The 56,861-nt window shown below is 62.9% G+C and carries 53 protein-coding genes and 3 pseudogenes (2 of these 56 only partly in view); 13 read left to right on the top strand and 43 right to left on the bottom strand.

The window, feature by feature from the left end:
• Positions 1 to 999: the 5' portion of an asparagine synthase (glutamine-hydrolyzing) gene (asnB, locus tag JQ507_22650; protein ID QRI67758.1), read on the bottom strand. The gene continues 840 nt to the left of window position 1, outside the view; 999 of the gene's 1,839 nt are visible here — the first part of the coding sequence; its start codon is at positions 997 to 999; its stop codon lies beyond the left edge, outside the window.
• Positions 1,000 to 1,001: 2 nt separating this feature from the next.
• On the bottom strand, positions 1,002 to 2,555 hold the full coding sequence (locus tag JQ507_22655; protein ID QRI73465.1) for an oligosaccharide flippase family protein: 1,554 nt from the start codon (positions 2,553 to 2,555) through the stop codon (positions 1,002 to 1,004).
• A gap of 306 nt (positions 2,556 to 2,861) precedes the next feature.
• Between JQ507_22655 and JQ507_22660 the strand changes: the two genes are divergently transcribed.
• Complete coding sequence (locus JQ507_22660) at positions 2,862 to 4,055, top strand: CoA transferase (protein ID QRI67759.1); 1,194 nt, start codon at positions 2,862 to 2,864, stop codon at positions 4,053 to 4,055.
• 4 nt (positions 4,056 to 4,059) lie between these two features.
• Here JQ507_22660 and JQ507_22665 read toward each other — a convergent pair whose 3' ends face one another.
• The 9 genes from JQ507_22665 to JQ507_22705 form a co-directional block, all read right to left on the bottom strand.
• Positions 4,060 to 5,571 (bottom strand): tripartite tricarboxylate transporter permease, encoded by a 1,512-nt coding sequence (locus JQ507_22665; GenBank protein ID QRI67760.1) that lies wholly within the window; start codon positions 5,569 to 5,571, stop codon positions 4,060 to 4,062.
• A gap of 22 nt (positions 5,572 to 5,593) precedes the next feature.
• Positions 5,594 to 6,136 carry a tripartite tricarboxylate transporter TctB family protein gene (locus JQ507_22670; GenBank protein ID QRI67761.1) on the bottom strand — a complete coding sequence of 181 codons (543 nt, stop codon included), beginning with the start codon at positions 6,134 to 6,136 and terminating at the stop codon, positions 5,594 to 5,596.
• A gap of 76 nt (positions 6,137 to 6,212) precedes the next feature.
• Entirely contained in the window at positions 6,213 to 7,310 is a 1,098-nt protein-coding gene (mtnA, locus tag JQ507_22675) for an S-methyl-5-thioribose-1-phosphate isomerase (GenBank protein ID QRI67762.1), read from the bottom strand.
• On the bottom strand, positions 7,307 to 8,182 hold the full coding sequence (locus tag JQ507_22680; protein QRI67763.1) for an S-methyl-5'-thioadenosine phosphorylase: 876 nt from the start codon (positions 8,180 to 8,182) through the stop codon (positions 7,307 to 7,309). The genes mtnA and JQ507_22680 overlap by 4 nt, the downstream gene beginning before the upstream one ends.
• Before the next feature lie 93 nt (positions 8,183 to 8,275).
• Positions 8,276 to 9,262 (bottom strand): tripartite tricarboxylate transporter substrate binding protein, encoded by a 987-nt coding sequence (locus tag JQ507_22685; GenBank protein ID QRI67764.1) that lies wholly within the window; start codon positions 9,260 to 9,262, stop codon positions 8,276 to 8,278.
• Positions 9,263 to 9,648: 386 nt separating this feature from the next.
• Positions 9,649 to 10,446, bottom strand: coding sequence for an enoyl-CoA hydratase/isomerase family protein (locus JQ507_22690; protein ID QRI67765.1), 798 nt, complete (start codon positions 10,444 to 10,446; stop codon positions 9,649 to 9,651).
• Positions 10,447 to 10,495: 49 nt separating this feature from the next.
• The gene (locus tag JQ507_22695; protein QRI67766.1) at positions 10,496 to 11,689 is read right to left on the bottom strand and encodes an aminotransferase class V-fold PLP-dependent enzyme; all 1,194 of its coding nucleotides are present in this window, start codon (positions 11,687 to 11,689) and stop codon (positions 10,496 to 10,498) included.
• A gap of 129 nt (positions 11,690 to 11,818) precedes the next feature.
• Entirely contained in the window at positions 11,819 to 13,102 is a 1,284-nt protein-coding gene (locus JQ507_22700) for an MFS transporter (GenBank protein ID QRI67767.1), read from the bottom strand.
• 38 nt (positions 13,103 to 13,140) lie between these two features.
• Positions 13,141 to 14,343 (bottom strand): alanine--glyoxylate aminotransferase family protein, encoded by a 1,203-nt coding sequence (locus JQ507_22705; GenBank protein QRI67768.1) that lies wholly within the window; start codon positions 14,341 to 14,343, stop codon positions 13,141 to 13,143.
• Between the two features lie 131 nt (positions 14,344 to 14,474).
• Between JQ507_22705 and JQ507_22710 the strand changes: the two genes are divergently transcribed.
• The 3 genes from JQ507_22710 to JQ507_22720 all read left to right on the top strand — a co-directional run bounded on the left by JQ507_22710 (position 14,475) and on the right by JQ507_22720 (position 18,725).
• The gene (locus tag JQ507_22710) at positions 14,475 to 15,227 is read left to right on the top strand and encodes a GntR family transcriptional regulator (protein QRI67769.1); all 753 of its coding nucleotides are present in this window, start codon (positions 14,475 to 14,477) and stop codon (positions 15,225 to 15,227) included.
• 98 nt (positions 15,228 to 15,325) lie between these two features.
• Entirely contained in the window at positions 15,326 to 18,304 is a 2,979-nt protein-coding gene (locus JQ507_22715; protein QRI67770.1) for an FAD-binding protein, read from the top strand.
• Positions 18,297 to 18,725 carry a heme-binding protein gene (locus JQ507_22720; protein ID QRI67771.1) on the top strand — a complete coding sequence of 143 codons (429 nt, stop codon included), beginning with the start codon at positions 18,297 to 18,299 and terminating at the stop codon, positions 18,723 to 18,725. Before JQ507_22715 ends, JQ507_22720 begins: the two co-directional genes overlap by 8 nt.
• A gap of 231 nt (positions 18,726 to 18,956) precedes the next feature.
• Here JQ507_22720 and JQ507_22725 read toward each other — a convergent pair whose 3' ends face one another.
• The 3 genes and pseudogenes from JQ507_22725 to JQ507_22735 all read right to left on the bottom strand — a co-directional run bounded on the left by JQ507_22725 (position 18,957) and on the right by JQ507_22735 (position 22,222).
• Complete coding sequence (locus JQ507_22725; GenBank protein QRI67772.1) at positions 18,957 to 19,736, bottom strand: enoyl-CoA hydratase/isomerase family protein; 780 nt, start codon at positions 19,734 to 19,736, stop codon at positions 18,957 to 18,959.
• Between the two features lie 67 nt (positions 19,737 to 19,803).
• Positions 19,804 to 21,903, bottom strand: a complete 2,100-nt coding sequence (locus JQ507_22730) for a molybdopterin oxidoreductase family protein (protein QRI67773.1) — start codon at positions 21,901 to 21,903, stop codon at positions 19,804 to 19,806.
• Between the two features lie 130 nt (positions 21,904 to 22,033).
• Positions 22,034 to 22,222: pseudogene (locus tag JQ507_22735) on the bottom strand (ABC transporter substrate-binding protein).
• Positions 22,223 to 22,493: 271 nt separating this feature from the next.
• On the opposite strand from JQ507_22735, the gene JQ507_22740 reads away from it, so the two are divergent.
• From JQ507_22740 to JQ507_22760, 5 genes are all read left to right on the top strand, one after another.
• A complete protein-coding gene (locus JQ507_22740; protein ID QRI67774.1) occupies positions 22,494 to 23,237 on the top strand; it encodes a GntR family transcriptional regulator in 744 nt (247 codons plus the stop codon).
• Between the two features lie 42 nt (positions 23,238 to 23,279).
• A complete protein-coding gene (locus JQ507_22745; protein ID QRI67775.1) occupies positions 23,280 to 24,311 on the top strand; it encodes a TRAP transporter substrate-binding protein in 1,032 nt (343 codons plus the stop codon).
• 41 nt (positions 24,312 to 24,352) lie between these two features.
• A complete protein-coding gene (locus JQ507_22750; protein QRI67776.1) occupies positions 24,353 to 24,865 on the top strand; it encodes a TRAP transporter small permease in 513 nt (170 codons plus the stop codon).
• A gap of 15 nt (positions 24,866 to 24,880) precedes the next feature.
• A complete protein-coding gene (locus JQ507_22755; GenBank protein QRI67777.1) occupies positions 24,881 to 26,176 on the top strand; it encodes a TRAP transporter large permease in 1,296 nt (431 codons plus the stop codon).
• Between the two features lie 145 nt (positions 26,177 to 26,321).
• Positions 26,322 to 27,416 carry an amidohydrolase family protein gene (locus tag JQ507_22760; protein ID QRI67778.1) on the top strand — a complete coding sequence of 365 codons (1,095 nt, stop codon included), beginning with the start codon at positions 26,322 to 26,324 and terminating at the stop codon, positions 27,414 to 27,416.
• A 64-nt stretch (positions 27,417 to 27,480) separates the two neighbouring features.
• Here the strand turns inward: JQ507_22760 and JQ507_22765 are convergent, their stop codons facing one another.
• The 7 genes and pseudogenes from JQ507_22765 to JQ507_22795 form a co-directional block, all read right to left on the bottom strand.
• On the bottom strand, positions 27,481 to 27,768 hold the full coding sequence (locus JQ507_22765) for a hypothetical protein (protein QRI67779.1): 288 nt from the start codon (positions 27,766 to 27,768) through the stop codon (positions 27,481 to 27,483).
• Positions 27,769 to 27,876: 108 nt separating this feature from the next.
• Positions 27,877 to 28,614: pseudogene (locus JQ507_22770) on the bottom strand (Crp/Fnr family transcriptional regulator).
• A 289-nt stretch (positions 28,615 to 28,903) separates the two neighbouring features.
• A complete protein-coding gene (locus JQ507_22775) occupies positions 28,904 to 29,743 on the bottom strand; it encodes a phosphodiesterase (GenBank protein QRI67780.1) in 840 nt (279 codons plus the stop codon).
• 9 nt (positions 29,744 to 29,752) lie between these two features.
• Positions 29,753 to 30,811, bottom strand: a complete 1,059-nt coding sequence (locus JQ507_22780; protein QRI67781.1) for an ABC transporter ATP-binding protein — start codon at positions 30,809 to 30,811, stop codon at positions 29,753 to 29,755.
• Positions 30,808 to 31,593 (bottom strand): ABC transporter permease subunit, encoded by a 786-nt coding sequence (locus tag JQ507_22785; GenBank protein ID QRI67782.1) that lies wholly within the window; start codon positions 31,591 to 31,593, stop codon positions 30,808 to 30,810. The genes JQ507_22780 and JQ507_22785 overlap by 4 nt, the downstream gene beginning before the upstream one ends.
• Positions 31,594 to 31,597: 4 nt before the next feature.
• Positions 31,598 to 32,413, bottom strand: coding sequence for an ABC transporter permease (locus tag JQ507_22790; protein QRI67783.1), 816 nt, complete (start codon positions 32,411 to 32,413; stop codon positions 31,598 to 31,600).
• A 37-nt stretch (positions 32,414 to 32,450) separates the two neighbouring features.
• Positions 32,451 to 33,458, bottom strand: coding sequence for an ABC transporter substrate-binding protein (locus tag JQ507_22795; protein QRI67784.1), 1,008 nt, complete (start codon positions 33,456 to 33,458; stop codon positions 32,451 to 32,453).
• 198 nt (positions 33,459 to 33,656) lie between these two features.
• Here JQ507_22795 and JQ507_22800 point away from each other — a divergent pair, with 198 nt between their 5' ends.
• Entirely contained in the window at positions 33,657 to 34,808 is a 1,152-nt protein-coding gene (locus JQ507_22800) for a zinc-binding dehydrogenase (protein QRI73466.1), read from the top strand.
• A 45-nt stretch (positions 34,809 to 34,853) separates the two neighbouring features.
• Here the strand turns inward: JQ507_22800 and JQ507_22805 are convergent, their stop codons facing one another.
• The 8 genes from JQ507_22805 to JQ507_22840 all read right to left on the bottom strand — a co-directional run bounded on the left by JQ507_22805 (position 34,854) and on the right by JQ507_22840 (position 43,333).
• Positions 34,854 to 35,558 carry an ABC transporter ATP-binding protein gene (locus JQ507_22805; GenBank protein QRI67785.1) on the bottom strand — a complete coding sequence of 235 codons (705 nt, stop codon included), beginning with the start codon at positions 35,556 to 35,558 and terminating at the stop codon, positions 34,854 to 34,856.
• A 3-nt stretch (positions 35,559 to 35,561) separates the two neighbouring features.
• Positions 35,562 to 36,332, bottom strand: a complete 771-nt coding sequence (locus JQ507_22810; protein ID QRI67786.1) for an ABC transporter ATP-binding protein — start codon at positions 36,330 to 36,332, stop codon at positions 35,562 to 35,564.
• Positions 36,329 to 37,315 carry a branched-chain amino acid ABC transporter permease gene (locus JQ507_22815; protein ID QRI67787.1) on the bottom strand — a complete coding sequence of 329 codons (987 nt, stop codon included), beginning with the start codon at positions 37,313 to 37,315 and terminating at the stop codon, positions 36,329 to 36,331. Before JQ507_22815 ends, JQ507_22810 begins: the two co-directional genes overlap by 4 nt.
• A 7-nt stretch (positions 37,316 to 37,322) precedes the next feature.
• On the bottom strand, positions 37,323 to 38,207 hold the full coding sequence (locus tag JQ507_22820) for a branched-chain amino acid ABC transporter permease (GenBank protein ID QRI67788.1): 885 nt from the start codon (positions 38,205 to 38,207) through the stop codon (positions 37,323 to 37,325).
• A 53-nt stretch (positions 38,208 to 38,260) separates the two neighbouring features.
• Positions 38,261 to 39,514, bottom strand: a complete 1,254-nt coding sequence (locus JQ507_22825; GenBank protein ID QRI67789.1) for an ABC transporter substrate-binding protein — start codon at positions 39,512 to 39,514, stop codon at positions 38,261 to 38,263.
• Between the two features lie 68 nt (positions 39,515 to 39,582).
• Entirely contained in the window at positions 39,583 to 41,973 is a 2,391-nt protein-coding gene (locus JQ507_22830) for a xanthine dehydrogenase family protein (GenBank protein QRI67790.1), read from the bottom strand.
• Positions 41,970 to 42,455: a (2Fe-2S)-binding protein gene (locus JQ507_22835; GenBank protein QRI67791.1), complete on the bottom strand. Its 486-nt coding sequence runs from the start codon at positions 42,453 to 42,455 to the stop codon at positions 41,970 to 41,972. Before JQ507_22835 ends, JQ507_22830 begins: the two co-directional genes overlap by 4 nt.
• Entirely contained in the window at positions 42,452 to 43,333 is an 882-nt protein-coding gene (locus JQ507_22840; protein QRI67792.1) for a xanthine dehydrogenase family protein subunit M, read from the bottom strand. Before JQ507_22840 ends, JQ507_22835 begins: the two co-directional genes overlap by 4 nt.
• 168 nt (positions 43,334 to 43,501) lie before the next feature.
• Here JQ507_22840 and JQ507_22845 point away from each other — a divergent pair, with 168 nt between their 5' ends.
• Both JQ507_22845 and JQ507_22850 read left to right on the top strand, forming a co-directional pair.
• Positions 43,502 to 44,599, top strand: coding sequence for an LLM class flavin-dependent oxidoreductase (locus tag JQ507_22845; GenBank protein QRI73467.1), 1,098 nt, complete (start codon positions 43,502 to 43,504; stop codon positions 44,597 to 44,599).
• Between the two features lie 12 nt (positions 44,600 to 44,611).
• On the top strand, positions 44,612 to 45,487 hold the full coding sequence (locus JQ507_22850; protein QRI67793.1) for a polysaccharide deacetylase family protein: 876 nt from the start codon (positions 44,612 to 44,614) through the stop codon (positions 45,485 to 45,487).
• A gap of 6 nt (positions 45,488 to 45,493) precedes the next feature.
• On the opposite strand, the gene JQ507_22855 is transcribed toward JQ507_22850, so the two are convergent.
• The 8 genes and pseudogenes from JQ507_22855 to JQ507_22890 all read right to left on the bottom strand — a co-directional run bounded on the left by JQ507_22855 (position 45,494) and on the right by JQ507_22890 (position 50,542).
• Entirely contained in the window at positions 45,494 to 46,180 is a 687-nt protein-coding gene (locus tag JQ507_22855) for a TetR/AcrR family transcriptional regulator (protein ID QRI67794.1), read from the bottom strand.
• Positions 46,177 to 46,731 (bottom strand): flavin reductase family protein, encoded by a 555-nt coding sequence (locus JQ507_22860; GenBank protein ID QRI67795.1) that lies wholly within the window; start codon positions 46,729 to 46,731, stop codon positions 46,177 to 46,179. Before JQ507_22860 ends, JQ507_22855 begins: the two co-directional genes overlap by 4 nt.
• 10 nt (positions 46,732 to 46,741) lie before the next feature.
• Positions 46,742 to 47,963: pseudogene (locus tag JQ507_22865) on the bottom strand (acyl-CoA dehydrogenase).
• Positions 47,964 to 48,263: 300 nt separating this feature from the next.
• On the bottom strand, positions 48,264 to 48,710 hold the full coding sequence (locus JQ507_22870) for a GNAT family N-acetyltransferase (GenBank protein QRI67796.1): 447 nt from the start codon (positions 48,708 to 48,710) through the stop codon (positions 48,264 to 48,266).
• A gap of 83 nt (positions 48,711 to 48,793) precedes the next feature.
• The gene (locus JQ507_22875; GenBank protein QRI67797.1) at positions 48,794 to 49,087 is read right to left on the bottom strand and encodes a hypothetical protein; all 294 of its coding nucleotides are present in this window, start codon (positions 49,085 to 49,087) and stop codon (positions 48,794 to 48,796) included.
• A gap of 4 nt (positions 49,088 to 49,091) precedes the next feature.
• Positions 49,092 to 49,475, bottom strand: a complete 384-nt coding sequence (locus JQ507_22880; protein QRI67798.1) for a hypothetical protein — start codon at positions 49,473 to 49,475, stop codon at positions 49,092 to 49,094.
• A gap of 3 nt (positions 49,476 to 49,478) precedes the next feature.
• Complete coding sequence (locus tag JQ507_22885) at positions 49,479 to 49,835, bottom strand: hypothetical protein (GenBank protein QRI67799.1); 357 nt, start codon at positions 49,833 to 49,835, stop codon at positions 49,479 to 49,481.
• Positions 49,836 to 49,837: 2 nt separating this feature from the next.
• Positions 49,838 to 50,542, bottom strand: coding sequence for a hypothetical protein (locus tag JQ507_22890; GenBank protein ID QRI67800.1), 705 nt, complete (start codon positions 50,540 to 50,542; stop codon positions 49,838 to 49,840).
• A 132-nt stretch (positions 50,543 to 50,674) separates the two neighbouring features.
• On the opposite strand from JQ507_22890, the gene JQ507_22895 reads away from it, so the two are divergent.
• A complete protein-coding gene (locus tag JQ507_22895) occupies positions 50,675 to 51,307 on the top strand; it encodes a hypothetical protein (protein ID QRI67801.1) in 633 nt (210 codons plus the stop codon).
• On the opposite strand, the gene JQ507_22900 is transcribed toward JQ507_22895, so the two are convergent.
• From JQ507_22900 to JQ507_22925, 6 genes are all read right to left on the bottom strand, one after another.
• Positions 51,304 to 52,293 carry a tail fiber protein gene (locus tag JQ507_22900; GenBank protein QRI67802.1) on the bottom strand — a complete coding sequence of 330 codons (990 nt, stop codon included), beginning with the start codon at positions 52,291 to 52,293 and terminating at the stop codon, positions 51,304 to 51,306. The two genes, JQ507_22895 and JQ507_22900, sit on opposite strands and share 4 nt — an antisense overlap.
• 201 nt (positions 52,294 to 52,494) lie before the next feature.
• Positions 52,495 to 53,001, bottom strand: coding sequence for a hypothetical protein (locus tag JQ507_22905; GenBank protein ID QRI67803.1), 507 nt, complete (start codon positions 52,999 to 53,001; stop codon positions 52,495 to 52,497).
• Between the two features lie 8 nt (positions 53,002 to 53,009).
• A complete protein-coding gene (locus JQ507_22910) occupies positions 53,010 to 53,273 on the bottom strand; it encodes a hypothetical protein (protein QRI67804.1) in 264 nt (87 codons plus the stop codon).
• Between the two features lie 160 nt (positions 53,274 to 53,433).
• Positions 53,434 to 54,627, bottom strand: coding sequence for a hypothetical protein (locus tag JQ507_22915; GenBank protein ID QRI67805.1), 1,194 nt, complete (start codon positions 54,625 to 54,627; stop codon positions 53,434 to 53,436).
• Positions 54,628 to 55,191: 564 nt separating this feature from the next.
• Positions 55,192 to 56,262, bottom strand: a complete 1,071-nt coding sequence (locus tag JQ507_22920; GenBank protein ID QRI67806.1) for a tail fiber domain-containing protein — start codon at positions 56,260 to 56,262, stop codon at positions 55,192 to 55,194.
• A 577-nt stretch (positions 56,263 to 56,839) separates the two neighbouring features.
• Positions 56,840 to 56,861, bottom strand: the final stretch of a protein-coding gene (locus tag JQ507_22925; GenBank protein QRI67807.1) for a hypothetical protein. 359 nt of this gene lie beyond the right edge of the window; 22 of the gene's 381 nt are visible here — the last part of the coding sequence; its start codon lies beyond the right edge, outside the window; the stop codon is at positions 56,840 to 56,842.

A 56,861-nucleotide genomic window follows, 5' to 3' on the forward strand; every position in this document is an offset into this window, starting at 1 on the left:
GCGCCCGATCTCGAGGAAGCTCGGTGCCACGTCGGCCCACGCCGCCGCCTCCTCCGCCATCGGCCGCTCGTCATTGCTGGCCCCCGGAAAGGTCGCGACGAAGGCATGCCGCCAGGCGGTGGAGTCTCGTGGCCCCATGCCGGCCTTCTCATGGCTCGCCATGGCGCAGATCACCGCGGACGAGTCGAAGCCGCCCGACAGGCAGGTCCCGATCGGCACGTCGCTGCGCATACGCAAGGCAACGGAATCCTGAAACAGGTCGCGAAAGCGCGCGACGCGTTCGGTCTCGGTTTGCGGGATCGCGGGCAGATGGTCCACGGTCCGCCACCAGCGGCGCACCTGTACGCGGCCCTGGCGCAGCCACATGCAGTGGCCGCCTTGCAGGCGGCGAACCTGCGAATACAGCGTCCGCTCGCTGCCTTCGATTCCGAACGGGTCAAGCAGCAGCCGACGCGCCACGTCGATATCGAGCGACGTCTCGAGCAGCCCGCTCCGCGCCAGCGCCCGCTGCTCGGACGCGAACACGAACCGCTCGGATGACAACGCGTACAGCATCGGCTTGATGCCGAAGCGATCGCGGGCAAGGAACAGCTCGTCAGTCGCCGTATCGTAGATCGCCAGCGCCCACATGCCGTTGAAGCGCAGCAGCATGTCCTCTCCCCAGGCCTGCCAGGCGGCAAGGATCACCTCGGTATCGGACTGGCTGCGGAACACCGCGCCCTTCGCCTCGAGCTCGCGGCGCAATTCGAGGAAGTTGTAGATCTCGCCGTTGTAGACGATCACATGGCGGCCATCGCCTGACACCATCGGCTGATAGCCGCCCTCGCCGGGATCGATGATGGCAAGCCGGCGGTGGCCGAAGGCGACGTTTCGTTTCGCATTGAACCAGGTGCCTTCGCCGAACGGTCCGCGATGCGCGATCAGGCTGGTGAGTCGTGAGATCTCGGCCGGCTCGACGGGATTGCCCCGAAGATTGACGATGCCTGCGATACCACACATGTCTAGGCGGCCTTGAACGGCAAGAAGCGGGTGATGATGATGCGGAGATCCCGCCAGCAGACGGAGCGATAGGGACCCAGCTGCGACACGGCAACGGCGGCGACAAAGATCACCGCCGCCGATACGCCGTAGAGCGACACCACATACCACCATGACGGCGCGTGGTCGAATGATACATGGCCAAGCTGCGAGCGCAGCGCCAACGCAATCGCGACGCCGGTCCCGAGCGGGATCAGGACGAAATGCAGCATCCGCGACCACATCCCTGAAAGCCTGAAGGTACGCCGCAACAGCAGCACGGTGATCACCACCTGGGCGACCATGCCGACACAGGAGCTCCAGCCGGCCGCCTGCCAACCGAAAATCGGCAATGCGATGGCGCTGGTCGCCAGCGTGAAAAAGCCCGTGACGAGCGAGATCAGCGCGTTGTAGCTGGAGCGGCCCTGCGACAGCAGATAGTACGCGAACACGTTGGCGCTCGAGCCCAAGATTCCGCTGATCGCAAGCACCACCAGCACCAGCTGCGCCTCGGCGGCGACTTCGGCGCCGGTCCATCGATACAGCAACGCACCGGCGACCGGGATCAGACCACCCAGCGCGCTCGCGGCCAGGACGTTGAGAATCCACGACGAGCGCAGCAAGAGGTCGACCTTGCGGTCGTCATCCTCCTTCTGCAGCGTGCTGAAGAACGGGAACAGGATCTCGCCGATCTTCAGCACGCCGATATAGACCGCCTCCTCCAGCCGCTGCGCGACGCTGTAAAAGCCGACGAATTGCGGCTGCAGCAGCACGCCGAGCAGATAGCGGTCCGCCTGACCTGAGAACAGCGCGCCGCTTTGTGCCGCGACCTGCCAGCCGCCAAGCTTGACCAATGCCCGCAGCGCGCCTTGATCGAGCGTCGGCCGTGCTAGCCAATCGTTGATGGCGAGCCGCGACCAAGCGAGAGCCATCAGCAGATTTGTCGCAAAGCCCAGGGCCTGACAGCCGAGAAAGGTCGAGGCGCGCGGCGCGTGGGGGATCAGCAGCAGCATCGACATCGTCGTCACCACTGTGCCGGTGATGCTGATCGCCGCGATCCGCCGATAGTCCTGACGTGCCGTGAATAGCGACTGGAAGACCGCGAACAGGCACTGGCATAGCCAACCGGCGCCGGCCAGCGCGAAGGCAAGCCCAAGGTCGTCACCGGCCGGACCTCCGAGGTGAAATCCCAATCGTGCGAGCGGCGCTCCGGCAAAGGCAAGCAATGCCGCGATCACACTGCCCCCGGCTACGGCGAGCGCAAGGGCGGTCGCGAAAAACCGCCGTGCCGCGTCGCGATCGGACGGCTCCAGCCGTTGCGCGAGTTCGCGCGCGGTCGAGAGGCCAAGCGCATTGCTGAACATCAGCGCCGGCGCGACACAGGCGGTCACCAAACCCGCGACGCCGAACGCGGCAAGGCCGAGCCGGAGAATCACGAACGGGAGAATCGCCAGATTGAGCAGAACCGCGACCGCAAACGCGGTCGCATTCCATGCCGAGTTACCGAGCAGATGGGATGGACCCCTCTTCACCGCTATGCCCGCTTTCGGTCCATCGCTTCGATACGCCTCAAGTGCCTCTTCCAAAAGGGCAAAACCCACTCGGCTTGGCGACGGGCTAGCAGCCGGCGGAGTGATTGTCGAGGGTTGGCGGACGGCGGGGCCGCGAGCACACGTCGGACCGGCCGAAACGGGCCGCCGAGGCAGGGCCGATCTCGGCGGAACCATGCCGGTTTGCTTCCAGTTCCGGTTTGTTGTCCGGGTAACGGTTGGAAAGGCCTGCCAAATTGTCTAAGTCAGAGTGACCGAAGCCCCAGAGCGGCCCGCCAAACAAGAGGTGTCTCAATGCCCTTTCCCCGCGCATCCCAAGCCCTGTCCCGCTTCACCGTGCTGGATTTGACCCGGGTCCGGTCTGGGCCGACCTGCGTGCGCCAGCTCGCCGACTGGGGTGCCAACGTGATCAAGATCGATGCGCTGCTGGAGGACGGCGGCGGCGAGCAGCCGGGCGGCCCGCGCGGGGGATCGGACTTCCAGAACCTGCACCGAAACAAGCGGGCCATGACGCTGAACCTGAAGGACCCCAAAGGGCTCGAAGTGTTCAAGCGGCTGGCCGAGCAGGCTGACGTCGTCGTCGAGAACTTCCGGCCGGACGTCAAGGCCAAGCTCGGCATCGACTATGAGAGCATCCGCCAGATCAATCCGAAGATCGTCTATGGCAGCATCTCCGGATTCGGCCAGGACGGTCCCTATCACAAGCGCCCGGGCTTCGATCAGATCGCACAGGGCATGGGCGGCCTGATGTCGGTGACCGGCGCGCCCGGCGAAGGTCCGATGCGCGTCGGCATTCCCGTCGCCGACCTGACCGCGGGGCTGTTTTGCGCGCTCGGCATCCTCACCGCGCTGCTGGAACGTGACGTCTCCGGCGAAGGCCAGTGGGTGCAGACCTCGCTGCTGCAGGCGCAGATATTCATGCTGGATTTCCAGGCGGCGCGCTGGCTGATGGAGAAGGAAGTCGCCAAGCAGGCCGGCAACAACCATCCGACCTCGATCCCGACCGGCGTGTTCAAGACCTCCGACGGCTACATCAACATCGCCACGACAGGCGGACGGATCTGGGAACGGTGCGCCCAGGCGATCGGCGCGCCCGACCTGATCACCGACCCCAACTATGCGACTGCGCCGGCGCGCTCGAAGAACCGCGACGCGCTGAATGCGCGGATCAACGCGCTGACCGAGAAGAAATCGACCGAGACCTGGGTGCAGGAGCTGAATGCCGCCGGCGTGCCGTGCGGGCCGATCTACTCGATCGACCAGATGTTCGAGGATGCCCAGGTCAAGCATCTCGGCATGGCCCAGCGCGTGCCGAACGACGAGAACCGGGACATCCAGCTGGTCAGCCAGCCGGTGACGCTGTCGCGGACGCCGAGCAAGATGGTGGCGCGTCCACCGGAGTTCGGCGAGCAGACCGAGGAAGTGCTGGCCGAGTTCGGTTTCGGCAGTGACGAGATCGCCGAGCTACGTCAGCGCAAGGTCGTTTGACGCCTTAGGCCTTTGCCGGCCGCAGCAGACGCGCGACGCCGGCGAAGGCCCGATCGATCACCGGCCAGAACAGCAGCAAGATCGCCAGTGTGGTGATCGTGCCGACCAAGCCGTTCGACCAGAACACCTTCATGTCGCCACCGGAACCGATCATCGACAGCCGGAACGCGTCCTCGGCGCGGCTGCCGAGCACCAAGGCAAGCGTGAACGGCGCCAGCGGGATGCCGATCTTCTTGAAGACGTAGCCGACGACGCCGAAGCCCAGCATCAGCCAGATGTCGAACATCGCATTCTGGATCGCGTAGGCGCCGATCGCGCAGGACACCACGATCATCGGGGCGACCGCCGCGAACGGCACGCGGAGGATCGATGCGAAGATCGGCACCGTGGTCAGCACCAGCACGAGGCCGACGACGTTGCCGAGATACATCGAGGCGATCAGGCCCCAGACGAAATCCTTGTGCTCGACGAACAGCAGCGGGCCGGGATTGAGGCCCCACACCATCAGGCCGCCGAGCAGGATCGCGGCCGTGCCCGAGCCGGGAATGCCGAGCGCAAGCATCGGCAGCAGCGCGGAGGTGCCGGACGCGTGCGCAGCGGTCTCCGGCGCGAACACGCCTTCGATGCGGCCCTTGCCGAAGCTTTCCTGATCCTTGGAGAAGCGCTTGGCGAGATTATAGCCCATGAAGGAAGCCGCGATCGCACCGCCCGGCGTGATGCCGAGCCAGCAGCCGATCACCGATGAGCGCAGCAGGGTCACCCAGTATTTCGGCAGGTCCTTCCACACCGACAGCACCACGCGCAGGGAAATGCCGGCGGCGTGTCCACGCAGCGCCAGGCGCTCCTCCATCGTGAGCAGGATCTCGCTGATGCCGAACAGGCCGATCACGGCGACGAGGAAGTTGATGCCGCGCAAGAGCTCCGCCGAGCCGAAGGTCATGCGCAATTGCCCGGACACCGTATCCATGCCGACACCGGCGAGCAGCAGCCCGAGCGACATCGAGATGACCGTCTTGTGCTTGGCTTCGCGGCCGAGGCCGACGAACGAGCAGAAGGTCAGGAGATAGACCGCGAAGAATTCCGGCGGCCCGAACTTCAGTGCGAACGACGAGATCATCGGCGCCAGGAAGGTGATCAAGAGCACCGCGACCAGCGAACCGATGAAGGAGGAGGTGAACGCCGCGGTGAGCGCTTCGGCCGCCCTGCCCTGCTGCGCCATCGGATAGCCGTCGAACGTGGTCGCAACCGACCAGGCTTCGCCGGGGATGTTGAACAGGATCGAGGTGATGGCGCCGCCGAACAGCGCACCCCAGTAGATGCAGGACAGCATCACGATCGCCGACGTCGGGTCCATCGTGAAGGTCAACGGCAGCAGGATCGCGACGCCGTTCGGGCCGCCGAGCCCGGGTAGCACGCCGACGAAGATGCCGAGCACGAGCCCGACCATCATCAACAGCAGCGTCTTCCACGTCAAAAGGACGGCGAAGCCGTGCAGCAGGAGACCGAAAGCTTCCATGTTTCGAAATCCTGTCGATCGCTCAGTAACCGAAGGCCGCTTCGAGCGGCCCCTTCGGCATGATGACATCGAATGCGATGTCGAAGGTCACGAACATCGCGGCGGTGAAGATGAAGGCGGTGAGCAACGACTTCCACAGGGCGATCTTGCCGACGACGCGCATGAAGCCCGCGATCAGGAGGAAGCTCGCGACATAGAGGCCGAGATATTGCGTGGCGAGGCAGAACAGGAATGTCGGCGCGAACACCGCCATCACCCGGCGAAGCTGCGCCCGGGTGACGAAGGTCTCGACAGCCTCCCGGCGCGACACGAAGGCGGCGCCCAGGCCATAGAGGCTGGCGGCGCCGAGGATCACCGAGAGGTAGAACGGAAAATAGCCCGGCTGCGGTCCGGTCGAGTCCCACGAGGCGCCGGTGCGCCAATTGTCCCAGCCGAGCACCAATGCGAGCGCAAGCAACAGCAGCGAGACGACGATGTCGACGAAGCCGGTCGAGACGACGGTCGGCGAATTTTCTTCAGGCGCGGTCGGATCGTCGACGACGATCTCAAGATCGGTGTTGGACATGGGCTCGACGGTCTGGGTTGCGACGGCAACGATTGGGATAGCGCGCAGATGCAATCACCGTCAATGCAGCCTTCAGCTAACTGGACCGTTCGGGAAACGCGCTCGCAAGCGCAGCACGATTCGCATCGAGGACGCCGCGCTCGGTGATCAGACCCGTCACCAGCCGCGCCGGCGTGACGTCGAAACCGAAATTAGCGACCGAGGAGCCATCCGGAACCACGCGCACGGTTTCGATCCGTCCATCCGCCGTGCGCCCGGTTAGGTGTGTTACCTCGCTGGCCGCGCGCTGCTCGATCGGGATCTGTTTGATGCCATCGTCGATACGAAAGTCGATGGTCGGCGACGGCAGCGCGACATAGAACGGCACGCCGTTGTCGTGTGCCGCCAGCGCCTTCAGATAGGTCCCGATCTTGTTGCAGACGTCGCCATTGGCGGCGACGCGATCGGTGCCGACGATCGCCAGATCGACCATGCGGTGCTGCATCAGATGGCCGCCGGTGTTGTCGGGGATCACGGTGTGCGGCACGCCGTGATGACCGAGCTCCCAGGCGGTGAGCGAGGCGCCCTGATTGCGCGGGCGCGTCTCGTCGACCCAGACATGGACCGGAATGCCGCGATCATGCGCCTGGTAGATTGGTGATGTCGCCGTTCCCCAATCGACGGTTGCAAGCCAGCCTGCGTTGCAATGGGTCAGGACGTTGACCGGCTCGCCCGGCTTCTTGGACGCGGCGATTGCCTCGATCAGGCCGAGCCCGTGGCGGCCGATCTCGCGGTTGATCTCGACATCCTCGTCGGCGATTGCGCGGGCGCGGGCGTAGGCCGCGTCCACCCGGGCCGACGCCGCGAGCGGCGCGAGCGCCCGCTGCATCTCGTCAACAGCCCATCTCAGATTGATCGCGGTCGGCCGCGTCGCGGCCAGCATCTTGCCGGCATGGTCGAGCGCCGCGTCGGAAGCATCTGATCGCATCGCGAGCGCCATGCCGTAGGCTGCGGTGGCGCCGATCAACGGTGCGCCGCGGACCAGCATCGAGCTGATCGCCTCGCCGGCCTCATCAGCGGTCGTGAGTCTGGCCACGATGAATTCGTGCGGCAGCCGGCGTTGATCGATCGCGCCGACCGACCAGCCGTCAGGCTCGAGCCAGATGCTGCGAAAATGTCGTCCGTCGACCTTCATGCGCCTAACACCCGTCCGGCGACTGCATCGAGCTTGGCGAGCAGATGCAGATCGCGCGCCGCGGGCGCCGTGATCAGCGCGGTATCGAGCGCGCGATCCGACCCGATCGGACACGGCTCGTGCTCGCGCGGGAAATCCCGCGCCAGCCGCGCGACCAGCGCCTTGGCCTTCTCGGCGTTCGAATTCAGCACCCGGATGATATCCTGCACGGTCACGGCATCATGCGCCGGATGCCAGCAGTCGAAATCGGTGACCATCGCCACGCTGGCGTAGCAGATCTCGGCTTCGCGGGCGAGCTTGGCTTCGGGCATGTTGGTCATGCCGATCACCGAATAGCCCTGCGCCTTGTAGGTCAGGCTTTCCGCGAGTGAGGAGAATTGCGGCCCCTCCATGCAGAGGTAGGTGCCGCCGCGTGCGAACGCGATGGCTTCAGCTTCGGCGGCGGCCGCGAGATGCTTCACCAGCAGCGGCGACACCGGATGCGCCATCGAGACATGGGCGACGCAGCCCTTGCCGAAGAACGAGCTCTCGCGCTTGTGGGTGCGATCGACGAACTGATCGACCAATACGAAGGTGCCCGGCGGCAGCTCCTCCTTGAACGAGCCACAGGCGGACAGCGCGACGAGGTCGGTGACCCCTGCCCGCTTCAGCACGTCGATATTGGCGCGATAGTTGATGTCGGACGGCGACAGCGCGTGACCCGGACCGTGCCGCGGCAGGAACACGATCGGCAACCCCGCCATCTCGCCGCGGCGCAGCGGCGCCGACGGCTCGCCCCAGGGACTTGCGACCGCTTCCTCGCGGACGTTTTCCAGGCCCGGCAGATCGTAGATGCCGGATCCGCCGATGATCCCCAACACGGCTTTGGTCATGATCGCTCCACGGCTAGCCGAACGTCCGGCCATACTGCGGCGCAGTAATCACCGCGCCGCCGCCGCATGCAAGCCAATTCCGGACCGCGTGCGCTATTTTGCGACAAAGCCCGCTGCATTCATCAGCGTGGCGTTCTGCTTGTCGTCGTCCTCGAGGAACTCGACCATGTCCTTGCCGGTGAGGAAGATCGGCTTCAACGCCTGCTTCTCCATGTAGTCCTTGTATTCCGCCGTCTGCGTCACCTTCTGGAACAGGTCGACATAGAATGCCTGCTGCTCCTGGCTCACCTTGCCCGGCAGGAACATCGCGCGCAGCATCAGATACTGCACGTCGAGCCCTTCCTCCTTGCAGGTCGGGATATCGTTCCAGGATTGCGTCTCGGTGACCTTGGTCTTGTAGGAGATGCGCTCCTTGTCGAACACACAGAGCGCACGCACCTGACCGGCACGCCAGACTTCGAGGTTCTCGCTGGGATTGTTGACGTTGGACTCGGTGTGGCCGCCGACCAGCTGGGTCGCGGCCTCGCCGCCAGACTTGTACGGCAGGTAGGAGAACTTCGCGCCGGTCTTCTGCTCCATGAAGACGGTCAGCACGTGGTCCTCGCGCTTGGAGCCGGTGCCGCCCATCTTGAACGGTGCGCTCGCCGCCTTCGCGGCATCGATGAACTCCTTCACGGTCTTCGGACCGGAGACGTTGTCCCACAGCACGAACTGGTCGAGCGCGATCACCGACACCGGCGTGAGGTCGCGCCAGTTGAAGGGGATCTTGGCCGACAGCGGCAGCATGTAGATCAGCGAATAGGCGATCAGCACCTTGTTGGGATCGCCCTCGCTGGACTTCATGTACATCAGCGCTTCCGCACCCGACGCGCCACCCTTCAGCGACACCACCATCGGCTGCTTCATCAGATTGTTCTTCTGGATCGCCGCCTGCATCATACGCGCCATCTGGTCGGAGGCGCCGCCGGCGCCGGCCGCAACCACGATCTCGACCGGCTTGCTCGGCTCCCAGCCGGCAAATGCCGGCGTGCTCAAGAGCAAGGCCGCGATGGCAGCCGTGGCTTTCACAATCTGTCCCACGTGTTTCTTCCCTATCTATTTGTTCGGCTTGGCAAAAGCTACGAAGCGGCGGGTGCGGTCATTGTGCCGAGAAAAGAAGTGAGTTCAAGCCGCCGAACCGTCGCATGGCGTATGACTTTGGAATGAGGAACGTGAGCGGACCGAGTCTCACAGCCGGCCGCATACACCATCGTCGTCCCGGCGAAGGCCGGGACCCATACGCCGCGGCGGATGTTGTAGATGGGACTCGTCGTTCCACCATCAGACAACAATCACCATCTGTGGTTATGGGGCCCGGCCTTCGCCGGGACGACGATGAGGACGGTTCACGATGCCAACACGCGGTGTCATCGCCCGGGGCGATGACAGTTGTGGCTGGGATGAAGAGCGGAGCGGAGACGCCGCCGCTACTTGCCCTTGAAGTTGGGCGCACGCTTGTTGAGGAAGGCGTCCATGCCCTCGCGGAAATCCTCGCTCATATAGGCGCGCAGGATCAGGTCCTCGCCCTCGTCGCGCGACAGCGTGCGGCGGATGCGGCGGACCGCTTCCTTGGTCACCTCGAGCGTGATCGGCGCATGGCCGGCGACCAGCTTCGCGGTCTCATCGGCGCGGCGCTGCAAGGTCTCGACATCGGGGACGACCTCATTCAACAGCCCGAGTGCCAGCGCTTCCGGCGCCTCGACGAGGCGCGCCTTGAAGATCAGGTCCTTGGTCCGCGCCGGACCGATCAGCGACACCAGCCGCGAGATGTTGGACATCGAGAGGCAGTTGCCGAGCGTGCGCGCGATCGGGAAGCCGATCCGGGTCGCCTCGGTGCCGATGCGGATGTCGCAGCAGGCGGCGATCCCGGCGCCGCCGCCGGTGCAGGCACCGGCGATCGCGGCGATCACAGGCACGCGGCACTGTTCGAGTGTACCCAGCACGCGGTCGATCCGTGCCTCGTAATCCAGCGCGTCCTGCGCGGTCTTGAACGCGCGGAACTGGGAGATGTCGGTGCCCGAGGCGAACGCCTTGTCGCCGGCGCCGGTCAGGATCAGCGCCTTGATGGAGTGATCCTGATTGATGTTCTCGCAGATCGAGGCCATCTGCTCATACATCGCAAAGGTCAGCGCATTGCGCGCCTGCGGCCGGTTGAAGGTGATGCGCGCAATCCCGTCCTCGACGGAATAGATCAGGTCTTCGGTCGAAGTGACGGGCGCGTTCATGTCTCGCTCTTTCTGTTCGTTACGATTTGATTTTGAGACCAAGGCCCTCTCAAGCGACTTTCGACGCCTGCGCGGCGTCGCGTCCCTTGAGGACGTCCATCGCCGCCAGCACACCGCCGCTGCGATGCGGCACCTTGGCGAGATCAAGACCCATCTCGACGCCCGACAGCGTGCCCATCAGCATCAGGTCGTTGAAGTGACCGATATGGCCGATCCGGAACACCTTGCCCTTGACCTTGTTGAGGCCGGTGCCGAGCGACATGTCGAAATTATCCAGCACGACCTTGCGGAAATGGTCGGCGTCGTGGCCGTCAGGCACCCGCACTGCCGTCAACGCCGGCGAATGCGCGCCCTGCTCCTGGCACTGCGTCTCCAGGCCCCAGACCTTGATCGCGGCGCGGGTCGCTTCGCTGTGGCGCTTGTGGCGGGCGAACACGTTCTCAAGCCCCTCCTCCTCCAGCATCTTCACGGCCTCGCGCAGGCCGAACAGCAGGTTGGTCGCGGGCGTATACGGCCAGGTGCCGGCCTTGTTGATGTTGATGACCTCCTGCCAATCCCAGTAGGAGCGCATGCCCGGGTTGGCCTTGGCCACCGCGAGCGCCTTCTCCGACACGGCGTTGAAACCGAGGCCGGGCGGCAGCATCAGCCCCTTCTGCGAGCCGGCGATCGAGACGTCGATACCCCAGGCATCATGCTCATATTCCAGCGAGCCGAGACCGGAGATGGTGTCGACCATCAAGAGCGCCGGGTGCTTCAGGGTGTCGAGGATCTTGCGCACGTTGAGCGGATAGGTGACGCAGGCGGTCGAGGTCTCGTTATGGACCACGCAGACGGCCTTGATCTTGTGCGCCTTGTCGGCGGCGAGCCGCGCCTCAATCTGCTCGAGGTCGGCGCCGTGGCGCCAGTCGCCCGGAACGAAGTCGACGTCGAGTTTGAACTTGTCGGCGATGCCGTGCCACAGCACCGCGAACTGACCGGTCTCGCACATCAGTACCTTGTCGCCGGGCTGCAGGGTGTTGACGATCGCGGCTTCCCAGGCGCCGGTCCCCGACGAGGGGTAGATGATCACGGGCTGCTTGGTGCGGAACACACGCTGCATCGCCGACATCACGGCAAAGCCGATCTCGGCGAATTCGGCACCGCGGTGATCCATGGTCGGCATGTCCATCGCCCGCAGCACCCGGTCCGGCACGTTGGTCGGTCCCGGAATCTGCAGAAAATGCCTTCCAGTATGCACGGTCATAAGCGTCCTTCCCGGTCTTGTCTTGGTCGTGATGAGCCGCTCGCATATCACTATTCGCCGGGTTTGTCCTCGGCCGGGCGGGGGGCCGTCATGCATATCTGACGGCGCTCCACCCGCACCGGCAGCCGCTCACCCGGCGGCCACCACCTTGCCCGCCGTCACCCCTCCGCCCGTCTCCTCGAACGGCCGCTCCGGGTGCATCAGGAACGCCGAGAAGCCGCCGAGCAGCAACAGGCCCATCGACATCAGGAACGGCAGGTACCAGTTCCCGGTGGCGTCGATGACGAAGCCGGCGACCAGCGGCGAGACGATGGCGGCGAAGGCCGAGCCGGTGTTCATGATCCCCGCGGCGGTGCCGGAATATTTCGGCGCGATGTCCATCGGGATCGACCACATCGGGCCGATCACCAGCTCGGCGCAGAAGAAGCCGGCCGACAGGCAGAGCGCGACCAGCGTGATGTCGTGGACGAACAGGATCGGCATCAGCGACAGCAGCGCTCCGGCGAAGCCGACGACCGTCACGCTGAGCCGCGCCAGCCGCAGATTGCCCGTGCGCTCGAGGATGCGGTCGGAGATGACGCCGCCGATGCTGTCGCCGATCACGCCGGCGAAGAACACGCCGGAGGCGAACAGCGCCGAGTTCTTCAGATCGAGGCTGTAGTTGTTCTTGAAGAACAGCGGCAGCCAGTTGAGGTAGAGCCACAGGCACCAGCCGTAGCAGAAATAGGTCAGCGTCACCGGCCACATCCGCTGCAGCAGCGGTCCCCACGGCACTTTCGGCCGCTCGCCTTTCGGCCGCGGCGGCAAGGTCGCAAGCTCGGCCTCGGTGATGGAGCGATGGTCCTTCGGCTCGTTGCGGAAGTACCAAACCCACACAATCCCCCACAGCAGGCTGACGATACCAAGCACCACGAATGCGCCGCGCCAGGTCAGCCAGAGGATGAGAAGCGCGACGGCCGGCGGGGTCACCGCATTGCCGAGCCGCGCAAACGAATGTGTCAAGCCTTGCGCGAAGCCGCGGCGGTTCGCCGGCGTCCAGTACTGCATGGCGCGCGTCGCGGTGGGAAACGTCGCGCCTTCGCCGAACCCGAGCGCGAACCGCGCGACGAACAGCGCCACGAGACCATGGACGAAGCCGGTCATGATGGTCGCCGCAGCCCAGATCATGCCGCACCAGAACAGGGTCTGGCGCGGCCCGAAGCGATCGCCGACCCAGCCGCCGATCACCTGGAACAGCAGGTACGGATAGGCGAATGCCGAGAACACCAGGCCGAGCTCGGTGTTGGACAGGCCGAGCTCCTTCTGGATCTCGCCGGCCGCGGTGCCGATGTTCACGCGGTCGACATAGGTGATGAAATACATCACGCAGAGCATGGCCAACACGACATGGGTGGCCTTGAACCGAAGCCTCATATCCCCTCCCTGGTCTGCGATTTTGGTTGTTGGTGTCGCTAGGTGCCGACGACTTTCAGGTGTGACGACGCATTGCGCTGGTCGCGCTGCTCGAGCAGCTTCATCGCCACCGCGACGCCGCCCGCGCGATGCGGCACACCGGCGACCGACAATCCCATCTCGACGCCGGTGAGCGCGCCAAGCAGCGTCAGCTCGTTGCATTCGCCGAGATGACCGATGCGAAAGACCTTGCCGGCGACCTTCGACAGGCCGGAGCCGAGCGACATGTTGAAATTGTCCAGCACGACCTTGCGGAACTGGTCCGCGTCATGGCCGGGCGGCATCAACACCGCGGTCAGCACCGGCGAGAACTCGGCCGGCTCCTGGCACAACACCTCGAGTCCCCAATGATTGACGGCGGCACGCGTCGCCGCGGCCAGCCGCTGATGGCGCGCGAACACATTGTCGAGCCCCTCCTCCAGCAGCATCGCGATCGCCTCGCGCAGCCCGTAGAGCAGGTTCGTCGCCGGCGTATAGGGGAAGAAGCCGTTGGCATTCGGCTTCAGCATCTCCTCCCAATCGAAATAGGAGCGCGGCATCTTGTTGCTACGCGACGCGGCGCGGGCCTTTTCCGAGATCGCATTGAAGCCGAGGCCGGGCGGCAACATAAAGCCCTTCTGCGAGCAGCTGACGCTGACATCGACCTTCCACTCGTCGTGCCGGTAGTCGACCGAGCCCAGCGACGAGATGGTGTCGACCATCAAGAGCGCCGGATGCGCGGTGCGGTCGATGGCGGCACGGATATCGGCGATCCGGCTGGTCGCGCCGGTCGAGGTTTCGTTGTGGACGACCATCACCGCCTTGATGCTGTGCGCGGTGTCCGCGGCAAGTTTTGTTTCGATCTGGGCGGGATCGGCGCCGCGGCGCCAGTCACCGGGAACGAAGTCGACCTCGATGCCGAAGCGGCCGGCGAGTTGCCGCCACAGGGTGGCGAAGTGGCCGGTCTCGACCATCAGGACCTTGTCGCCGGGCGACAAGGTGTTGACGATCGCAGCTTCCCATGCGCCGGTCCCCGACGACGGGAAGATCACCACCGGCCCTGCGGTCTGGAAGATCCTGGCGCTGCCCTCGAGCACGGTGCGGCCGAGCTCGCCGAACTCGGCGCTGCGGTGGTCGATGACGGGCATGTCCATCGCGCGAAGAATGCGATCCGGAACCGGGCTCGGCCCTGGAATCTGCAGAAAATGGCGCCCTTGATGCATCAGAACCTCCCAATCGCCGGATGTCGGCCGTTCTGCAACCATTTTGCATTCATTTTTTGTATTTTCAATCCCATTTTGGTATTCTATTGAGCGCATCGACGCGACCACGACGGCAAACTATTGTTCAGAATATGAAATCTGCGATTCCCGAAACCGGGGTTCCGATCACCCCACCCGCCGCCGGCAACGGCAGCGACCGCCAGGAGGCCTCGCTGCACGGCGAGATCCTGCTGCGGCTGCGCGACTACGTGGTGGAAGGCAACATTCCCGACGGCGCCCGCGTTCCGGAACGCCAGCTCTGCGAAATGCTCGGGATCTCCAGGACGCCGCTGCGCGAGGCACTCAAGGTGCTGGCCGCCGAAGGCCTGATCGAGCTGTTGCCCAATCGCGGCGCGCGGGTGCGCCAACTCAGCCAGCGCGACCTCGAGGAATTGTTCGACGTGATGGCCGGGCTGGAGAGCCTCGCCGGACGACTGGCCTGCGAGGCCATCACGGACGAGGAAATCGCTGCGATCGAGCGGCTGCACTACGAGATGTACGGCCACTATCTGCACCGCGATATGCACGGCTATTTCCAGACCAACCAGCAGATCCACGAGAGCATCGTTGCGGCTGCGCGCAACGCGACGCTGAAGACGACCTACGCCAACTTCGCCGGCCGGATCCGCCGCGTGCGCTATTCGGCCAATTTCGCCCGCAAGCGGCAACGCTGGGCCGAGGCGATGCGCGAGCACGAGGCGATCCTTGACGCGCTGCGCCGCCGCGCCGGCAGCGAGCTCAGCGACATCCTGTTCCAGCACCTGCGCAACAAGCGGGGCGCCGCCATCGAGCACCTCGCGGAGGGGCACGACAGCGCCCCTGGGGAAGCGCCTCAAGGCAGCTAGCCTTGCTCATTTTGCATTCATAATGTAACTCTGATCTCAACTGAATGAATAATCCATGGGCAACATTTGGTTGCGCCATGGATCACATTGGATCCGGGATGAAGAACGCCTCATCGCTCGAACAGCGCCTGCGGTCCGACCTGACCGGGGACGTCTTTTTCGATGCCTTCAACCGCGGCCGCTATGCGACCGACGCCTCGTTCTACCAGATCATGCCGGCCGGCGTGGTGGTGCCGCGAACCGTCGACGAGGCGCTGCGCACGCTTGCGATCGTCCGCGACGCCGGGCGGATCGTGACCCCGCGCGGCGGCGGCACCTCGCAATGCGGCCAGACCGTCAATGACGGCATCGTGGTCGACCTGTCGAAGCATCTGAACAAGATCATCTCGCTCGACGTCGAGAACCGGACCTGCGTGGTCGAGCCCGGCATCGTGCTCGACGATCTCAACCGTCAGCTCAGGAAGCACGGGCTGTGGTTTCCGGTCGACGTCTCGACCGCGTCGCGCGCCACCATCGGCGGCATGGCCGGCAACAATTCCTGCGGCGGCCGCTCGTTGCGCTACGGCACCATGCGCGACAACACGCTGTCCATGGATGCGGCGCTTGCCGACGGCACGCTGCTGCATTTCGGCGAAGTGCCGCGCGACCTGACCCGGGTCAATGCGTCCGACAGCGGCTTGAGGCTGTTCCGCGACATGCTCGATCTCGGCGAGCGCGAGGCGCTCGAGATCTCGGATAAATTCCCCAAGGTGCAGCGCCGCGTCGGCGGCTATAACCTCGATGCGCTGGTGCCGCGCAACACGCCGAACAATCTGGCGCATCTGTTGGTCGGGTCGGAAGGCACCCTCGCCTTCACGACGCAGGTCGAGTTGAAGCTGTGGCCCGTGATCCGCAACAAGGTGCTCGGCGTCTGCCATTTCGGCAGCTTCTACGAGGCGATGGACGCGGCCCAGCATCTGGTCAAGCTGCGGCCGATCGCAGTGGAGCTGGTCGACCGCACCATGATCGCGCTGGGGCGCGAGATCGCGATGTTCCAGCCGATCATCTCGGCGGCGGTGCGCGGCGATCCCGACGCGATCCTGGTGGTCGAGTTCGCCGAGGAAGATCAGGCCGACAATCTCGCCCGCCTCAGGCAGCTCGGCGAGTTGATGGGCGATCTCGGCTTCGGCTGGGACAAGCCGCAGCGCAAATGGGGCGGCGTGGTCGAGATAACAGAGCCCGCGCTGCAGACCGGCATCGCCGATTTCCGCGCCGCCGGCCTCAACGTCATGATGTCGATGAAGCAGGAAGGCAAGCCGGTCTCGTTCGTCGAGGATTGCGCGGTGCCGCTGCCGCACCTCGCCGACTACACCGAACGGCTCAATGCCGTCTTCGCGAAGCACGGCACCCGCGGCACGATGTATGCGCACGCCTCCGAGGGCTGCCTGCATGTGCGCCCGGTGCTCAATCTCAAGCTCGAGAAGGACGTCAAGGCAATGCGCGCCATTGCCGAGGAAGCCTTCGCGATGGTGCGCGAATACAAGGGCTCGCATTCCGGCGAGCATGGCGACGGCCTGGTGCGCTCGGAATTCCACGAGACCATGTTCGGCGCGCGCATCGTCGCCGATTTCCGCGAGGTCAAGCAGCGCTTCGATCCGACCAACACGCTCAACCCCGGCAAGATCGTCGATCCGCCCAAAATGGACGACCGATCGCTGTTTCGCTACTCGCCGGACTATCGCGTCGGCGAATTGAAGACGGTGCTCGACTGGTCGGCCTATCCCGGCGCCGGCGGCGGTTTCCAGGGCGCGGTCGAGATGTGCAACAACAACGGCGCCTGCCGCAAGCTCGAAGGCGGCGTGATGTGCCCGTCCTATCGCGCGACCCGCAACGAGAAGGACGTCACCCGCGGCCGCGCCAATACGCTGCGGCTGGCGATCTCCGGCCAGTTGGGTGCGGACGCGCTTTCCTCCGACGAGATGATGGACACGCTGAAACTCTGCGTCTCCTGCAAGGCCTGCCGCCACGAGTGCCCGACCGGCGTCGACATGGCCAAGATGAAGATCGAGGTGCTGGCGGCACGCGCCGCGACCCACGGCCTGTCGGTACGCGACCGGCTGGTCGGGTATCTGCCGCGCTACCTCGATCTCGCCTCGCGCTTCGCCCCGATCGCGAACTGGCGCAACAGAAGCCCGTTGCTGCGCACGTTGTTTGAGACGCTCGCCGGCATCAGCGCCAAACGGGCGCTGCCGGCGTTTCGCAGCGATACGTTCCGCTCTGACGCCGAGGTGCTCGGCGCGCCTGATGGCCGCGAAGTGGTGCTGTTCGCTGATACGTTCAACCGCGGTTACGAGCGGGAGAATCTCGACGCGGCGATCGAGGTGCTGGTCGCCGGCGGCTATCGCGTGCATCTGCCGAAGCCATCGGACGGCGGCCGGCCGCCCTGCTGCGGACGGACGTTCCTGTCGGCTGGACTGGTCGATCAGGCCCGCACCGAGCTCGACCGGCTGGTTGCGACCTACGCGCCGTTCGCAGCGCGCGGCGTGCCGATCATCGGCCTCGAGCCGAGCTGCCTGCTGACCCTGCGCGACGAGCTGCTGTCGCTGCGTTCCGATGACACCGCCAAGAGCGTCAGCGCGCACGCTTTGCTGTTCGAGGAATTCCTGGTGCGCGAGGCCGAGGCTGGACGCCTCGTGCTGCCGCTCGGCGCCGTTGCTGCAAAGGCGGTCGTGCACGGGCATTGCCATCAAAAGTCCTTTGGCGCGTTCAAGCCGGTGGAGAAGGTGCTGCGCCTCGTGCCTGGCCTCGAGGTCAAGACCATCGAGTCGAGCTGCTGCGGCATGGCCGGCGCGTTCGGCTACGGCGCGGACACCTATCAGGCCTCGATCGAGATGGCCGAGCTGTCGCTGCTCCCAGCGGTGCGCAGCGCCGATCAGGACACGCTGATCGTGGCCGACGGCACCTCCTGCCGGCACCAGATCAAGGACGGCAGCGGCCGCACGCCGCTGCATGTCGCCAGCGTATTGGCGATCAGCCTGAAACGTGCGAAGTCGAATTCCAGCAGATCATTACCGACAAAGGAACAGGCCCATGGCTGAGCTCACTCTCGACACTGCCCGCAAGATTCTGGATGCCGCGCTCGCCAAGGGCGTCGAGAAGAAGCTGAAGCCGCTGGTGGTCACCATCCTCGACGCACGCGGCGCGGTGAAGGTGACGGCGGCGCAGGACGGCACCAGCCTGATGCGGGCCGAGATCGCCCATGGCAAGGCCTATGGCGCGCTGGCGCTCGGCATGGGATCGCGGGCGCTGTTCCAGCGCGCGCAGGAGCAGGCCTATTTCATCGATTCCGTGAACACGCTGGCGCAGGGCCGGCTGGTGCCGGTCCCCGGCGGCGTGCTGATCATGGACGGCACCACCCTGCTCGGCGCTGTCGGCGTCAGCGGCGACACCTCGGACAATGACGAGATCTGCGCCGTCGCGGGGATCGAGGCCGCCGGCCTGAAGGCCAACGCGGGCTGATACGCGACCGGGCGCGCAATTTCGGAATATTAGAAATATACCCCTGAGTTGCCCGGCATGTCAAGTGACTTGCCGAACGCCGGCCGCTGCCCGCTCCTTTGCATGGGGTTGTTTTCGGGATTTTGATACTGCGCCCGCGAGGATGTGAAGCTTTGTCCTCATCCACGTTGTCGTCGCCCGGCTCGACCGGGCGACCCAGTACGCCGCACGACCGCCTCTGGAATAGATGCCTCACCGCCCGGTCCAGGTCGGCTTGCGCTTCTCACCGAACGCCTTGAGACCTTCCTTGGCGTCCTCGGTCATCGCGAGCAGCGCGATCTGGCTTTCGGTGTAGGCGATGCTTTCGTCGAACGACATCGAAGCGATCGCGCGCATCGCGTACTTGCCGCGACGGATCGCGGTCGGCGACTTGTCGACGATGCGGCCGATCAACCAGTCGACCTTGGCATCGAGCTCGGCCGCCGGCACGACGTAGTTGAGAAGGCCCGCGGCCTGCGCGGCTTTGGCATCGAACGGCTCGCCGGTCAGCGACCATTCATTGACGAGACGCGGCGGCGCGATCGATTGCAGCAGGCTCAGCACCTGCATCGGAAACACACCGACCTTCACCTCGGGCAGACCGAAGATCACGCCATCGGCGGCGACCGCCATGTCGGTCATGCACAGCAGGCCCATGCCGCCGGCCATGCAGACGCCGCCGACCCGCGCGATCGCGGGCTTGGTCGCGTTCTGCGACAGGCGGAGCAGGTCGGCGTAGTCGACATTCGGCCGCGAGAAATCCATCGAGAATGCCGCGCCGCTGTTCTGCAGATCGGCGCCGGCGCAGAACGCCTTGTCGCCCGTGCCGGTCAGCACGATGACGCGCACGTCCTTGTCGTCATGCGCCTCGCGATAGCCCCTGGCGATGCCCGCGATCACACCGCCATTGAGCGCGTTGCGCTTGTCCGGGCGGTTGATGGTGATCCAGTACGCCTGCCCGCGCTTTTCCAGAAGAACGCTGTTGTCGGTCATGTTTCCTGCCTTGTACGCCGTTTCCTGCCGACATTTGCGGCAGGATCGGCGCCGACTGCAAGCAGGATTATGCGACGGCGGGCGCCTTCCTGATCCAGACCTTGTTGTCGTGGAACGCGGCGCCGCCGACCGGAGCGACGGCTTCCGCCCCTGTCAACATGTTGATGCCGCGACCGCCGATATGCGATTTGTTCGGATGGATCGACTCGGCGATCAGCACGCCGCGGCGGACGCCATCGAACAGTCTTGCGGTCAGCGTGGTCTCACCGCGCGCATTGCCGAGCGTTACGGCATCGCCGTCCGCGATCGAGAGCGCGGCCGCATCGTCGGGATGAATCATCACCGTCGGCGCGCCCTCGCGGGCCTGCGACGACGGCGTTTCGTTGAAGCTGGTGTTGAGGAAGCTGCGCGACGGCGACGTCGCGAGCCGGAACGGATGCTGCGCGTCCGCCTCCTCGATGATGGTCCAGTGATCCGGCAGCGAGGGCATCTTGTCCCAGGCGCCCATCAGCCCGCCTGACCCGACCGGGACCTTGCCCCAATCGACCTTGAAGTGGAACTTCTTGTCCGCATGCGCAAAGCCGTCGAGATAATGCGAGGCGCGGAAATCGGGCTGCAGGTCGCGCCACAACTCGGCCTCGAGCGTGTCGATATCACCATGCCCGCTTTTCTTCAGCGTCGCATCGATCAGCTGGCGCGGCGTCATGGCAAAGCCGGGATGTACGGCGTTGAGCCTGCCGCTGAGCCCTTGCAGCACCTCGTGGTTGGAGCGGCACTCGCCGGGCGGATCGATCAGCTTCGGGCCGACCGAGATGTGCTGATGGCCGCCGCCGTAGTAGAGATCGTCGTGCTCCATGAACATCGTCGCGGGGAGCACGATGTCGGCCATCTGCGCTGTCTCGGTCATGAACTGCTCGTGCACCGCGACGAACAGATCCTCGCGGGCGAACCCCTGGCGCACCAGCCCTTGCTCGGGCGCCACCGTCATCGGATTGGTGTTCTGGATCAACATCGCCTTGACTGGCCCGCCGCCCTTCAGCGCCTCGGCATCGCCGGTCAGGATGCGGCCGATCTTCGACTGATCGAGCACCCGCGTCGTGGGATCGATCGCGTCGTGGCCTTCAATGATGGATTCGTCGAAGCGCCAGATCCCGGCATTGTTGAAGAACGCGCCGCCGCCTTCATATTGCCAGGCGCCGGTCACCGCGGGAATGCACAGCGCGGCGTGCATCTGTGCGGCGCCGTTGCGGCTGCGGGTGAAACCGTAACCGAGGCGGAAGAAGGAGCGCTTGGTGGTCCCGACCAGTCGCGCGAAGGCCTCGATCTCCGCGACCGGCACGCCCGAGATCGCCGACGCCCATTCCGGCGTGCGGGTCTTGAGATGCGCCTCCAGCTCGTCGGGGCAATCGGTGTAGCGCGCCAGATAATCGCGATCGGCAAATCCCTCGCGGAACAGCACGTGCATCACGGCGCAGGCGAAGGCGCCGTCGGTCCCCGGCCGCAGCAGGATCTTGATGTCGGCCTGCTTCATGGTTTCGTTGTTGTAGACGTCGACCGCCGCAATCTTCGCGCCGCGTTCTTTCCGCGCGCGCGATGCATGCGTCATCACGTTGACCTGGGTGTTCACCGGATTGGTGCCCCAGATCACGACGAGATCGGAGACGCCCATCTCGCGCGGGTCGACGCCGGCGATCTTGCCGGTGCCGGCCGTGAAGCCGATGCGCGCGATGGTTGAGCAGATCGTGCCGTAGAAGCGCGAGTACTTCTTCACATGCGACAGCCGGTTGAGACCGTCGCGCATCACGAGCCCCATGGTGCCGGCGTAGTAATAAGGCCAGACCGACTCGGCGCCGAACTCGCGTTCGGCCGCATCGAAGCGCGCCGCGATCTCGTCCAGCGCCGCGTCCCAGGAAATCCGCGCGAACTGGCCGGAGCCCTTCGGCCCGGTCCGGCGCAGCGGATACATCAGCCGCTCGGCGTGATGAATGCGTTCGGCATAGCGTGCGACCTTGGCGCAGACCACGCCGGCCGTATAGGTCTGCTGTTTGGAGCCGCGCACCCTGCCGATCGAACGTCCGTCGATCACTTCGACGTCGAGCGCACATGCCGAGGGGCAGTCGTGCGGGCAGGTGGAATGGCGGATGTCGACTTTGGCATGCTGGTTCATGCCAAGTTCGTAACATCAAACACCCGCCCCGCCGAGAGGCATTATTGACCCAGTCCGGGCGAAAACCGAGCATATGCCATGCGTCGAACGCTCAATGCTCGGCTACCGACCTCAACCATGGGTCAAACCCGGAAGATGCGATGGTGCCGCTGTAGCCGGGATGCGCTTGGACGATCTTGCCCTTCCATTTCGGATCGAGCAGATCGGCAGAGCTCTTCGGCGCCTCCTCGGCCTTCACCAGACTGGTGTTGTAGGCAATGATCGACAGCCAGACCCGGAAGCTCGCGAACTGTCCATCGGCATCGCGATGCTCGTCCGGCGAAGTTGGTACACCGTCTTCCCGCCGATATTCCGATGCGTGAAGACAGCGTCAGTCATCGACAGAGCCGTCAGGTTACAGCCAGACTTCTGATCTCACTTCTTGTCTGAGCACGATCCTTTCGAAACCGGTTTCCACTTTTCCGGATCATCTTGCCGGTGAGATCGAACGGCTTGCGGCCGTCGGTCATGTGACCTCCCGGGATGCGAACGACGCCGGTTTGCCTTCCGTGATCACTTCATATACTAATATATCAATATTGGGAGCATGAATGGCCGGCCGGTCGCCGAAAAAGTCGGAGCTCCGCAACCTCACCGGCCACCGGCGGACCGGCCGCCCGCGGACCGCGACGGCGGCGGCGCGGATCTATGCCGCGCTGCGCGCCGAGCTCGTCTCCCTGCAGCGCAGGCCTGGCGATCCGATCATCGAGGCCGAGATCGCGCGCTCTTATGGCGTCAGCCGGACGCCGGTACGGGAGGCCATCCTGCGCCTGGCGGACGAGGGTCTGGTCGAGATTTTCCCGCAATCCGGAATCTTCGTGTCGCACATCCCGCTCGCCGCGCTCCCGGAGGCGATCATCGTCCGCAGGTCGCTGGAGGAAACCACGACCCGTATGGCGACCGAGCGCGCCAGCACCAGCCAGATCCTCGGCCTGCACGCGATCCTCGAACGTCAGCGCGAGGCCGACAAGGCCGGCGAGCGCGAGGCATTCCATCAGGCCGACGAGGCCTTCCACGCCGCCATCGCCGAAATTGCCGGGCACCCCGGCATCTGGAAACTGATCCTGCAGGTCAAGGTTCACGTCGACCGCTTCCGCTGGCTGACGCTGCCGCAGCGTGGGCGGATGACCGAGGTCATTGCCGAGCACGAAGCGGTCATGGCCGCGATCGAGGCACGCGACCCCGCATCCGCCGGAGCTGCGATGGCGAGGCACCTCGAACGGCTGCTGGCCGACATCTCGGCCACCCAGCACAACAATCCGGAGTTCTTCGACGCGCAAAGCCAGCCGGCATGACCGCGGCCGGACTCCGGCCAAGCATTTTTGGGAGGAGATGAAATGAACCGTACAGAACGACCGCAGCACGGCGGTGCCGGACTCAACCGCCGCGACATCATCAAGATCGGCGCCGGCCTGGGCGCGATCGTTGCGACGTCGGCACAGACCGCCCTTGCCCAGTCCAAAGCGGTCTTCAAGGCGTCAGACGTGCAACCGCCGGGCTATCCGACCGTGGTCGCGACGGAAAATCTCGGCAAGAAGCTTGCGGCGGCGACCAACGGCCGCCTGTCGCTGCAGATGTTCCCCTCGATGCAGCTTGGCGGCGAGAAGGAAACCATCGAGCAGACTCAGATCGGCGCGATCCAGATGCTGCGCGTCAGCGCGGGCTCGATTGGCCCGATCGTCGACGACATCAACGTCGTCAACATGCCCTTCCTGTTCAAGAACATGGCGCATGCCGAGCGGATGATCGATGGCCCGCTCGGCCAGGAGTTGCTGGACAAGATCACGGCGAGCCCGAATGCCGGGCTGGTCGCACTGTGCTGGATGAATTCCGGCGCGCGCAGCCTCTACAACACCAAGCATTCGATCAAGACGATCGCCGACGTCAAGGGCCTCAAATTCCGCGTCATCGGCAATCCGATCTTCATCGACATGATGAATGCGCTCGGCGGCAACGGCGTCGCGATGGGCTACGACCAGGTGTTCAGCGCGTTGCAGACCGGCGTCATCGACGGCGCCGAGAACAATCCGCCGAGCTACGTCTTCAGCAATCACTATACCGCAGCGAAGCACTTTTCGCTCACCGAGCACCTGATCGTTCCCGAGCTGCTGGTATTCTCGAAACGAGCCTGGTCGGCGCTGTCGGCGGACGACCAGACGCTGATCAGGAAGCTCGCCCGCGAGGCGCAGATGGAAGAGCGCGGGCTCTGGAATATCTACGAGCAGCAGGCGATGGAGAAAGCGAAAGCCGCCGGCTGCGAGATCGTCGAGATCGCCGACAAGGCGCCATTCCAGAACGCGGTCAAGCCGGTCTGGGACAAATATGGCCCGAAATACCAGGACATGATCGGGCGCATCCAGGCTGCCTGACACGGCACCGCACAGGACATCGACATCTTACGGGACACGACATGGCTGGATCATATCGTCGCGCGATGGACTATCTGTATCTTGCCTGCGTCGTCACGGGCTCCGCGGCGCTGCTCCTGATATCAGCGGTCATCCCATGGGCGGTGTTCACGCGCTATGTCCTGAACAGCGCCGCCTCCTGGCCCGAACCGCTGGCGGTGCTGCTCACCATCGTCGTGACCTTCATCGGCGCGGCCGCAGGATATCGCCTCAATCTGCATATGAACGTCGGCTATTTCGCCGGCAAGCTGCCGGCTCCGCTCCGGTCGCTCGCCGACCTTGTCGTGCAAATCCTGATGGGGCTGATCGCGCTGTTCATGATGATCTGGGGTTATCGGCTGGTCGAGGTGACCTGGCACAACACGATTGCCGACTTCCCGTTCCTCTCGGTCGGCGTCACCTATCTCCCGATTCCGATCGGCGGTTGCTGCCTGCTGCTGTTCATCATCGAACGAATCTTCCTCGGTGCACCGCTCGATCCGATCGGCGCGCATCGCGAAGCATCGATCGACTGACCGCGAGACGCCACCATGGACATCTCCATCCTGCTCGCGACCATGCTGCTTTGCTTCCTGATCGGCATGCCGATCGCCTACTCGCTGGCGATGGCGGCCATCGTCGGCGCGCTGTGGATCGGCATTCCGCTCGAAGCGGTGATGCTGAAGATCTCCGACGGGGTCAGCAAGGTCGCCATGCTGACGATCCCGTTCTTCGTGCTGGCCGGCGCGATCATGGCGGAGGGCGGCATGGCCCGGCGCCTGGTCGCGTTTGCCGACGTGCTGGTCGGACTGACCCGTCTGCGTGGCGGCCTCTCGATCGTCAACGTGCTTGCGACGACCTTCCTGAGCGGAATTTCCGGATCGGCCGTCGCCGATACATCCGCCATCGGCTCGGTGATGATCCCGCAGATGGAGCAGAACGGCTATCCGCGCGTGTTCGCGACCAACCTGACGATCACCTCGTCGGTTCAGGCCCTTCTGGTACCGCCGAGCCACAACGCGGTGCTCTACTCGCTGGCGACCGGCGGAACGATTTCGATCAGCGCCCTGTTCATGGCCGGCGTGTTCCCCGGGCTGCTGCTCGGCTTCTCGCTGATCATTCTGTGCCTCGCCGTCGCCTATCGCGAGAAGCACCCGCACGGCCAGACCGTGCCGGCCAAGGACGCAATCCGGATCGCCATCGATGCCTCCTGGGGTCTCATCACCCTCGTCATCATCCTTGGCGGCATTCTCGGCGGCATCTTCACCGCGATCGAAGCCGGCGCCATCGCCTGCATCTGGGCTTTCTTCGTCACCATGTTCATCTATCGCGACTATCGCTGGCGCGACCTGCCGGTGCTGCTGCATCGCACGCTGCGCACCGTCGCAATGGTGATGACGCTGATCGCCTGCGCCTCAAGCGTCGGCTATATCATGGCCCTGACCCAGATGCCGGCCAAGATGACCGCCTTCTTCCTGTCGATCTCCGACAACAAGTACGTCATCCTGCTCCTGATCAACGTCCTGCTGCTGGTGCTCGGCACGCTCGTCGACATGGCGCCGTCGATCCTGATCGCAACGCCGATCCTGCTGCCGGTCATGAAGAACTTCGGCGTCGATCCGGTCCATTTCGGCATGATCATGCTGCTCAATCTCGGCATCGGGCTATGCCATCCGCCGGTCGGCGCGATCCTGTTCGTCGGCTGCGCAGTAGGCAAAGTCACGATCGAGCAGGTCATGCGCAAGATCTGGCCGTTCTACGCGGTGATGTTCTTCGTCCTGATGTGCGTGACCTATCTCCCCGAAATCTCGCTTTGGCTGCCGCGGCAGCTTCAGGTCCTGCACTGAATGCGAGCGGAACTGTCGCCCTGGCACAAAGACCGATCTGAGCAGATCAACATTGCGCGACACGCACAGCGTGTGACCTTGCGACCGCTCGCCGCCATGCCTACGCTCGCCGCTCCATAACAAAAAAGACAGGGAGGCGATCGTCATGACAACAAGGCGTGATTTCCTGAAAGCGGGAGCAAATGCGGCGGCAGGCATCGTGTTCTGCGGCTGCGGGCTCGTCCACAACGCGAATGCACAGCCGTCGCGGCAGAAGCTGCCGGTCAGCGTCGATGGCAAGCGCGTCAGGACGATCGACATTCACTCGCATTGCCACTTCCGCGAGGCGGGCGCCCTGCTCGGCGCCGACGCCGAAAGACTGCAAGTGCCGCCGGTCAACGGCGCGGCCGAAGCCTTCATCGAGATCGACAAGCGCCTGGCAGCGATGGACGCGCAGGCCGTCGACATGGAGGTGCTCTCGATCAATCCGTTCTGGTACGACCGCGATCGCGAGCTTGCCGGCAAGATCGTGAAAATCCAGAACGAAAAGCTCGCCGAACTCTGCGCCTCGAAGCCCGACCGGTTTGCGGCTTTCGCCTCGCTGACGCTGCAGGCGCCGGATCTTGCGGTGCAGGAGCTGGAGATCGCCGTGAAGAAGCAGGGCCTGAAGGGCGCGGCGATCGGCGGTGTCGTCGACGGCGTCGAGTTCTCCGATCCGAAGTTTCACCCCATATGGGCCAAGGCCGAGGAACTGGGTGTCCCCCTGTTCATTCATCCGCAAGGCGTGCCCGAGCTCAACAAGCGGCTCTCGGGCAATGGCTGGCTCGGCAACACGATCGCCAATCCGCTCGAGACCACGATCGCGCTCTCCCACCTGATCTTCGAGGGGACGCTCGATCGCTTCCCGGGATTGAAGATCGTCGCCGCGCATGGCGGCGGCTACCTCCCCTCCTACGCGGATCGCTCGGACCATGCCTGCCTGGTCGGCCCGAAGGGATGCAATCCCGAGATCAAGCTCAAGAAAGCGCCGACCGAATACCTCAAGCAGATCTATTTCGATTCCCTGATCTTCACGCCGGAGGCGATCCGGCACCTCGCCGCGCAGGTCGGCGCCGGCCAGATCGTGCTCGGAAGCGACTATCCCTATCCATGGCAACTCGCGCCAGTCGACCACATCTTCGCTTGCTCGTCGCTGAGCGATGATGACAAGGCCAACATTCTCGGCCGGACCGCGGCGAAGCTACTCGGCGTTGCCGCGTGACGACGGCCGCCGGTCGTTGGCCGACTATCGTCGTCGCCCTGATCCGCGGCGACGACAGCAATGATCAGTTGGCCTTCACCGTGCGCGGCAAGGCCGCGGGCGCCGGCTGCGCAATCCTGGGCGGTGGATTGGTGTCGAAGGCATCAGTTCCGACGAACTCCGCTTGCGCCACATCCGAAATCCATTTGACCGCGGCGGGGTGACTGACCAGCATCCCGATCAACGCCACGACCAGCAGCACCGGCAATGCAATCAGCTTGATGCTGAAGCTCCCGTAATTGCTCTCGGGGTCCTGCTGTCGGTTGTCGAAAGAGCCCTGCATGGATTCCTCCACAATGCGGACGTGCTCCACCGAGGGTCACTTACCGCAGGGCACGCAAGGCCGATGTGAATGGTTTCACAGGCCTTGTCCGGCTCACCATTTCGTGAAGTGCGGAGCTGACCCCGGCAGCCGGCGTGGCTACTCGCCGTCATCAGCCCCGGCGTCGACCAGCGCCTGAAGCGACTCGGGCTTCAGCACGACGATCGCGCCATGCTCGAGCCTGACCCAACCGCGTGTCGCCCATGCGCGGAGCTGCTTGTTGATGCTCTCGCGGGTCATGCCGACCATCTCGCTGATCTCTTGCTGGGTGATCGAGATGGTACGACCTTGCGGCTTGTGCTTGTCGCTGAGACGCAGCAGCGCGCTCGCCAGTCGGCCCGGCAGGTCCTGCAGGATCACCTACTCGACCTGGTCGCTGGTCCAGCGCAGTCGGGCGCACAGCAGCTCGATGAATTTCATCGCAAGCGACGGCTGGCTGCGCACGAACGGAATGAACTCGCGCCGATCGATGACGAAGAGCTCGCAATTGGTGTTGGCGGTGGCATCTGCCGTCCGCGACAGACCGTCGAGCAGCGCGATCTCCCCGAATATCTCTCCCGCCTCGATCAAGTTCAGAATGGCGTTGCGGCCATCCGGCGACGAGATGCTGATCTTCACCGTACCCGAGATCACCGCGATCAGGCTGGTGCCCGGATCGCCCTTGGAGAAGATCGCCGTGCCGCGCTTCAGCGTGATGTGCTTGGCATAACGACAGAGCTGATCGAATGCTTCGGGCTCGAGGTCGGCGAAATAGGGATGCTTGCGCAGCACCGATAGCTTGTTGTTCGAAAACAACGGCGCGCCGGCAGTTCGTTCAATGGGCGGCGCACTGGTCATCGTGATCCAGACTGATTGTTGCGTTCAATCGGCGCGCCAACAGCGCGACTCCGACATAGCCATCGATCAATGAAATCGGAAAGGACTATAACCCCACCGCCGGCCTACAGCAACATAAGGTCCGAGCCGGCGGCATCGGGATAGAAGGCATCCAAGCTACAATTTGGAATAAATGCGTGCCTATGCAACGCTCAATTGTAGGCAGGGCCGCCCGTGATCCGGAATATCCGGTCCAGCAACGACAGTCTCACCGCGCAGAACCCGCTGTGTCGGGGTCGACGCCGCCAACTCACAACAGCTTGCCGTCCGGCCCAAAGAACGGGTGCGGCCCGTCAAACTGGCCGATGGGAACCTGGTGCGTCACCACCTGCCCGAAATCCTGCCCGGGAAACCAGCTATGCAAGTGAAATGCCGGCGGTTCCACCTTGAACGATGGTTCGCGGAGCTGTCCGAGGTCGAGGTCGACCGCATGGTTCGGCGCGGGGCATATTGTCACGGCAATCCCCGCGAAGGTGGTCAGCATGGCACGGTGGACGTGCCCGCACGCGATCAGCCGCGCACGCGGGTGCCGCTTGACGATGGCAGCCAACTCGTCGGCATTGAAGAGGTCCTGCCGGTCCATGTGCCAGATGCCGCCCTTGAATGGCGGATGGTGCAGAAAGAGCAGCGCCGGCCGGTCGACTGCCGCCGCCAGCGCCGCGTCCAGCCATTGCAGCGTGGACGCTTCGAGCATGCCATGAGGCTTACCGGCAACGCTTGAATCGAGCAGCAGGAGATCGAGACCGTTGACCTCGATCTTCTGGTCGAGCGGGCCCGTCGCGTGAACATAAGGCGCCGAAGGAAACGCCTCGCGCATCCATTCGCGCGAGTCGTGATTGCCGGGAATGCCGGCAAACGGCAGGCGCAGCGGCGCGAGCAATTGTTTGAGATAGTCGTATTCCTCGACCGACGGCGTATCGACCAGATCGCCCGAGATGACGACGAAATCGGGCGCCGGCTCGAATGCGCCGAGCGCTGCCACGCAGCGTTCAAGCGCCTTGGCGGTATCGACCCGGCCATAGGCCAACGCTCCCGGCGGCTTGATGTGAAGGTCGGATATCTGGGCGATGAGGGTGGGCTTCGACGGCATCGATGGATCTCAGGGTTCGGACGGCAGAATACGAAGCGCGTCGGGTGCGATAGACAGGCCAACCCGATCGCCGACCTTGGCTTGAATCGTGTTGGGCGCGTCGACATTGAGCGGCTTGCTCGAAGCACCACTCACGACAAGCCGCTGCCGGTCGCCGATGAAGCTGACGGAATCGACAACGCCCGAAAGCGCCTCCGCCCCGGCGCTCGTCACTCGAATGGTTTCGGGGCGGATCATGACCGTCGCGTTCGCGCTCGTCGCACCACCCTCGATCGGCAATCGCCCGCCGGGCAGGATCAATAAACCGTTCTCGACCGGAGCTTCCACGATGTTCGCCGCTCCGATGAATTCCGCCACAAAGCGATCCTTCGGCGCGAAATAGACCTCGCGCGGCGTGCCGATCTGGGCGATCGCGCCTTTCCGCATCACCACAATACGGTCGCCCAATTCCATCGCTTCCGCCTGGTCATGCGTGACGTAGATCGTCGTAATGCCGAGTGCGCGCAACAACCGGTTGAGTTCGCTCCGCAGCCGGTCCCGCAAGGCGGCATCAAGCGCGGTCAACGGCTCATCAAGCAGCAAGATGCCGGGCCGGATCGCGACCGCACGCGCCAGCGCGACGCGCTGACGTTGACCACCCGACAGCTGGTCGATGCGGCGGTTCTCCAAGCCCGTGATGTTGGTCAGAGCCACCAGCTCGGCAACCCGCGCGGCACGCTCGCTCCTCGCAACGCCCCGGATCTTCAGCCCGTAGGCGATATTGTCCGCCACAGTCATGTTGGGGAACAACGCGTAGGATTGAAACACCATCCCGACATTGCGCCGCTCAATCGGGACCGAGGTCATGTCCTTGCCGTCGAACAGGACCTTGCCGCCGGCATCGGGCAGCTCGAGCCCGGCAATGATGCGCAGCATGGTGGTCTTGCCGCAGCCGGATGGGCCAAGCAGCACCAGCGTCTCGCCGCGGGCAATGTCGAGCGTTGCGGGATCGAGCGCGCGCGTGCCGTCGGCAAAGGTCTTGCCGCACGCCTCGATCCGCACCGCTGCACCGTGTCCCGCCGTACTCATCGCTTGTGATCCCTGTCGGCCAAGAGCTGCATTGCGACCAGGAGCGGTATGATCATCACGAAGAAGATCAGGGTGTAGGCCGAAGCCACTTCGAGCCGCATCGAGGCATAGCTGTCGGCGAGCCCGATCGGCAGCGTCTTCGTCAACGGCGTATGCAGCATCCAGGTCAGATTGAATTCACCGAGCGACAATGTGACCACCATGAGCGCACCAGCCAGAATTCCCGGCAGCGCGTTCGGCACGATGACGTCGCAAAATCGCCGCCACGGCGACGCACCCAGCGAGGCAGCCCCCTCATCGAGCGTCTTGATGTCCACGGTCGCAAACACCGCCATGACCGACCGCACCATGAACGGCATGGTGAAGATCACATGGCCGACCAGAATGAAGAGCCAGGAGCGGCGAAAGTCACCGAGGCTCCCGTAGGCGAGCAACAGCGCCAGCGCGATCGCGAGCCCCGGAATCGCCAGCGGCAGCGTGATTATCTCCTCGACGATGCGGGCAAGCCGGCCTCCCCGCGCATGCAGCGCGTAAGCTGCCGGAACGCCGACGAGCAGCGTGACTGCGAGCGTCGCGAACGCGATCACGAAGGAGAGCAGGATCGTGCCGGCATAGAGCTCCCAGACCTGCGCGACCCATTGCAACGTCACGCCGGACTGGATGCCTCTGAAATAATTGACGGTCACGCCGGCGGAGATCGAAAGCCCGGCGGGCACCACCAGGAAGGCCGCAACGAGCAGCGTGAAGATGAACTGGCCGGTGAAGATCAGGCGATCGCGCATGATCTCACCCGGCCGCCGCGACCGTGCTGCCGCTGAAGGTGCGGGCAAGCGCAAGGATGAGCCACGTGATCAGGCCGAGCCCTACCGACAGCGCCGCCGAGGTCGCGAAGTTGGCGGCCAACGTGAACTCGGTGTAGATCAGCATCGGCAACACGTCGATGTTCGTCGCCAGCGTGAAGGCAGTCCCGAACGCCCCCATCGCGGTCGCAAATGCGATCGCGCCGGATGCAACGAACGCCGGCGCCAGCGCCGGCAGCACGACGTCGCGCTGCACCGCCCAGGGGCTCGCGCCAAGCGAACGCGCGGCTTCCTCCAGCCCAACGTCGAGCTTCTGCACTGCCGCCATGATGGTGAGGATCACGCGCGGGATCGAAAAATAGAGATAGCCCAGGAAGAGCCCGTAGATCGAATAGGCGAACACGAACTTCTCGCCGAAGATCCGGTTCGACAGATCGCCGATCAATCCCTGCCGCCCGGCCAGCAGGATGATCATGAAACCGACCACCACGCCGGGGAAGGCCAGCGGAAAGGTCAACATCGCGATCAGCACGGCCCGCCCGGGGAAGCGGTGCCGCTGCAGAAACATCCCGGCAATGGTCGCCACGATCAGCGTGACGACCGTGGTTGCGGCCGCCAGCAGCACGGTGTTGATCAGCGTCGCGCGATAGCGGCCTTCGGTCAGGATGGCAAGATAGCCGGCGAGCCCGTGCGGACCTTCCGCGCCCGCGACCACCAGCCGTGCCATCGGCAACAGGAAGAATGCCGTGGTCACGACCGCAAGCGGCAGCAGGCAGAGCCAAATGAAAGACTTTTGCGACATCGGAAGAATGGCGCCCCGCGAAGGGCACCATATTGCCTCAGCGGACCTCGGCGAGATAGCGGTCGACGAAGGCTTTTTGCACGTTTTCCATCTCGCCCCAGTCGACGCTCTTGGCGCGGGCGTAGTCGCTGTCGGGGAGGAACTTGCCCTTTACGGAGGCCGGCAACTCGATCGGGCGGGCCGGACGCAGATAGGCATTGGTCCAGATCGCCTGCCCCTTGTCGGACAGGAGATAGTCCATCACCTTCTTGGCCTTCTCCTTGTCGGGCGCATTCTTCACGAGACCGACGACATAGGGAAACACCACGGAGCCTTCGCAGGGAATGACAAATTCGAAATTGCCCTTCTCCGAATACTTCGCGCGGTAGGCGTTGAAGTCGTAGTCGAACAGGATCGGCATCTCACCGGAGACGACGCGGGCGTACGACGTCTGCTTGGGCACGATCGGATCGTTCTTGCGCAGCTCCTTGAAGAAATTGATCGCCGGATCGAAATTGGCCGGCGAGCCGCCCAGCGCCAGATTGACCGCAACCGCGCCGACATAGCCGACCGCCGCCGACGACGGATCGAGATAGCCGACCATGCCCTTGTAGTCGGGCTTCAGCAGGTCCTTCCAACAGGCCGGCACCGGCTTGCCGCCGAGCGCATCCTTGTTGACGAACAGGCCGAGCGTGCCGGAGTGGATCGTGGTCCAGTAGCCATCCGGATCCTTGAGACCGGCGGGGACCTGATCCCAGTGCGCCGGCTTGTAGGGCTCGAGCGCGTCCTGCGCCTTCGCTTTCATGCCGAAGGTCACGCCGAAATAGCCGATATCGCCCACCGGGTTGCTCTTCTCGGCCAGGATCTGGGCGAGTGCCTGACCGGAATTCTTGTTGTCATGCGGGATATCGTAGTTGAGGTCCGCCTTGATCGCCTTCAGCATCGAGGCCCAATCGGCCCATTCCGGCGGACAATTGTAGCAGATCACGTCGGCCGCCCTGGCGGATTGCCACGGCGCGATCAGTGTCAGCGCCAGCAACGCGAGGACAAGGCGGACGGTCTTCATGGGAGGCTCCGGTCTGGGCGAGGATGCAATGAAGGATTTCAACATCAACCCGGCGACCAAGTATAGGCCGCGCATGAATGTTTTGCGACGGCTTGCTGCCGCGCAGCAAAGCGATCCAGCTGCTCCCGAGCCAGCCATCGGATGCTCGCGGCGACCGGTCGTTTCGCGCTAGGCTATCAGGCAAAACAGGAAGCGCCCATGTATCAGCCGCCCGGCGTCAAGACATCTCCCGATCTTCCCGTCCCCGACCTGATGAAAGCCTGGGTCCTTGGTGACCCGGATCAACTCCACCTTCGCGACAAGCCAACGCCGGCGCCGTCGCGCGCCGAGGTGCTGGTGCGCATCGATGCGGTCGCGATCTGTGCGACCGATCTCGAGATCATCCATCTAGGTTCGCCGGCGAGCATTCAGGGCGGACTGCCCTTCAACAAGAACTTCACGCCGGGTCACGAATACATGGGCACGGTTGCCGCGCTCGGCCCTGAGGTGGACGAATTCAGGATCGGCGAGCGGGTCAGCGTGGAGATCCATGCCGGCTGCGGCCAGTGCAAACGCTGCCGCCAGGGCATGTACACGTCGTGCCTCAACTATGGAAAGCCGGAAAAGGGACACCGCGCCAACGGCTTCACAACCGATGGCGGATTCGCCGAATTTGCGATGAACCACATCAACACGCTGGCGCGCGTCCCCGACACCATGAGCGATGCGGAGGCAACGCTCGTGGTGACTGCCGGGACGTCGATGTACGGCTTGACGGAATTGGGGGGATTGGTGGCCGGCGAGAGCGTCGTGGTGATCGGCCCCGGGCCGATCGGACTTCTCGCAGTTGCCGTGGCCAAGGCGCTCGGCGCAAGTCCTGTCATGCTGACGGGAACGCGCAATAAGCGGCTGGCGATCGGCGGGGAATTGGGGGCCGACCGCGTCATCAACATCAACGACGAAGATGCCGTTGAGGTCGTGAAGCAACTAACAGGGGGGATCGGTGCTGATTATGTCGTCGAATGTGCCGGCACCGAAGCAACACTCAACCAGGCGATTCACATGACGAATCGCGGCGGCAAGATCTGTCTGGCCGCCTTCCCGCACGAGGCCGCGACGCTGGACATCGCGCACTTGGTGCGTAACAACATCTACGCCTACGGCATCCGCGGCGAAGGCAAGAGTGCCACTCACCGTGCGATGGAACTGATGGCCGCGAAGCGGTTTGACGCGACCAAGATCCACACGCATACGTTTCCGCTCGCCGACCTGCCGACGGCGCTGAGATATGCGCGGGATCGTGTCGATGACGCGATCAAGGTCGTCGTCACCAATCGCAAGGCCGATGCGATCGCGAGCGCTGCCGAGTGAGGTCCGTTCGGGGCTGCGCGCTGGAGCGCTGACTGAAACGCCTGCTCACACCGAGCAGTAGCGCTCCTTGATCTCGTCGTCGGCGAGCAACGCCCGCGCCGAGGCCTGGTGCACCACGGCCCCTTGATCCAGCACATAGGCTCGATCGGCGATACCGAGTGCAAGCTCGACATTCTGCTCGACCAACAGAACTGTCGTTCCCTGCGCCTTCATGCTGCGGAACAGCTCGAACATCTCGTCGACCAGCACGGGCATGATGCCCTCCGAAGGCTCATCCAGCATGATCAGGTCGGGCTTTGCGATCATTGCCCGCGCGATCGCCAGCATCTGCTGCTCTCCGCCGGACATCGTCACCGCATCCTGATCCATGCGTTCCGCCAGCCGCGGGAATATCATTGCGATCTCGTCGATCAGTTCCGCCTCGCGCTTCTTTTGCCTCGATGCCACCAGGCCAAGCCGCAAATTCTCTCGCACTGACAGTCCCTGCACGATCCGCCGCTCTTCGGGAACGTAGGCGAGCCCCAACGCGAAGCGCACGTGCGCCGGCCGGTTCAGCAGCTCCTCGCCCTTGAAGGTCACCGAACCGCGCGTCCGCCCCATCAGGCCCATGATCGATTTCAGCGTCGTGGTCTTGCCGGCGCCATTGCGGCCGATCAGGCAGACGATCTCGCCTTTGGTCACATCGAGACTGATGTCCTGCAGCGCGTGGCTTGCACCATACCAGGCATTGAGCTTGCTGATCCGCAGCATCCCTCAGTGCTCCCGCTGACCGAGATAGACACGCTTTACCGCCTCGTTCTGCCGAACCTCCTGTGGCGTTCCCTCGGCAAGCAGTTCGCCGTGGTGCAGCACGAGGATGCGATCGCTGATCCCGAGCACCAGCTTCATCTTGTGCTCGACGAGGATCACCGTGCGCTCCCTCGCGAGCTTCACGATCAGATCCATCATGGTCCGGGTTTCTTCCGGGCTCATCCCGGCCGTGGGCTCGTCGAGCAGCAGCAAACGGGGTTGGCTCGCAAGCGCCATGCCGATCTCCAGCGCCCGCTGCTCACCATGTGCCAGCGTCTTGGCCGCGCGCTCCCGGGACTCCCACAACCCGACCAGAGCCAATAACTCGTCGGCCCGCTCGACCAGTTCGGTCAAACGCGCACGGGGACGCCAGATGTCGTATCGCGACACCAATGCCTGCAGTCCGACACGGATGTTCTCACGCGTCGTGAGCTGTGGAAACACGCTGGTGATCTGAAACGATTTTGCGATCCCCATGTGGGCAAAGCGGTGCTGGGGCTGGCCCGTGACATCCTTGCCCTCGAATTCGACCCTGCCCTTAGTGGGCGGAAAGGCGCCGCACAGCAAGTTGAAATACGTGCTCTTTCCAGCCCCGTTCGGACCGATGATCGAGGTGATCGCTCCCCTCGAGAACTCGGCTGAGATATTGTTGAGGGCGACAAACTTCCCGAACGTCTTGCCGACACCCCTGGTGCGCAGGATGGTCTCGCTCGCTTGGCCTGCTGCAGCCGTCATCGCCTGCCCCGCGCGATCAGCGTGCCCCAGATGCCTGCGGGGAAGAACAGCACGCATGCAATGAAGATGGCGCCGACGATCAGTTGCCAGTGAACGGTCCAGACGGAGACGATGTTCTCCAGGACCAGGAAGACCGCAGCGCCGATCATCGGCCCGAAGAACGTCCCCATGCCGCCAAGAAGAGCGATCATCACCACGAGGCCTGACGTCTCGTAGTGCAGGATCTCGATCGGAACGATCGACAAGTGCAGCGCCTGCAAGGCACCCGCGAGACCGCATAAACCGCCCGACAGGACGAAGGTCAGCAATCGCGTCAGGGTGACATCATAGCCCGACGCGCGGGCCCTCATCTCGTTCTCCCGCACCGCTTCAATGACGGCACCGAATGGCGACGCGAGAATACGCGACATCACAAAGAATGCCGCGATCACGAACGCCGCAACGACGTAGTATCGGATCATCGGATTGATGAAATCGATCCGCAGACCTAACAGATCGATGGTGCGGACATTGATGCCGCGAAGTCCATTCTCACCGCCAGTCAAGTCGATCGCCTGATAGAAGAGGTAATAGACACACTGCGAGAGCGCCATTGTGACCATGGCGAAGTAGATGCCGCGGGTCCTGATCGCGAGCACGCCGACCACCAGCGCCATCAACAGGCCACCAGCGACCCCAGCCGCAATCGCCGCATACCATGGCCAGCCGAGGTGCACGATGGCGATGCCGCAGAGATAGGCACCGGTCCCGAACAACGCCGCATGACCAAACGACAGAAGTCCCAGGTAGCCAAACACGAGGTTGAATCCGAGGGCGTACAACCCATAGATCAAGATGTTCACGGCAAGCGCCGTGAACGGCATCAGCAACGGGAAGACCAGGACGACCGCCGCAGCAATGCTGGCACGATGTCGCGTTGCGAATTCGTACCAACCTCCCGTCGTGGCACGAGGCTGTTTGATTGATTGAACGGTTTCGGTCATGCCGCGCTCAGCTCATCAATCCGGCGCGGCCGAAAAAGCCTTGGGGACGAACAATGAGAACGATCGCCATCAGGGCAAAGATCGAGACCTTGGCCATCTCGGGTGCAAACAGCGAGGTCATGCTGACCACCACCCCGACCAGGAGCCCCGCCAATACGGCACCGCCGATCGACCCCATTCCGCCCACGACCGTCACCACGAAAGCTTCGGCGAGAATCGTGCCGCCCATCTCCGGAATGACGCCCTGAAGCGGGGCAGCCAGCAGGCCGGCAAATCCAGCGATCGCGGTACCAATCCCGAACACGATCAACCAGACCCTGGAAACATCGACGCCAAGGACACGGACGATCTGCGGGTCTCGCGCGCCGGCGCGGATAATCAGCCCGAAGCTGGTCTTCTCGAGGAACAGCCAGAGTGCCAGCAGGACCACGGCCGTCGCGCCAATCACGAACAGGCGGTAGAGCGGAAAATAGCCAACGCCGATATCGACAGCGCCTTGCAGAAGCTCGGGTGTGTCGAAGGGATAGCCGGTCTTGCCAAAGGCAATGCGCACGCATTCGACCATCACGTAGCTCAGCCCGAAGGTCAGCAACAGCGGATAGTCGATGCCGCGGCCATAAAGCGGCCGGATCAGCACGCGCTCAACAGCAAGGCCGAACAAGCCGATCACGATCGGAACAGCCGAGAGGCAGATCCAGAAATTGCCCCCGATCGAGATCAGATAAAGCCCGACATAGGCGCCGACCATGTAAAAGGCGCCATGGGCGAAGTTGACGACCGTCAGCATTCCGAAGATCAGCGAAAGGCCGATTGCAAACAGAACGTAGATCGCGCCGAGCGCCAGCCCGGCAAACAATTGCAGCGCAATCAGGTCAAAGCTCAGGCCCGCCATTTGTTCCCCTCGGCACGACGCGCACCGCCACGCGGCGCGCGCCGGCGCATGGCTCAGCCCTTGTGGCCGAGCGCTTCGCAGGTGCGCAGGTTCTTCTCATTAGGTTCCTCGGTGGCCAGAACCTCGAACACATCGGACTCGTTCTTCATGTCCTTGGACTTCGACTTGATCACGAGCACCGACTGCACCGACTGGTGATCGCATTTGCGATAATATTGCGTTCCCTTGTAGTAGTCATACTTGAGCGCTTCCAGTGCAGTGACGACCTTGTCGGTCTCGACACTGCCGGCACCCTTGACCGCCTCGAGCACGGTCCGCACGCCGCCGTAGCCGAGCGCACCGTAGTCGGTTGGCAGCTTGCCGTCGTACATCTGGCGGAATGCGTCATTGAACGCCTTGGTCGAGGCGAACTTGTCCTCGATCCCCCAATAGAACGAGCAGCCGCCGACGACGCCGTCAAACGCCTGCGGCCCGGCGGCGACGCGGCTGGCATGCGAGAGCAGCGGTGCAATGATCTGGATGGATTTCTTGAGCCCGAAGTCGGTTGCCTGCTTCAGCGCGATCTGCTGGTCGCGACCGAAATTGCTGATGCAGAGAATGTCGGGCTTGAGCGCCTGGAGACGCGGAAGCAAGGTGGAGAAATCGGTCGTTCCCAAGGGATGGCGGATGTCGCCGAGGCTCTCGATGTTGAATTCCTTGCCGACCTCGAGGAAGCCGCGCACCATCTCGTGGCCGTAGGCGTAGTCCGCCGTGAGGAACGCAACCTTCTTGCCGAATTTCGCGAAGGCATAGCGACCGACCGCACCCGACGTCATGTGCGGGTTCAACGCTTCGTGGAATGTGTATTTGCTGAAGTCCGCGGCCTCGTTGATGGCGTCGGACTGGCTGATCGAATTGAAGATGACGCCACGTTCCTTGGTGACGTTGTTGATCGCGAGCTGAACCGCCGCCGATAGGCTTCCGACGACGAAGTTCACTTTCTCCTTCTCGACCAGCTCCAATGTCCGCGTCGCCGCCTCACCGGGATTGAGCTTGTCATCGCGCACGACGAGCTCGGCCTTGCGGCCATTGAGGCCGCCGGCATCATTGAATTGGGCGACAGCCAATTGACCGGCCCGTACCTGATCTTGGGCCTCGGCGCCATAGGGGCCGGTCAAAGGAACGGGGAAGCCGATCTTGATCGGTGCTTCCTCCGCCTGCAGCAGATTGATGCGAAACGGCGAGACGGCGAGAGCGGCGCCAGCACTTGCAGTCGTCAGCAGACGACGCCGCGATATCGATCCGGCTTTGGCGACCTTCTTCGTCATGACTATTCCTCCCCAAGAACTGTCTGTGTTTTGCTTATCGTCTTGTCTTTGCCTGGAACGCCTCCACCTCAGATTCGTCCCAAGGCCGTCAGGATAACCTGAGGCGTGAGCGGAATCTCGGTAATTGTTGCGCCGAACGGCCGCAGCGCATCATTGACCGCGTTGGCAACCGCGGCCGCAGCGCCGGCCGTACCAGCCTCGCCCGCCCCTTTTGCTCCCAGCTCCGACTCCTGCGTCGGGGACACCACGTGGCCCACCTCGATGTCGGGCATCTCGCCAGACATCGGGACCAAATAGTCCGCCATGCTGGCGTTGGTCAGCTGACCGCGTTCGTCATAGATGCATTTCTCGAACAACGCCGCGCCGAACCCCTGCACGACCCCGCCCCGGATCTGCTCGTCGACCAGTTGCGGGTTGACGATGGTGCCGCAGTCTTCGACGACCCAATGCTTCAGCAGCGTCACGAATCCTGTCTCGGTATCGACCTCGAGCCACGACGCCTGAACGCCGTTAGTGAACGCAAAGGGATATTGCCGCGGCACGAAATGCCGGGTCGCCATCAACTCCGGCTGGATCCCCTGCGGGAGAGTGTCTGGTCGAAAATAGACAGTCCGCGCCAACTCACTCAACTCGATCCGTGGCGCTCCGTCGTCGGCGTTGACGATGCGGTTGTCGGAGATATCGAGCGCGGCCGGGGTCGATTGCAGGATGACCGCGGCAACATCCAGAATGTTCTGGCGCAGAGCCTTGGCGGCTTGCAACGCGGCCTCGCCGCCGATGCCTGCGCCGCGCGAAGCCCAGGTGCCCCCGCCGTAGGGCGTATTGTCGGTGTCGCCCAGAATCACTCGCACCCGGTCCATCGAAACGCCAAGCACACTGCCCACGATCTGGGCAGTCAGCGATTCCGACCCTTGTCCCTGTTCCGTGATGCTGGTCTGGCAGATCACCGAGCCCTGCGCGTCAAGTCGTACCGCAACGCCATCCTGGGACGAAATCTTCGCGCCGCCGACGCCGTAAAAGGCGGCACTGGGATTGGTTACCTCAATGAAGGTCGCGACTCCGATGCCCCGGTGGACGTTTCTGGTTCGCAGGGCCGCTTGCTCAGCACGCAGGGCGTCGTAGTCCATCATCTGCAGCAGCTTGGCCAACGAGGCGTGATGCGAAAGTTGCTCGAACTTCATGCCGGATGGGGATGCGCAAGGATAGGCATCGTCGGGGATCAAGTTGCGCCGGCGGATCTCGACAGGGTCCATGCCGATCCTCGCCGCGGCAAGGTCGATCAGACCCTCGGTGACGGAACAGGCAATCGGGTGTCCGACTGCTCGGTACTGACACATCACGTTCTTGTTCTGGAAGACAACGCGCGCTCGCGCCCGATAGTTCGGGGTGACATACGGCCCGCCAACCAGATTGACCACCTGGTTGGCCTCGATAGCGCTGGTGCGCGGATACATCGAATAGGGGCCGATCCCCGTCAGGTCGTCGATCTCGAAGGCGGTGATGTTACCGTCCGGCCGGACGCCGATCCGTCCCCTGCATTGGTGGTCGCGGGCGTGAATGTCCGTATTGAAGCTTTCGATACGGTCCGCAACAAACTTAACCGGCCGCCGCAGCAGCCTGGACAACGCGTATGTCGCCATTTCGTCGGCGTAGATATGAACCTTGATGCCGAACGAACCGCCGACATCCTTGCAAACCACCCGGACCTGCGCCTCACTTAGCCCGAGATGCAAGGCCGCGATGTTCTGCACCATGTGGGGAGCTTGCGTGCCCTGATAGATTGTGAGCCGTGCCTCGGCCGCATTCCAGTCGGCAACAACAGCCCGCGGTTCAAGCGTCACTCCGGTGTGGCGCCCAAAGATGAAGTCGGCCTCGACCACCTCCGATTCCGCCAACGCATGGTCGACATCGCCTGCATTGAAGGTCCGTTCAAAGGCAAGATTGTCACCAAGAGACGCGTGAATGACTGGCGTTGCTGGATCGAGCGCAGTACGCATGTCGGTGACGGCCTCGAGTTCCTCGTAGTCGACGGCAACATGCTCCATGGCATCTTCAGCCGCCGCCCGACTGGTAGCGACAATCGCCGCGACCGCCTCACCCTGCCAGCAGACCCGGTCGACCGCGATCGCGTGCTGCGGGGCCGACTTCAATCCCTTCAGATGCGAGAGGACACCGACCCAAGGCGTGACGACAGCTTCAAGCTCAGGGCCCGTGACGATGGAAATGACGCCGGACATACGCCGTGCCGCGTCGGCGTCGATCGCCACGATCCTGGCGTGGGCATGCGGCGATCGCAGAAACACCACATGCGCCATCCGCGGCAATTCCAGGTCACTGACGTACTGCCCGCGTCCTTGCAGCAACCTGTCCAGGTTCGGCCGCGGCACCGTCTTGCCGATATAGGAATTCGGACGATCGAGCACCGAAAGTGTCTGCGTTGGCGCACCGGTTACGGTCATGTTCGCCGCGCCGCACGGGTCTTGGCTGTCGCCTCGACAGCGTCCACAATGGCCTGATAGCCGGTGCAGCGGCAATAGTTGCCGGACAGGTGCTCGCGGATCGCCTGACGATCAGGTACGGACACATGGTTCAGCAAGTCCTGTGCCGTCATCAGCATCCCGGGGGTACAGTAGCCGCACTGCAATGCGTTGCGTTCGCGAAATGCCGCCTGAAGATCGGCGATCTCGCCGCTGTCGGACAGCCCCTCGATCGTCTCAACCGACGCGCCCTGCGCCTGGACCGTCAACATCAGACAGGAGCGAATGATCTCACCATCGATCCGGACGGTGCAGGCGCCGCAGACGCCGTGCTCGCAACCAACGTGGGTCCCAGTCAGTTTCAAATTCTCCCGAAGGAAATCCGCAAGATTGAGCCGCGGCAAGACGAAGGCATCGATGGGTTCGCCGTTGACGATAAGCGAAACCGACACCGGAGTGCTCACCTGGCTCCTCCCGCGTCCAGCTCGGACCGCGCCAGCAATGCGGCCACGCAGCGCCGGAGCAAGACTGTGGCGAGGTGTCGGCGCATCGCCGGACTCGCCTGTTGATCCTCTTGCGGCTCAAGTTCGTCGGCCAGCGCCGTCGCAGCTTCTGCAAGCAGCGCCGGCGTCACGGATGCATTGATGAGCTTTGCGGCAGCAGTTGCCAGCAGAGGCCGTTCGCCAACCGCAAAGAAGCCGAGCCGAAGATCCGAAAACCGGCCAGCTGCGACGACAGCACGCGCAGCGAGACCAACGACGGCGTAGTCGCCATGGCGCCGGGCATATTCTTGAAAGAAGTACGTCGAGCCCTGGCCCGCGATCGGCACCTCGACCGCGACAAGCAATTCGTCCGGCGACAGCGCCGTTTCGTAGATTCCCTTGAAAAATTCGGTCGCAGCAATCCGCCGCTCGCCCGTTGGACCGCGAGCAACTATCGCGGCATCAAGCGCAACAACACAGGCCGGCAGCTCCGACGCGGGATCGGCGTGAGCGAGGCTACCGCCAATCGTTCCGCGGTTGCGAATGGCGGGATGGGCAACGTGGCTGACGGCATTCAGCAACAGTGGAGCATGCAGCGCAATCTCCGGCGATCTGAGCAAGTCGACATACCGGGTCAGCGCGCCAACGACCAGGACGTCTCCCTTCAACGCAATGCCGCGCAACTCGGCGAGGCCGCCGATATCGACCAGTAGCTCCGGGGACAGCAGCCGGAGATTCATCGCTGGCATCAGGCTCTGGCCGCCCGATAGAACCTTCGCCCTGTCGCCATGTGCGGCAAGCAGTTCCAGCGCATTTACGACGCTGGTCGCACGGGCATAGGCGAAAGCCGCAGCTTTCATATGGGCGTGGCCTCCCGGCCCAATTTTGGTTCGGCCGATTAGAGAACCGCCTTGTGCAAAGGTCAAGCTTGGTTATCGAGTGATTATTTGTGCAGCGGGGCTTGTCTTCGTCCTGTGAAGGCCGCAGGTTCCTTACCAACTAAAGTTCAACGCACGAGGAGGAGGATCATGAAGCTCGGTTTCTTTACGATGCCGATCCATCCTCTCGACAAGGACTGGCGGCAATCGCTCCGCGAGGATCGGGAAGCCTTCCTGCTGGCGGATGAGCTCGGCTTTACCGAAGCGTATGTCGGGGAGCATGCCACCGACAAGGCCGAAAACATCACCTCCAGCATCGCGTTCATTGCCTGGCTCGCAGCGGCGACCAAGCAGATCAAGCTTGGGACCGGCACGATCAACCTGCCGAACAGCCATCCGGCGGCGGTCGCGGCATCCGTGGCCATGCTCGATCATATGCTCGATGGCCGCTTCATATTTGGAATAAGCCCTGGCGGATTGCTGTCCGACGCGGAGATCTTCGGCAATCTCGACGCCGACCGCAATGCCATGTTCATCGAGGCGATCAATCAGGTCCTCGATATCTGGGGCGGCAAGCCGCCCTATGATCTGCAAGGCAAATATTGGAATGTCTCGGTCAAAAGGACTCTGATCGAAGACATTGGCCAGGGCGTAGTTGCCCGCCCGTTGCAAGCCCCTCACCCGCCGATCGTGGTGACGGCGGTCGCGCCGTTCTCAAAGGGCGTTACGGAGGCCGCGGCACGCGGCTGGGATCCGATCTCGGCAAACTTCCTGATGCCGGCCTGGGTACGGAGTCACTGGCCCAAATACGTCGAAGGTTGCGAGCGTGTGAACCGGGCAGCCGCCCCTGCCAATTGGCGCGTAGCCAAGAGCGTGTTCGTGGCAAAGGACGCAGCTACGGCGAAGGCCTACGCCACGGCGCCCGATGGTCCCTACGTGTATTACTATCACCAGCTGTTCACGAAGCTGAAGCGCAGTGGCCGGCTTGAGCTGTTCAAGACGCGGCGGGAACAACCTGACGCGGAGGTTACACTTGAGTCGATCTGCAACAAGCTGATCATCTACGGCACACCCGAAAGTGTGGCCGACCAGTTGTTATCGTTCCAGCAGGAGACCGGCCCTTTCGGAACCTTGCTCTATGCCGGCAAGGACTGGAAGGACCGCGAGCTCGGCCGCCAATCGATGATCCTGATGGCGGAGAAGGTCTTGCCGCGCATCAATGCCGGCGGCGCCAGCTCGTCGACGTAAGGGAGTCTCGACATGGCATTCACCGATCGCGTTCCGTACCAAGCACAGGTCGACCGGCCGAAATTGACACTGCCGGGTGGCAAAAAACTTGCCGTCTGGGTCATCCTCAATGTCGAGGAATGGCGCATCGGGAATCCGATGCCACGTACCGTGCTGAGCCCGCCGATGGGCCAGCCCTTGCTACCAGACGTTCCGAACTGGTCGTGGCATGAATACGGCATGCGTGCCGGCTTCTGGCGGCAATTCAAGGCCCTCACCGACCGAAACATACCGGTGACGCTGGCTGCGAACGCCAACGTCTGCAACAGCTATCCGCGTGTGGCGTCCGCAGCGCTCGAGGCGGGTTTCGAATTCATGGGACACGGTTTCGTCCAGGGCCCGATGCACAAGGTCGAGAACCAGGCGGACGCGATCAAGCGTGCGGTCGACACCATAGCCGGTTTTGCCGGCAAGCCACCGCGATCATGGGAGAGCCCGGGCCTGACCGAAACCGAAGAAACGCTCGATCTCCTCCGTCTGAACGGAATTGAATACGTGGCCGATTGGGTGATTGACGATCTTCCGCAGGAGATCGCTACGCCGCACGGAATCGTGACGACGATTCCATATTCGGTCGAGACCAATGATATTGTCATTCACGCGCTGCAGCACCTGCCGTCGGAACAGTTCCTGACGCGCTGCACCGACCAGTTTGATCGGCTGTATCTTGAAGGCGCAGAGAATGCCCGCGTCATGGCTATCTCGGTGCATCCCTACATCACAGGTGTCCCACATCGAATCAAGTACCTCGAAGCCCTGCTCGATTACGTCGTCGGCCACGACGGCGTGGCACTGATGACGGCGAGCGAAATCGGCGATTGGTATCGGGACCAGATGGCAGCGAAGTAATCCGGCTCAGCCGACGACCTCGATCGGCGCCCGCCGGCGATCGGTCGCGCTCTCCGCCATCCGCTCAAATCCCGCAAGGAAGATGTCCAGCGCGTCACTGATCATCCGCGACTTGTCATCAAGGACCGGCGCTTCGTAGATGTACTTGCGTACACCGTAGTAGAAGATGCCGCCGTGAAACACCCAAGCGAGCTCCAACTCGGCAGCGCTCGGCTTGTTCTGCGTCGCGAGGCCGGCGTCGTGGCGGCATTCCCTGAGAATGCGGGTCAGGATCTTGTCCTTGACCATGCCAACATACCAGCGGTTGATATCGAGACCCTTCAGCCCCGAGTAAAGATAGATCCTCAGCCATCTTCGATTGAAGATGGCGTCCGTATAAGCTTCGTAGAATTCCTGCAATCGCACGCGGAGCGGACGCGACCGATCCGACAGCAATTTCTCCCAGCCGATCTCGAGGGGCTCGAGATAGACCTTGCGGTAGACTTCTCGAATGAGATCGTCCTTGCTCGGGAAATACCGATAAAGCAACGGCTGGGTCACGCCGAGTTTGCGGGCCAGCGCACGCGTGCCGCCGCCAAATCCCTCCTCTGCAAAAAGCTCGGTCGCTTTGGTGACGAATTCACTGCGACGGTCAGCAGCTGACAGCCGCTTTCGCTTAGCACGAACTCGTTTGACGGGCATCTTCCGATTCATGATGGCTCGCTGCCATCGTCAGCCAAGGACCGGCCAAAGCTTCCCCGCGCGAACAGCAGCGGATTGCTGGGGCCATAGGCGTAGGCCTCGACCGCTCCCAGGAAAATGACGTGATCGCCGCCGTAGTAGCGGTTCGTGGCCCGGCACTGTAAACTTGCGGCGACGTCGGCAAGTACCGGGGCATTCCCGAGGCCGGGACTCCACTTCACACCCGCAAACTTGTCACCCGACGATCTGGCAAACTGCATCGCCAGCCCCTGCTGCGAGGCGTCAAGAACGTTGACCGTGAAATGGCTGGCATTCTGGAAGATCGGCAGCCCCTGCGAAAACATCCCGAGGCTCCACAGCACCAGCGGCGGATTGAGCGATACCGACGCGAAGGAATTGCACGTAATCCCGTACGGCCGTCCGTCGGCCGACATCGCGGTGACGATCGTCACGCCGGTCGCGAATGTACCGAGCGCATTGCGGAAGTCACGAGGATCGATCGTCGAACTGTCGCTTGCGAGCTCACTGGCCGGTTCCGGTCGATGTTTGGGTGAGTCAGACATCCGGCCAGCCTCAAAGCGTCAGGTTTTCGGATGGCAGCCCAAGTGCCACGCGCCCATAATTGGTGCCCGCCGCGTCGAAATTAAAAGCAAGATGCGAGTTCACCCCATGCGCATCGCGGAATTGACGTTGCAACGCGCCCGAGGTGAACAGGCTGCGCGCACCGCTCGCAGCAAACAAGAGGGACACCGCTTCGGTGCAGAGATTGACCGCAAACGCACCATCGCGCCGCAGCTTCGTTTTCGCAGCAATGCCCGGAACATCCCCAAGCCGAACCCCCGCAAGCACGTTCAAACAGTTCGTACGCATGATCAGCCGCGCGGCATCTATCTTCGCCGACGCTTCAGCGATCTTGATCTGTGTGCTCTGCAGGTCTCCGATCTTGGCACGGTCATATGTCGAGGCGCGGTATCGCGCGATCTCGACATAGTCGTCAAGGCACGCCTGCGCATTTCCCAGGCCGACTCCGGACAAGGCGTAAGGAAACGACGAGAAGACCCGAAGCATGTAGAGCCCGTTCGGATTGGCGATGCTGCCAAGCGTTGCACCACCCGCAAGATCGCTGACGGCAACCGTCATATGCTGAGGAACGAATGCATCGACCACTCGCACATCGTTCGATCACGTTCCACGCAAACCAGCCGCATTCCAGGTATCGTCAACGGCGTAGTCCCGTCTGTTCAACAGGAATAGCCGATAATCGACACCGTCGGCCTCATCATCCGAGGCAACCACGCTCGCCAGCATGTTCCAACCACATGCTACGACCCCCGACGAGACGGGCCGATGACCACTCAGCACGTATCCGGCACGCGTCTTCCTGGCTCGACCGGCCGGGAAGACAAAGGAGGAGGCGATTAGCGTATCCGGGTCCTCTCCCCACACCGTGCTCTGTGCCGCCGGCGCAAACATACCCAGCATCCAGTGGTGGCTCGCAAGATAGGCAAAATTCCAAGAGACCGAGGCGTCGCCCTGCCCGAGGGCATCGGCGCAATCGACGAGCGCAACATAGTCGAGTTCGCTTTCCCCCGACGCGCTTGTGCTGCAGGATTCGAAAGAGCCCGCTGTCGTGCAGATCCCGCTCGGTCTCAGGTGGCAAGCGGCGCAGCTCTTCGGTTCGCGCGGCCCGTTCACGCAAGGTCGGAACAAGCGCTTTCGCTCGTGCGACCATCAGCGAATAATCATCCCGATCCGGCGCCAGCTTCGCGTCGAGCCCGCGGCCAACCTCAACCATGGTCTCTTCCTTCGTTCGATCTCCAAAGCATTCGCACGATCGGAAAGGTCGGCACAGTTTATCGAGCGATTACCGGAGATCAAGACGCGTAACCCCGCCTGCAGCGCATTCAAGACACGGAACTGCCGCCGCTGCCCCCGTTGAGGCGGCGCTTACGGCCGTGACTGGTCAGTGCGCGACAGACGGCTTCGGTTAACAATCGCCGGTTTGCCGAAGGGCTACCTGTGAACCAGCAACGCAGAGAAGCCCGGTGGCCATTCGACCACCAGGCGCCCCAAGTCGTCGAACTGTCGACGGGGCTCAACTCGCCGCGCGGAATTGGACGAGCTCCTTTCGCCAATACAGCGTGTGGTGCCATGCCCAGGGCGAGACAGGCTCGAACAACCGGTAGCCCTGCCGGATAAAATTGTTAGCCGAGAAAACATTATCGGTCGTATCCGAAACAATCGTTGTACAGCCGGCACGCCGCGCTCGTGCCTCCAGTGCCCGAGTAAGGCGCACTTGAAGGCCGTGGCCGCAATGCGGCATCGCAACGCCGACTCGGCAAAGATATCCAGCGTTGGCAACATGAGTCGAGGGAATAACGCCAGCAAACGCGATTGGCTTCGTTTCACGGAAAGCCATCCACCAATGCCCATGCTCAAAATCCGGCACACGGGTCCCGTCACAGAATATCAGCTGATGAAGCTCGGTGAGTGAGTCCGAGACCTCGTCATCATGCGAATCGACTTCGCGAATCCGATACATTGCCGCACCTCAAGAGTTTCATGACCGGCCAAGGTGCCCAGATCTACGACCTGAACGTGTCAACTCGCGCGGGGCGAGGAAGGTTACTTTCCGAGAGTGGCTTTGATGCCCAGCCAAACCGCTCCGAGAAAACCCGTGGCAATGACGGTGATCACCGCCTTAAACGTATAACTCTGCGCCTGCTCGACGCTTCGTCGCCATCGCCGCAGGTGTTGGAAATCGGCGCGCAGCTCGCGTCGATCTCCCTCTTCAAAGCCGAACGAAGTCAAGACAGTCGCGATGGTCTTGACCACCACGGCGTCGATATCGCTTCGGCGCACTCGATCTTGTTCAATCAGTGTCTCCATCACGATCGCTTTGATATCCGCCTCGTGCATTGGATCACCGTCGTATGATGCGCGCGACATTCTCAAACGTACGCTTTCCAAAGTAGAAACCCATGATCATGCCGGCCCAGGTGCTGACATCTCCGGTGAGCTGCGGCGTCGTCCCAAGCCCGAGAACCTTGTCCCAGATGACGCATTTGGCAAAGAATACCAAAGTGACATAGAAGGCCAATTTCTCCGGCTCCAAGGCGTGACCGATCTCGGCGATCTTCAGTTGATTGTGTATCTGCATTTCGGCCGTCTGTGCGGCGATCTCGCTTGCAGCAAGATCGGCAGCGATCTTGCTGTCAATGTTGCCGGCCTTCAGCTTGGCCTGATACGCATCGATGAGCCCCTTGATGACGGGGCCCCCAAGGAAGGAAAGAATAGCCATCCACATCAATCAGCTCTTTCCCATCGACCGCAACCGGGCGACGATCGTGATCGTCGAGATCCCGATCATGGTGTAGGCGAGATATTGGGGATTGTTCTTCAGCGCTTCCATGACTTGGGACTTGAGGTCTGGATCGCCGAGAGCCGACGCGATCGGATCAAGCCACTGGAAGACGGTTCCAATACCGGTCAGCAACAGGCCCCAAACCACGGTCACCGATCGTCCGGTCAGCGCCCAGGCCTTGCCCCAGAACGTATCGGCCTCGACGTAAAACGACTTGAGGGCTGGAATTGCGTGCAGGATCGGCCGCAGGACGATGAGGTAGGCGCAAAGCAGTCCGGGCAAGGTGAGGAAAAGCCAAAGCATGGTCATTTCTTTCCGAAGAGAAATTTGAAGAGGTCAACAAAAAAGGCTCCGAGGGAGCCTTTGGCAGGAGTGCAGATCGATGGGGTGACCGGAGGTGGTTTCCGAGGCGGCGAAGGCGACCTTGGTGCAGGGATGATCTTCGCCCCCGAGAAGGTGATGGTCGGGTCGAGATGCATCATCGCCGCCAACAATCCGGCGCAGCCCAACTGCTGATCCACGACGTTGGCGTCGTAGACCCCGTCCCGAACGTATTTGCCCGACACGTACTGATCCGTGCCGGACCAGATGTAGGGCGACGGCCGTCCCCGAGCAGCGTAGCCGAGCCCGTTGTATCGCTCGAGCATGGTCAGCGTGCCGCCGATCGACCAATCCTGGTTGCGAGCGGCGAAGGGCGCGCAGTTGACTAGCGCATCATAGGCACCGTCTTCCCAGGTCCTAAAAGGGCCCCTTCCCTTCGGCACGTGAACAGAGACGCTTCCGAGCGGATCACCCTGCCCAAGCTGCGTGTTCCAGTTCTGGGAGGCTTCGCGCTCATGGACAACCGCAATGAAGAACCAGGGGACGCCGGTCCTGGCTGATACAGTTTGGTAGCGAGCCTTGGCGTGCGGTGCGACAAGTCGCCTCGCAACTGACAAAGAGCTTCGTGTTAACTGGGCCCTCGCCCAGCGGCTCGCATTCGCGACCTTTAGGGCAACGAGTTCGGTCATAATATCTCCAATGGAGCAGGCGCTAGGAGATCGGCATGAGCTAACAATTCGATTATGGTATTATTTTACTGGAGGACTTTTCAGTTTCTCAAGATTGTCTATCGTGGGTTGTGGTGCTAAGCAGTGCACGAAATGAAGCGTGCCCTGCCCTGGTTGGTATCTGCAGTTCTGTTTGTCGCGTTCGGCGCGAGCTTCTCGGAACTGCAGCGCATGCGAAAACGCTTCGGCGAAGTAACCCGCCACACGTTCCATGACCATCAGGACGTCCGAAAAACGGCGATCCGGTATGCCTTAAGCGGCTTGGACCGCCCGATCGTATTCATGGGTGACAGCATCACGGAAATGGCGCGCCTTCCCGAAGCGATCGCCGGCCGCCCGGTGGTCAACGCCGGGATAGCGGGAGCAACCGTTGATGACTTCAATTCGATAGCGCTTTCGCTCCTAGACGATCACAAGCCATCCGTCATCGTCATTGAACTCGGGACAAACAATCAACTAGGCACCATTCGCACTGGCTATCGCTCGCTGTTACAAAAGCTGAGGGGAACGTCTGCACTTCTGCTTGCGGTTGGGGTAACGCCGCAGGACGGAGCCAACGAAAAGAACGCCGAGATCAAAGCAGCCGCCGCAAGCGAATGCATCCGCTTTATCGAGCTTAACGTGCCGGCGGGATCAACATTTCCGAATGACGTTCACTTGAGCGCCTCCGGATACGCCGCTTGGAGGACGGCAATCATTGCGGCAGTTACAGATCTAAACAGCTAGACGATCCGCATAATGTAGTTGCAGACAATCGAGGGTTGAACTGTTGAAAACGGTTGGTTAATACCGCCCTGCGCAACACCGACGAAAGCGCTTGACACGGCAATTCCGCTCATTGTGCCAGCGCCAAGATTGTATGTGAATCCGTCTGGAACCGTCATCCATGCCTGGTTTCCGCCTCCTGAGTAACCAATTCCGGTACGGTTCACGTTTGTAGAAATTACACTGCTTACATATCCAGATGGAGTATAGGGCGGCAGGTTTACAACACTGAGCGTCTGCGTTTGAGAACCGCCTACTCCACCAGCAACCAACGAGTTAAATACTAGGCCGGAAATTCGGCCAGTTCCTCCATCGGCCGCCACGGATGCCCGCCCACGCTTGTCGGGCAGGTTGAATGTGGTCGAGCCGTCACCGCTCCCGTAAAGCGTTCCAATGAAGGAAAACAGCGTCGCATAAGTCACACGCGAAATCGCCTGTCCGATCGGAAAGACAAACGAGCTGTTCGGAGCGGTGGGTGCCCAATAGTCCATTCCGGCCGCAAGCGGTACATTGTACGGATTGCCAAAGAAGCCATGCAGGTACCATGCTGCATCGGAGTTATTGTAGGTAGCAGCATAGGGCGTACCTTGGATAATAACGCCGGCTTGCAACTCGACGCCAGGCGCGGTTCTCAGCGGACGGTTGCCGAGCCCATCCACGTTGATGACGGTTATCCCTCCGTTGGTGATATGTGGCGTGAACGCAATCATCGCGCCGTTTAGGCTCGTGAAGCTGTCGAATTGCTGATAGCTGGACAGCGCGTACGAGGTGCTAGATCCACTCGTAACGATCGCGCCGGCGATATCGTCGCGATACTTCGCGGTCGCCGCCATCATCGCACGGGCAGAGTCATTGACGCTCGACGGAGCCTGCCCCTCCTGCCAATTGATTGAGCTGTCGGCGGTCGCATCCGAGGCCGCCACGCGCGACCACTTAAAGAGAGTCATGATACCTTCCTTGATGAATTCGTCGATGGGCGGACGTCACGCCGCTATTCCGCGCGACCGAGTTGGAGATATTGTGTGCACGGACAAGCCGGAGCTCGCGCGATCAGGAGGTTGCGGATCACGCCCACTGGCACGCCGGGGCTTTCCGCGGCTACGGCCCGTGCCCGTGCATCGATGATGGCTTCAATTTCGACACGAAGTTCATTGATGCGGCTTTCGAGGGGTGGTGTGCGTGCTGGTCTCATCCTGGATCCCTTCTAACTCTGTGCGAGGTGTTCGCTGCAGCGCTTCAAGTTGCCGCAGCGCTAACGCCGCTGCGTTCTGAGCGCGCCGCAACGCCTTGTCGCGACGTGTCTCATGGGCGGCGACGAATATCTGCAGATCGTAAGGCAGTAACCGAAAGCGCCTCTTGCGATCGTCCGGCCAGGATCTCGGCGGTTCGATGCCGGAAATCTGGGCGATGGCGGAGGCTACCGGTCCTCCGAGCGTCGGGTCGGCGAGACCCGCCGATACGTGCATCTTCGAGATCTCCTGCACGGCCGGCCAGAGCCGCTCGATACCGAGGGACGCGCAGTCGGCCACGAACCGGGCAACGGCGTCGGGCACGGCCGGACATGGGGTCACGCCACGCAACGCGCACCAGCGGACAAATGTCGGCGCAGCCTGCAAACGAGCCTGCGCGAGCGCTGCCAGCACGGGGTTACCCATCGTCTGCTTCAGCGCTTCGCCCTGCGCAATGCGTGGTGGAGGCTTGTCATTCTCCGCCGCAGCTCCTGGAGGCGCACATGACGCCTAAGACTATGCGAGCCTGAACCGATCTCTCCGTCGAGCTCGGCTTCGAGCCCATCCAGGGCGACCACGCGCTTGTTCAGGCCATAGAGCGCAAAGTTGTCGGCGATATCGTCAATGGTAGCAGGCTGGCCACAGGCCTTTTCCGTGATGGATTCTGCGTACTCGAGAAGATTACGGTCGTCTGTCATTTCAAAACCCAATTGAAGAGAACTGAATTGGTGAACATCCATCGAGTTAGCTAGCCGCCGAACGTCGTCGAGAGCAGGAAGGGACCGGGGAGCCAACCGGCGGTTGCCGCATGACTCATCCGCTAACCAGGCAGCACAAATAGCTTCCGAGTCTAACGCATCAGCGCCTGATGGCCTTCCGCGCATGATAAAGCGCTACGGCGTCCTTGATGTCGCCGGTGCTCGAAAGCCTCGCGTTGAGGGTCCGAAGATCCGCGTTCTCACGCTCGCCGCGTGACGCCGCGGAGCCAGGTCGCTGCACCGGCGGCAGTGGCCTGGTCGTGACGGAATCCTTCGCCTTCATCATGAGACGATACTTTCCCGCATCATACATCATTCGCTGGAAGGCGGCGTTGCGCATCAGCGGTTCGGTGTTGAGCAAATGCGTCAGCTCGGAAGCCTCGATTCCACTCGCCCTGGCCGACGCGATGATCTCCTGCATCACGGCGCGCTGGGTCTCGACGGGTTCTCCCTTGAGCATGGCGTCGAAGCGCGCGTCCTCTGATTTCGCGTGAGCGCGAAAGGCGCGATGCGCGGCTTCAGTCTGCCGTTGGCTCTCCTGCCGATGTTGCGCAAGGAGCTGGTCCGTTGCCGCGATCGCGCTCTGAACATGTGCGAATTTCGCGGGATCCTGCCGCGACAACTGTTCGAGGACGCCAGGCAAGTTTTCAAACGGAATGCCGACGAGCTCAGGGAACTGGTTGATGAAGCTTGCTTGCGCGATCTGCGTCGCGCCGGTCAGGGCATCGAGATAGCCCTGCCGGACCTTGTGCGTCTCTGCAATCTCCTCATCGATCGCCTGACGTACCTGGGGATGCTCCAGCGCCTTCGCCAAGGCGGGATCGAGACCCCCGCCGAAACCGGCTTCGGCGCCTTCCGTCCCCGCGTGGTCCTTGTTTAGCTCGACACCATCCAGGTCCGCGTCGGGCAGCTCGAAACCGTAGAATTCGGCCGCTTCCGGGTTCTTTGCGAGCGCCTCCGCACGCAACGCGTCCACCCGTTCGGCCAATCGGTCGGCACCTTCGCTGTCGGCGATCAGCTTCTCGGCCGCAACCGCGGCCGCGTAGTCACGGCTCGCACGGCTTAGGGTTACGGCTTCATTCGCCGCGGCGGGTTTGCCCTCCGCGTCACGATACTGCCTGACAACCACGTCCCCAGATTGCTCGGAGATCTTTTCCGCGGCTTCACGAAGGGACGCAGTGTCGCTGCCGATCGCCCCTTGTTCGTCCGACTTCCGGTCCGGCATCGCCTTGTAACCGGCGATTGCGAGATCGTGCGCCGCACCAGTCAGATCGTTGCTTGATTCATCGGACATTGTTCAGACCTCTCCTTCGCAGGTAAGCGGCTGGGCCTCGACCAGGCATGATCCCCGGCGTCGACGTGCCTTGATCGTCGGGAGTCTCAGGGGTGGGTTGGCCAGTCCAGCCAACCGAACGCTGACCGGTGTTAAAGCCCGTAATGCCGTTGGCGAGCGCTGCGAATGGATTGCCTAACGGGGTATGTGCCCAGCTCTGAAAACCGGCGTTCAATCGATCGCCGAATGTCGGCGCGGTAGCCGGCGCAGGAGGCTCCGCGCGGCCGAATTGCGGCATCCAATAGTCCCCAATTCGCATGTTGAGCGTCTGTCCATCGTCACGCGGCCAGCTTGAGGGCGCCGTCTGAGGTGAAGCGGGTACTGGCGCTCCATCGACCAGGGCTGTTTCGCGATTGTTTGCCGGCAGACCGGGACTCGCCGCGACGGGAACGGGCGGAAACGGAGATCCTGGCGCGGGCTGGTCGAAGCTCAGCTGCGGCTGCAGGGAGAGCAGCCGCCCATACAATCCTCCACCTGGTTCAAAATGCCCTGGATCAAAGTTCAGGTAGTCGTCAAGCAATCCCATTAGCGTGCCTCGCCGAGCTTGCGGGAGCTCTCGGTCGCGGCGCGATAGTCGACCGCCTTGTAGCCGTTGATCTCCAGGACAGCATGCGGCGCAGTCAGCTCCACATCCTGCGCCATCAGGCCGATGTGGTAAGCGGGCGCTCCCTTGTAGCGATAGCCGTAGACCGGCGTCCCATCGAACAGCGCGCCGACGGCAGCTATATCTTCCTTCAGCCGCATGTCAGACGGCATGAACTTGAACAGGCTGCCGATGCCGTTAGCAATCGCCCCGAACTGCTGCGCTCCGGACAATTGCTGAGTGGTATTCGTCGTCCCGTTGCTCTGCTGGCCGAGTTGCGCGATCGGTACGCCGATCTGCGCGAGCAGGCTCAACGCTTGCACCGGAATGCCGCGCCGCTGCGCCTCCGCCGCGAGCGTTGCGTTGGCGCCGTAGTTCTGCGCATCGAGCGCAGATTGTGCCGCGGTCACGCCTTGGCCCTGGTTGGTGAGATAGTTCTGTTGCATACCGCTGAGCGTATTCGCAGTGGTGTTGCCGGCTCCGTAGAGCGCATTCGCCGCATTGAGCTGGTTGGCGACATCCTGGTTGTATTGCGCGGCTATCACCGGGGCCTCCGCGGCGGCAACCCCGCGCCCATAGGCCATCTGGTTGGCTCCGCTGAGGTCACGCCCCGCCGCGGCGAACTGCGAGTTGATGCTGTTGCCGACATCGCTCCGGATCTGCGCCAATTGCGCCGTCAGTGCCGGATTGTTTCCGATCATGCTGCCATTGGCATAAGGCGTGAGCTGTCGTTGCAACGTCGCAAGATTGTCCTGCACGTTTCCGGCCTGCGCATTCGCACTGCCGCCGTTCAACAGCGACTGCGCATATCCACCGATCTGACCCGCGTACGGATTGCCCAGCGCGGCGTTGCTCTGTAGCGTGTTGAGTGCGCCGGTTTCCGCTGCCGTCGCCCCCGTGTTGTTCAGTCCTGTGCCAAGTTGGCTCAGAATGTTCTGCAACATCGGCTGTGCCGCTGCCCATGGAGCGGTTTGCGACTGCTGCGTTTGGGTCGATGAAGATTGGCCACCCATCGGATGCCTTCCTTTCATGGTTTGATTGACAAGCAAATGCAGTCGCACTGCATCGGATGCAGGCGTCCGGCACGCTTTGCGACGACCGGCGGTTGGATTGATCTATCGACGTGTGTCGAAGATAGGTACCGGCAGGAATTGCACCGGCTCCCTGCTCACCAGCCCCAAAAGTGACCGCTCGGCGGGCGCCTGCTCGCTCGCGAGACCACTTGCTGCTACCGGAGAATTCGGTACCGCTGGAACGCCAGCTCTGCGTCCTGGCGGCGATGACGCGCCCGCGGTTAGCACCGTTCTAGTCTCCCGCCTGCTCCATCATTGCCTGAAACGAACAAAGCAACCTCCGGGCGTCATAGTCTGGAGACATCTCAACATCGATACGGTCGCGGCTGCTCATGAGTGGCTCCGTGAAAATAACAGGACAGGTAGCGGACAATAGGACGCGGGTCGCCCGCCGGCCGGCAGCGGTCGCGTGTCTGAACAATTGGCATGGAAGTCACCTCTCGATGACCTCTGCGAGACTATCGGTTATCGGATCGCAACTAGTCGAAAGCGCGCTCGAGCGTGCATTGTGGCACCGTCAGAAACACTTGAAATACCAT

This window comes from Bradyrhizobium sp. PSBB068 (assembly GCA_016839165.1).
In the GTDB taxonomy this organism is placed as follows: Bacteria; Pseudomonadota; Alphaproteobacteria; order Rhizobiales; family Xanthobacteraceae; genus Bradyrhizobium.

Excerpts from the sequence above, each read along its gene's own strand:
- JQ507_22660 (QRI67759.1), top strand. The coding sequence starts at position 2,862 with ATGCCCTTTCCCCGCGCATCCCAAGCCCTGTCCCGCTTCACCGTGCTG.
- JQ507_22665 (QRI67760.1), bottom strand. The coding sequence starts at position 5,571 with ATGGAAGCTTTCGGTCTCCTGCTGCACGGCTTCGCCGTCCTTTTGACG.
- JQ507_22670 (QRI67761.1), bottom strand. The coding sequence starts at position 6,136 with ATGTCCAACACCGATCTTGAGATCGTCGTCGACGATCCGACCGCGCCT.
- mtnA (QRI67762.1), bottom strand. The coding sequence starts at position 7,310 with ATGAAGGTCGACGGACGACATTTTCGCAGCATCTGGCTCGAGCCTGAC.
- JQ507_22680 (QRI67763.1), bottom strand. The coding sequence starts at position 8,182 with ATGACCAAAGCCGTGTTGGGGATCATCGGCGGATCCGGCATCTACGAT.
- JQ507_22690 (QRI67765.1), bottom strand. The coding sequence starts at position 10,446 with ATGAACGCGCCCGTCACTTCGACCGAAGACCTGATCTATTCCGTCGAG.
- JQ507_22695 (QRI67766.1), bottom strand. The coding sequence starts at position 11,689 with ATGACCGTGCATACTGGAAGGCATTTTCTGCAGATTCCGGGACCGACC.
- JQ507_22700 (QRI67767.1), bottom strand. The coding sequence starts at position 13,102 with ATGAGGCTTCGGTTCAAGGCCACCCATGTCGTGTTGGCCATGCTCTGC.
- JQ507_22705 (QRI67768.1), bottom strand. The coding sequence starts at position 14,343 with ATGCATCAAGGGCGCCATTTTCTGCAGATTCCAGGGCCGAGCCCGGTT.
- JQ507_22710 (QRI67769.1), top strand. The coding sequence starts at position 14,475 with ATGAAATCTGCGATTCCCGAAACCGGGGTTCCGATCACCCCACCCGCC.
- JQ507_22715 (QRI67770.1), top strand. The coding sequence starts at position 15,326 with ATGAAGAACGCCTCATCGCTCGAACAGCGCCTGCGGTCCGACCTGACC.
- JQ507_22720 (QRI67771.1), top strand. The coding sequence starts at position 18,297 with ATGGCTGAGCTCACTCTCGACACTGCCCGCAAGATTCTGGATGCCGCG.
- JQ507_22725 (QRI67772.1), bottom strand. The coding sequence starts at position 19,736 with ATGACCGACAACAGCGTTCTTCTGGAAAAGCGCGGGCAGGCGTACTGG.
- JQ507_22730 (QRI67773.1), bottom strand. The coding sequence starts at position 21,903 with ATGAACCAGCATGCCAAAGTCGACATCCGCCATTCCACCTGCCCGCAC.
- JQ507_22740 (QRI67774.1), top strand. The coding sequence starts at position 22,494 with ATGGCCGGCCGGTCGCCGAAAAAGTCGGAGCTCCGCAACCTCACCGGC.
- JQ507_22745 (QRI67775.1), top strand. The coding sequence starts at position 23,280 with ATGAACCGTACAGAACGACCGCAGCACGGCGGTGCCGGACTCAACCGC.
- JQ507_22750 (QRI67776.1), top strand. The coding sequence starts at position 24,353 with ATGGCTGGATCATATCGTCGCGCGATGGACTATCTGTATCTTGCCTGC.
- JQ507_22755 (QRI67777.1), top strand. The coding sequence starts at position 24,881 with ATGGACATCTCCATCCTGCTCGCGACCATGCTGCTTTGCTTCCTGATC.
- JQ507_22760 (QRI67778.1), top strand. The coding sequence starts at position 26,322 with ATGACAACAAGGCGTGATTTCCTGAAAGCGGGAGCAAATGCGGCGGCA.
- JQ507_22775 (QRI67780.1), bottom strand. The coding sequence starts at position 29,743 with ATGCCGTCGAAGCCCACCCTCATCGCCCAGATATCCGACCTTCACATC.
- JQ507_22780 (QRI67781.1), bottom strand. The coding sequence starts at position 30,811 with ATGAGTACGGCGGGACACGGTGCAGCGGTGCGGATCGAGGCGTGCGGC.
- JQ507_22785 (QRI67782.1), bottom strand. The coding sequence starts at position 31,593 with ATGCGCGATCGCCTGATCTTCACCGGCCAGTTCATCTTCACGCTGCTC.
- JQ507_22790 (QRI67783.1), bottom strand. The coding sequence starts at position 32,413 with ATGTCGCAAAAGTCTTTCATTTGGCTCTGCCTGCTGCCGCTTGCGGTC.
- JQ507_22795 (QRI67784.1), bottom strand. The coding sequence starts at position 33,458 with ATGAAGACCGTCCGCCTTGTCCTCGCGTTGCTGGCGCTGACACTGATC.
- JQ507_22800 (QRI73466.1), top strand. The coding sequence starts at position 33,657 with ATGTATCAGCCGCCCGGCGTCAAGACATCTCCCGATCTTCCCGTCCCC.
- JQ507_22805 (QRI67785.1), bottom strand. The coding sequence starts at position 35,558 with ATGCTGCGGATCAGCAAGCTCAATGCCTGGTATGGTGCAAGCCACGCG.
- JQ507_22810 (QRI67786.1), bottom strand. The coding sequence starts at position 36,332 with ATGACGGCTGCAGCAGGCCAAGCGAGCGAGACCATCCTGCGCACCAGG.
- JQ507_22815 (QRI67787.1), bottom strand. The coding sequence starts at position 37,315 with ATGACCGAAACCGTTCAATCAATCAAACAGCCTCGTGCCACGACGGGA.
- JQ507_22820 (QRI67788.1), bottom strand. The coding sequence starts at position 38,207 with ATGGCGGGCCTGAGCTTTGACCTGATTGCGCTGCAATTGTTTGCCGGG.
- JQ507_22825 (QRI67789.1), bottom strand. The coding sequence starts at position 39,514 with ATGACGAAGAAGGTCGCCAAAGCCGGATCGATATCGCGGCGTCGTCTG.
- JQ507_22830 (QRI67790.1), bottom strand. The coding sequence starts at position 41,973 with ATGACCGTAACCGGTGCGCCAACGCAGACACTTTCGGTGCTCGATCGT.
- JQ507_22840 (QRI67792.1), bottom strand. The coding sequence starts at position 43,333 with ATGAAAGCTGCGGCTTTCGCCTATGCCCGTGCGACCAGCGTCGTAAAT.
- JQ507_22845 (QRI73467.1), top strand. The coding sequence starts at position 43,502 with ATGAAGCTCGGTTTCTTTACGATGCCGATCCATCCTCTCGACAAGGAC.
- JQ507_22850 (QRI67793.1), top strand. The coding sequence starts at position 44,612 with ATGGCATTCACCGATCGCGTTCCGTACCAAGCACAGGTCGACCGGCCG.
- JQ507_22855 (QRI67794.1), bottom strand. The coding sequence starts at position 46,180 with ATGAATCGGAAGATGCCCGTCAAACGAGTTCGTGCTAAGCGAAAGCGG.
- JQ507_22860 (QRI67795.1), bottom strand. The coding sequence starts at position 46,731 with ATGTCTGACTCACCCAAACATCGACCGGAACCGGCCAGTGAGCTCGCA.
- JQ507_22870 (QRI67796.1), bottom strand. The coding sequence starts at position 48,710 with ATGTATCGGATTCGCGAAGTCGATTCGCATGATGACGAGGTCTCGGAC.
- JQ507_22875 (QRI67797.1), bottom strand. The coding sequence starts at position 49,087 with ATGCACGAGGCGGATATCAAAGCGATCGTGATGGAGACACTGATTGAA.
- JQ507_22880 (QRI67798.1), bottom strand. The coding sequence starts at position 49,475 with ATGTGGATGGCTATTCTTTCCTTCCTTGGGGGCCCCGTCATCAAGGGG.
- JQ507_22885 (QRI67799.1), bottom strand. The coding sequence starts at position 49,835 with ATGCTTTGGCTTTTCCTCACCTTGCCCGGACTGCTTTGCGCCTACCTC.
- JQ507_22890 (QRI67800.1), bottom strand. The coding sequence starts at position 50,542 with ATGACCGAACTCGTTGCCCTAAAGGTCGCGAATGCGAGCCGCTGGGCG.
- JQ507_22895 (QRI67801.1), top strand. The coding sequence starts at position 50,675 with ATGAAGCGTGCCCTGCCCTGGTTGGTATCTGCAGTTCTGTTTGTCGCG.
- JQ507_22900 (QRI67802.1), bottom strand. The coding sequence starts at position 52,293 with ATGACTCTCTTTAAGTGGTCGCGCGTGGCGGCCTCGGATGCGACCGCC.
- JQ507_22905 (QRI67803.1), bottom strand. The coding sequence starts at position 53,001 with ATGGGTAACCCCGTGCTGGCAGCGCTCGCGCAGGCTCGTTTGCAGGCT.
- JQ507_22910 (QRI67804.1), bottom strand. The coding sequence starts at position 53,273 with ATGACAGACGACCGTAATCTTCTCGAGTACGCAGAATCCATCACGGAA.
- JQ507_22915 (QRI67805.1), bottom strand. The coding sequence starts at position 54,627 with ATGTCCGATGAATCAAGCAACGATCTGACTGGTGCGGCGCACGATCTC.
- JQ507_22920 (QRI67806.1), bottom strand. The coding sequence starts at position 56,262 with ATGGGTGGCCAATCTTCATCGACCCAAACGCAGCAGTCGCAAACCGCT.